The 54,974-nt window shown below is 62.0% G+C and carries 61 protein-coding genes and 1 tRNA gene (1 of these 62 running past the window's edge); 32 read left to right on the top strand and 30 right to left on the bottom strand.

Translation table 11 applies throughout. From position 1 onward, the window contains the following. From GGD57_RS25470 to GGD57_RS25460, 3 genes are all read left to right on the top strand, one after another. Nucleotides 1–174: the end of an electron transfer flavoprotein subunit beta/FixA family protein gene (locus GGD57_RS25470; protein WP_184472983.1), read on the top strand. Its footprint begins 576 nt before the window's first position; only the last 174 of its 750 coding nucleotides appear in the window; its start codon lies beyond the left edge, outside the window; its stop codon occupies nt 172–174. A 21-nt stretch (nt 175–195) separates the two neighbouring features. Continuing rightward, complete coding sequence (locus GGD57_RS25465; protein WP_184472982.1) at nt 196–1,125, top strand: electron transfer flavoprotein subunit alpha/FixB family protein; 930 nt, start codon at nt 196–198, stop codon at nt 1,123–1,125. Nucleotides 1,126–1,272: 147 nt separating this feature from the next. Beyond that, nucleotides 1,273–2,154 (top strand): 3-hydroxybutyryl-CoA dehydrogenase, encoded by an 882-nt coding sequence (locus tag GGD57_RS25460; protein ID WP_017966357.1) that lies wholly within the window; start codon nt 1,273–1,275, stop codon nt 2,152–2,154. Between the two features lie 243 nt (nt 2,155–2,397). Here the strand turns inward: GGD57_RS25460 and tlpA are convergent, their stop codons facing one another. Next, entirely contained in the window at nt 2,398–3,060 is a 663-nt protein-coding gene (gene tlpA, locus GGD57_RS25455; RefSeq protein WP_184472981.1) for a thiol:disulfide interchange protein TlpA, read from the bottom strand. Between the two features lie 26 nt (nt 3,061–3,086). On the opposite strand from tlpA, the gene argH reads away from it, so the two are divergent. The 4 genes from argH (at nt 3,087) to GGD57_RS25435 (ending at nt 9,017) form a co-directional block, all read left to right on the top strand. Beyond that, a complete protein-coding gene (gene argH / locus GGD57_RS25450) occupies nt 3,087–4,490 on the top strand; it encodes an argininosuccinate lyase (RefSeq protein WP_085738550.1) in 1,404 nt (467 codons plus the stop codon). A gap of 150 nt (nt 4,491–4,640) precedes the next feature. Continuing rightward, the gene (lptM, locus tag GGD57_RS25445; RefSeq protein WP_003582619.1) at nt 4,641–4,835 is read left to right on the top strand and encodes an LPS translocon maturation chaperone LptM; all 195 of its coding nucleotides are present in this window, start codon (nt 4,641–4,643) and stop codon (nt 4,833–4,835) included. A gap of 11 nt (nt 4,836–4,846) precedes the next feature. Beyond that, a complete protein-coding gene (gene lysA / locus GGD57_RS25440; protein ID WP_184472980.1) occupies nt 4,847–6,115 on the top strand; it encodes a diaminopimelate decarboxylase in 1,269 nt (422 codons plus the stop codon). A 247-nt stretch (nt 6,116–6,362) separates the two neighbouring features. Next, nucleotides 6,363–9,017 (top strand): TIGR02302 family protein, encoded by a 2,655-nt coding sequence (locus tag GGD57_RS25435; protein ID WP_184472979.1) that lies wholly within the window; start codon nt 6,363–6,365, stop codon nt 9,015–9,017. 73 nt (nt 9,018–9,090) lie between these two features. On the opposite strand, the gene GGD57_RS25430 is transcribed toward GGD57_RS25435, so the two are convergent. The 3 genes from GGD57_RS25430 to GGD57_RS25420 all read right to left on the bottom strand — a co-directional run bounded on the left by GGD57_RS25430 (nt 9,091) and on the right by GGD57_RS25420 (nt 10,964). Further along, nucleotides 9,091–9,450 carry a response regulator gene (locus GGD57_RS25430; RefSeq protein WP_054182490.1) on the bottom strand — a complete coding sequence of 120 codons (360 nt, stop codon included), beginning with the start codon at nt 9,448–9,450 and terminating at the stop codon, nt 9,091–9,093. Between the two features lie 170 nt (nt 9,451–9,620). After that, nucleotides 9,621–10,163: a hypoxanthine phosphoribosyltransferase gene (gene hpt, locus GGD57_RS25425; protein WP_003567049.1), complete on the bottom strand. Its 543-nt coding sequence runs from the start codon at nt 10,161–10,163 to the stop codon at nt 9,621–9,623. 150 nt (nt 10,164–10,313) lie between these two features. Next, nucleotides 10,314–10,964 (bottom strand): hypothetical protein, encoded by a 651-nt coding sequence (locus tag GGD57_RS25420; protein ID WP_184472978.1) that lies wholly within the window; start codon nt 10,962–10,964, stop codon nt 10,314–10,316. A 205-nt stretch (nt 10,965–11,169) separates the two neighbouring features. Here GGD57_RS25420 and ftsE point away from each other — a divergent pair, with 205 nt between their 5' ends. The 4 genes from ftsE (at nt 11,170) to GGD57_RS25400 (ending at nt 14,504) form a co-directional block, all read left to right on the top strand. Beyond that, nucleotides 11,170–11,829: a cell division ATP-binding protein FtsE gene (ftsE, locus tag GGD57_RS25415; RefSeq protein ID WP_003567051.1), complete on the top strand. Its 660-nt coding sequence runs from the start codon at nt 11,170–11,172 to the stop codon at nt 11,827–11,829. After that, the gene (locus GGD57_RS25410; protein ID WP_126910560.1) at nt 11,822–12,835 is read left to right on the top strand and encodes a cell division protein FtsX; all 1,014 of its coding nucleotides are present in this window, start codon (nt 11,822–11,824) and stop codon (nt 12,833–12,835) included. The genes ftsE and GGD57_RS25410 overlap by 8 nt, the downstream gene beginning before the upstream one ends. Before the next feature lie 67 nt (nt 12,836–12,902). Next, nucleotides 12,903–13,619: a YdcF family protein gene (locus tag GGD57_RS25405; protein ID WP_184472977.1), complete on the top strand. Its 717-nt coding sequence runs from the start codon at nt 12,903–12,905 to the stop codon at nt 13,617–13,619. An 87-nt stretch (nt 13,620–13,706) separates the two neighbouring features. After that, on the top strand, nt 13,707–14,504 hold the full coding sequence (locus tag GGD57_RS25400; RefSeq protein WP_184472976.1) for a lysophospholipid acyltransferase family protein: 798 nt from the start codon (nt 13,707–13,709) through the stop codon (nt 14,502–14,504). A 9-nt stretch (nt 14,505–14,513) separates the two neighbouring features. Here the strand turns inward: GGD57_RS25400 and GGD57_RS25395 are convergent, their stop codons facing one another. Then, nucleotides 14,514–15,041, bottom strand: a complete 528-nt coding sequence (locus GGD57_RS25395; protein ID WP_184472975.1) for a gamma-glutamylcyclotransferase — start codon at nt 15,039–15,041, stop codon at nt 14,514–14,516. A gap of 50 nt (nt 15,042–15,091) precedes the next feature. Between GGD57_RS25395 and GGD57_RS25390 the strand changes: the two genes are divergently transcribed. Continuing rightward, entirely contained in the window at nt 15,092–16,108 is a 1,017-nt protein-coding gene (locus GGD57_RS25390; protein WP_184472974.1) for a DUF2125 domain-containing protein, read from the top strand. A gap of 17 nt (nt 16,109–16,125) precedes the next feature. Here GGD57_RS25390 and GGD57_RS25385 read toward each other — a convergent pair whose 3' ends face one another. The 3 genes from GGD57_RS25385 to GGD57_RS25375 form a co-directional block, all read right to left on the bottom strand. After that, the gene (locus tag GGD57_RS25385; RefSeq protein WP_184472973.1) at nt 16,126–17,052 is read right to left on the bottom strand and encodes a prephenate/arogenate dehydrogenase family protein; all 927 of its coding nucleotides are present in this window, start codon (nt 17,050–17,052) and stop codon (nt 16,126–16,128) included. Next, nucleotides 17,049–18,146 (bottom strand): histidinol-phosphate transaminase, encoded by a 1,098-nt coding sequence (hisC, locus tag GGD57_RS25380; RefSeq protein WP_184472972.1) that lies wholly within the window; start codon nt 18,144–18,146, stop codon nt 17,049–17,051. Before hisC ends, GGD57_RS25385 begins: the two co-directional genes overlap by 4 nt. A gap of 91 nt (nt 18,147–18,237) precedes the next feature. Further along, on the bottom strand, nt 18,238–19,014 hold the full coding sequence (locus tag GGD57_RS25375; RefSeq protein ID WP_126910553.1) for a class I SAM-dependent methyltransferase: 777 nt from the start codon (nt 19,012–19,014) through the stop codon (nt 18,238–18,240). 53 nt (nt 19,015–19,067) lie between these two features. On the opposite strand from GGD57_RS25375, the gene gloB reads away from it, so the two are divergent. Further along, the gene (gene gloB / locus GGD57_RS25370) at nt 19,068–19,838 is read left to right on the top strand and encodes a hydroxyacylglutathione hydrolase (RefSeq protein WP_184472971.1); all 771 of its coding nucleotides are present in this window, start codon (nt 19,068–19,070) and stop codon (nt 19,836–19,838) included. Beyond that, nucleotides 19,838–20,260: a cupin domain-containing protein gene (locus GGD57_RS25365; protein ID WP_184472970.1), complete on the top strand. Its 423-nt coding sequence runs from the start codon at nt 19,838–19,840 to the stop codon at nt 20,258–20,260. The genes gloB and GGD57_RS25365 overlap by 1 nt, the downstream gene beginning before the upstream one ends. 2 nt (nt 20,261–20,262) lie before the next feature. Here GGD57_RS25365 and yddG read toward each other — a convergent pair whose 3' ends face one another. Together yddG and GGD57_RS25355 are read right to left on the bottom strand one after the other, a co-directional pair. Beyond that, the gene (gene yddG / locus GGD57_RS25360) at nt 20,263–21,150 is read right to left on the bottom strand and encodes an aromatic amino acid exporter YddG (protein WP_184472969.1); all 888 of its coding nucleotides are present in this window, start codon (nt 21,148–21,150) and stop codon (nt 20,263–20,265) included. Between the two features lie 30 nt (nt 21,151–21,180). Then, complete coding sequence (locus GGD57_RS25355) at nt 21,181–21,960, bottom strand: DUF3108 domain-containing protein (protein WP_184472968.1); 780 nt, start codon at nt 21,958–21,960, stop codon at nt 21,181–21,183. A gap of 241 nt (nt 21,961–22,201) precedes the next feature. Between GGD57_RS25355 and rpmB the strand changes: the two genes are divergently transcribed. Together rpmB and GGD57_RS25345 are read left to right on the top strand one after the other, a co-directional pair. After that, nucleotides 22,202–22,501: a 50S ribosomal protein L28 gene (rpmB, locus tag GGD57_RS25350; RefSeq protein WP_003567078.1), complete on the top strand. Its 300-nt coding sequence runs from the start codon at nt 22,202–22,204 to the stop codon at nt 22,499–22,501. A gap of 109 nt (nt 22,502–22,610) precedes the next feature. Then, on the top strand, nt 22,611–23,246 hold the full coding sequence (locus GGD57_RS25345) for a VUT family protein (RefSeq protein ID WP_010069656.1): 636 nt from the start codon (nt 22,611–22,613) through the stop codon (nt 23,244–23,246). Nucleotides 23,247–23,255: 9 nt separating this feature from the next. On the opposite strand, the gene GGD57_RS25340 is transcribed toward GGD57_RS25345, so the two are convergent. The 5 genes from GGD57_RS25340 to GGD57_RS25320 all read right to left on the bottom strand — a co-directional run bounded on the left by GGD57_RS25340 (nt 23,256) and on the right by GGD57_RS25320 (nt 28,780). Next, on the bottom strand, nt 23,256–23,822 hold the full coding sequence (locus tag GGD57_RS25340) for an AAA family ATPase (protein ID WP_184473017.1): 567 nt from the start codon (nt 23,820–23,822) through the stop codon (nt 23,256–23,258). An 80-nt stretch (nt 23,823–23,902) separates the two neighbouring features. Next, a complete protein-coding gene (locus tag GGD57_RS25335; protein WP_184472967.1) occupies nt 23,903–24,922 on the bottom strand; it encodes an esterase-like activity of phytase family protein in 1,020 nt (339 codons plus the stop codon). Nucleotides 24,923–24,945: 23 nt separating this feature from the next. Next, entirely contained in the window at nt 24,946–26,847 is a 1,902-nt protein-coding gene (gene cobT, locus GGD57_RS25330) for a cobaltochelatase subunit CobT (RefSeq protein WP_184472966.1), read from the bottom strand. 13 nt (nt 26,848–26,860) lie between these two features. Beyond that, nucleotides 26,861–27,853 carry a cobaltochelatase subunit CobS gene (gene cobS / locus GGD57_RS25325; protein WP_184472965.1) on the bottom strand — a complete coding sequence of 331 codons (993 nt, stop codon included), beginning with the start codon at nt 27,851–27,853 and terminating at the stop codon, nt 26,861–26,863. 309 nt (nt 27,854–28,162) lie between these two features. After that, nucleotides 28,163–28,780 carry a J domain-containing protein gene (locus GGD57_RS25320; protein ID WP_085738564.1) on the bottom strand — a complete coding sequence of 206 codons (618 nt, stop codon included), beginning with the start codon at nt 28,778–28,780 and terminating at the stop codon, nt 28,163–28,165. 102 nt (nt 28,781–28,882) lie between these two features. Between GGD57_RS25320 and GGD57_RS25315 the strand changes: the two genes are divergently transcribed. Further along, the gene (locus GGD57_RS25315; RefSeq protein WP_184472964.1) at nt 28,883–29,167 is read left to right on the top strand and encodes a BolA family protein; all 285 of its coding nucleotides are present in this window, start codon (nt 28,883–28,885) and stop codon (nt 29,165–29,167) included. Nucleotides 29,168–29,208: 41 nt separating this feature from the next. On the opposite strand, the gene GGD57_RS25310 is transcribed toward GGD57_RS25315, so the two are convergent. Genes GGD57_RS25310 through GGD57_RS25300 form a run of 3 tightly spaced genes read right to left on the bottom strand, consistent with a single transcriptional unit; the run spans nt 29,209 to nt 32,236 of the window. Then, entirely contained in the window at nt 29,209–30,522 is a 1,314-nt protein-coding gene (locus tag GGD57_RS25310; RefSeq protein WP_184472963.1) for an HlyC/CorC family transporter, read from the bottom strand. Then, nucleotides 30,519–31,649 carry a 3-dehydroquinate synthase gene (aroB, locus tag GGD57_RS25305; protein ID WP_184472962.1) on the bottom strand — a complete coding sequence of 377 codons (1,131 nt, stop codon included), beginning with the start codon at nt 31,647–31,649 and terminating at the stop codon, nt 30,519–30,521. Before aroB ends, GGD57_RS25310 begins: the two co-directional genes overlap by 4 nt. Beyond that, a complete protein-coding gene (locus tag GGD57_RS25300) occupies nt 31,646–32,236 on the bottom strand; it encodes a shikimate kinase (protein ID WP_097610213.1) in 591 nt (196 codons plus the stop codon). The genes aroB and GGD57_RS25300 overlap by 4 nt, the downstream gene beginning before the upstream one ends. Nucleotides 32,237–32,384: 148 nt before the next feature. On the opposite strand from GGD57_RS25300, the gene GGD57_RS25295 reads away from it, so the two are divergent. The 5 genes from GGD57_RS25295 to GGD57_RS25275 all read left to right on the top strand — a co-directional run bounded on the left by GGD57_RS25295 (nt 32,385) and on the right by GGD57_RS25275 (nt 36,316). Further along, the gene (locus GGD57_RS25295) at nt 32,385–32,561 is read left to right on the top strand and encodes a hypothetical protein (protein WP_184472961.1); all 177 of its coding nucleotides are present in this window, start codon (nt 32,385–32,387) and stop codon (nt 32,559–32,561) included. Nucleotides 32,562–32,566: 5 nt separating this feature from the next. After that, nucleotides 32,567–33,520, top strand: a complete 954-nt coding sequence (gene xerD, locus GGD57_RS25290; RefSeq protein ID WP_184472960.1) for a site-specific tyrosine recombinase XerD — start codon at nt 32,567–32,569, stop codon at nt 33,518–33,520. A gap of 62 nt (nt 33,521–33,582) precedes the next feature. After that, entirely contained in the window at nt 33,583–34,536 is a 954-nt protein-coding gene (locus GGD57_RS25285; protein ID WP_097610216.1) for an acetyl-CoA carboxylase carboxyltransferase subunit alpha, read from the top strand. Nucleotides 34,537–34,838: 302 nt separating this feature from the next. Then, entirely contained in the window at nt 34,839–36,086 is a 1,248-nt protein-coding gene (locus GGD57_RS25280; protein ID WP_184472959.1) for a L,D-transpeptidase family protein, read from the top strand. 5 nt (nt 36,087–36,091) lie between these two features. Next, on the top strand, nt 36,092–36,316 hold the full coding sequence (locus GGD57_RS25275; protein WP_184472958.1) for a sulfurtransferase TusA family protein: 225 nt from the start codon (nt 36,092–36,094) through the stop codon (nt 36,314–36,316). Between the two features lie 61 nt (nt 36,317–36,377). On the opposite strand, the gene GGD57_RS25270 is transcribed toward GGD57_RS25275, so the two are convergent. Both GGD57_RS25270 and GGD57_RS25265 read right to left on the bottom strand, forming a co-directional pair. Further along, nucleotides 36,378–37,544 (bottom strand): CobW family GTP-binding protein, encoded by a 1,167-nt coding sequence (locus tag GGD57_RS25270; RefSeq protein ID WP_184472957.1) that lies wholly within the window; start codon nt 37,542–37,544, stop codon nt 36,378–36,380. A gap of 19 nt (nt 37,545–37,563) precedes the next feature. Further along, a complete protein-coding gene (locus tag GGD57_RS25265) occupies nt 37,564–38,697 on the bottom strand; it encodes a serine hydrolase (protein WP_184472956.1) in 1,134 nt (377 codons plus the stop codon). A 171-nt stretch (nt 38,698–38,868) separates the two neighbouring features. On the opposite strand from GGD57_RS25265, the gene GGD57_RS25260 reads away from it, so the two are divergent. The 7 genes from GGD57_RS25260 (at nt 38,869) to GGD57_RS25230 (ending at nt 42,898) form a co-directional block, all read left to right on the top strand. Continuing rightward, complete coding sequence (locus GGD57_RS25260) at nt 38,869–40,032, top strand: M20 aminoacylase family protein (RefSeq protein ID WP_184472955.1); 1,164 nt, start codon at nt 38,869–38,871, stop codon at nt 40,030–40,032. Between the two features lie 54 nt (nt 40,033–40,086). Next, a tRNA-Arg gene (locus GGD57_RS25255) sits at nt 40,087–40,163 on the top strand. A gap of 223 nt (nt 40,164–40,386) precedes the next feature. After that, a complete protein-coding gene (locus GGD57_RS29425; RefSeq protein WP_281423775.1) occupies nt 40,387–40,509 on the top strand; it encodes a hypothetical protein in 123 nt (40 codons plus the stop codon). Between the two features lie 111 nt (nt 40,510–40,620). Next, the gene (locus GGD57_RS25245) at nt 40,621–41,436 is read left to right on the top strand and encodes an NYN domain-containing protein (protein ID WP_184472954.1); all 816 of its coding nucleotides are present in this window, start codon (nt 40,621–40,623) and stop codon (nt 41,434–41,436) included. A 152-nt stretch (nt 41,437–41,588) separates the two neighbouring features. After that, complete coding sequence (locus tag GGD57_RS25240) at nt 41,589–42,044, top strand: hypothetical protein (RefSeq protein WP_184472953.1); 456 nt, start codon at nt 41,589–41,591, stop codon at nt 42,042–42,044. Between the two features lie 291 nt (nt 42,045–42,335). After that, complete coding sequence (locus tag GGD57_RS25235; RefSeq protein ID WP_184472952.1) at nt 42,336–42,581, top strand: BrnT family toxin; 246 nt, start codon at nt 42,336–42,338, stop codon at nt 42,579–42,581. Beyond that, complete coding sequence (locus GGD57_RS25230) at nt 42,581–42,898, top strand: BrnA antitoxin family protein (RefSeq protein WP_184472951.1); 318 nt, start codon at nt 42,581–42,583, stop codon at nt 42,896–42,898. The genes GGD57_RS25235 and GGD57_RS25230 overlap by 1 nt, the downstream gene beginning before the upstream one ends. A 96-nt stretch (nt 42,899–42,994) precedes the next feature. On the opposite strand, the gene GGD57_RS25225 is transcribed toward GGD57_RS25230, so the two are convergent. Then, complete coding sequence (locus GGD57_RS25225; RefSeq protein WP_184472950.1) at nt 42,995–43,513, bottom strand: DUF2937 family protein; 519 nt, start codon at nt 43,511–43,513, stop codon at nt 42,995–42,997. A 168-nt stretch (nt 43,514–43,681) separates the two neighbouring features. Between GGD57_RS25225 and GGD57_RS25220 the strand changes: the two genes are divergently transcribed. Beyond that, nucleotides 43,682–43,942, top strand: a complete 261-nt coding sequence (locus GGD57_RS25220) for a hypothetical protein (RefSeq protein ID WP_184472949.1) — start codon at nt 43,682–43,684, stop codon at nt 43,940–43,942. 105 nt (nt 43,943–44,047) lie between these two features. Further along, nucleotides 44,048–44,200, top strand: a complete 153-nt coding sequence (locus GGD57_RS25215) for a hypothetical protein (RefSeq protein ID WP_184472948.1) — start codon at nt 44,048–44,050, stop codon at nt 44,198–44,200. Between the two features lie 54 nt (nt 44,201–44,254). Here the strand turns inward: GGD57_RS25215 and GGD57_RS25210 are convergent, their stop codons facing one another. Both GGD57_RS25210 and GGD57_RS25205 read right to left on the bottom strand, forming a co-directional pair. Next, nucleotides 44,255–44,545, bottom strand: coding sequence for a BON domain-containing protein (locus tag GGD57_RS25210; RefSeq protein WP_184472947.1), 291 nt, complete (start codon nt 44,543–44,545; stop codon nt 44,255–44,257). A 74-nt stretch (nt 44,546–44,619) separates the two neighbouring features. Beyond that, entirely contained in the window at nt 44,620–45,282 is a 663-nt protein-coding gene (locus GGD57_RS25205; RefSeq protein ID WP_184472946.1) for a hypothetical protein, read from the bottom strand. Nucleotides 45,283–45,653: 371 nt separating this feature from the next. Here GGD57_RS25205 and dxr point away from each other — a divergent pair, with 371 nt between their 5' ends. Next, nucleotides 45,654–46,844, top strand: coding sequence for a 1-deoxy-D-xylulose-5-phosphate reductoisomerase (gene dxr, locus GGD57_RS25200; RefSeq protein ID WP_184472945.1), 1,191 nt, complete (start codon nt 45,654–45,656; stop codon nt 46,842–46,844). A gap of 9 nt (nt 46,845–46,853) precedes the next feature. On the opposite strand, the gene GGD57_RS25195 is transcribed toward dxr, so the two are convergent. The 7 genes from GGD57_RS25195 to GGD57_RS25165 form a co-directional block, all read right to left on the bottom strand. Then, nucleotides 46,854–47,939 (bottom strand): ABC transporter ATP-binding protein, encoded by a 1,086-nt coding sequence (locus tag GGD57_RS25195; RefSeq protein ID WP_184472944.1) that lies wholly within the window; start codon nt 47,937–47,939, stop codon nt 46,854–46,856. A gap of 11 nt (nt 47,940–47,950) precedes the next feature. After that, a complete protein-coding gene (locus GGD57_RS25190; RefSeq protein ID WP_184472943.1) occupies nt 47,951–49,873 on the bottom strand; it encodes a glycoside hydrolase family 127 protein in 1,923 nt (640 codons plus the stop codon). A gap of 127 nt (nt 49,874–50,000) precedes the next feature. Continuing rightward, on the bottom strand, nt 50,001–50,864 hold the full coding sequence (locus tag GGD57_RS25185) for a carbohydrate ABC transporter permease (protein ID WP_184472942.1): 864 nt from the start codon (nt 50,862–50,864) through the stop codon (nt 50,001–50,003). Then, nucleotides 50,861–51,778 carry a carbohydrate ABC transporter permease gene (locus tag GGD57_RS25180; RefSeq protein WP_184472941.1) on the bottom strand — a complete coding sequence of 306 codons (918 nt, stop codon included), beginning with the start codon at nt 51,776–51,778 and terminating at the stop codon, nt 50,861–50,863. Before GGD57_RS25180 ends, GGD57_RS25185 begins: the two co-directional genes overlap by 4 nt. 73 nt (nt 51,779–51,851) lie before the next feature. Then, nucleotides 51,852–53,090 (bottom strand): ABC transporter substrate-binding protein, encoded by a 1,239-nt coding sequence (locus GGD57_RS25175; RefSeq protein WP_184472940.1) that lies wholly within the window; start codon nt 53,088–53,090, stop codon nt 51,852–51,854. Nucleotides 53,091–53,144: 54 nt separating this feature from the next. Beyond that, a complete protein-coding gene (locus GGD57_RS25170; RefSeq protein ID WP_184473016.1) occupies nt 53,145–54,122 on the bottom strand; it encodes a substrate-binding domain-containing protein in 978 nt (325 codons plus the stop codon). Between the two features lie 324 nt (nt 54,123–54,446). Next, nucleotides 54,447–54,974 (bottom strand): aminotransferase class I/II-fold pyridoxal phosphate-dependent enzyme (locus tag GGD57_RS25165; protein WP_184472939.1); only part of this gene is annotated, 528 nt, incomplete at its 5' end.

The raw sequence follows: 54,974 nt of genomic DNA, 5'->3' as shown, positions 1-54,974 counted from the left end.
AAGGCGAAGAAGAAGCCGCTCGACAAGAAGAGCCCGGCCGATTTCGGCGTCGATACCACACCGCGGCTGAAGGTGCTGAAGACCGAGGAGCCGAGTGGCCGCAAGGCCGGCGTCAGGGTCAAGTCGGTCGCCGAACTCGTCGACAAGCTGAAGAACGAAGCCGGCGTGCTCTAAGGTTCGAAAGGAATTATCACCATGACCATTCTTCTTCTGGCCGATCACGACAATTCGAGCCTTTCCGACCAGACCGCCAAGGCGCTGACCGCAGCAAGCCAGATCGGCTCCGAAGTTCATGTGCTGGTTGCCGGCAAGGGCGCCAAGGCTGCGGCCGATGCGGCCGCCAAACTCGCCGGCGTCTCCAAGGTGCTCTTGGCCGAAAGCGACGCACTCGCCAACAATCTGGCCGAGCCGCTGGCCGAGCTGATCGTCTCGCTTGCTGCCGGTTACGACACGATCATCTCGGCCGCCACCTCGGTCGGCAAGAACGTGCTGCCGCGCGTCGCAGCCCTGCTCGACGTCGCCCAGGTCTCCGAGATCATCGAAGTCGTCTCAGCCGATACCTTCAAGCGGCCGATCTATGCCGGCAATGCCATCCAGACGGTGCAGGCAAGCGATGCCAAGAAGGTCATCACCGTGCGCACCGCCTCGTTTGCCTCGGCATCTGAAGGCGGCTCTGCCTCCGTCGAGGCGATCACTGCCGCTTCCGATCCGGGCCTGTCGACGTTCGTCAAGGATGCGCTGTCGGCTTCCGACCGTCCGGAACTGACCTCTGCCAAGATCATCCTCTCGGGCGGCCGGGCGCTGGGCTCGGCGGAGAAGTTCCGCGAAGTCATCCTGCCGCTTGCCGACAAGCTCGGTGCTGCCGTCGGCGCCTCCCGCGCGGCCGTCGATGCCGGTTATGCGCCGAACGACTGGCAGGTCGGCCAGACCGGCAAGGTGGTGGCGCCGCAGCTTTATATCGCCGCCGGCATCTCAGGCGCCATCCAGCATCTGGCCGGCATGAAGGATTCGAAGGTAATCGTCGCCATCAACAAGGACGAGGAGGCGCCGATTTTCCAGGTCGCCGACTATGGCCTGGTCGCCGATCTCTTCGAAGCCCTGCCGGAATTGCAGAAGGCGCTCTAAGCGCGCCAAATGCTTTTCTTTCGCACTTGCGAATGACTGGAAAATTATCTTTTATGGCGCTACTACTGCTGCCGGGCGATCATTTGCCCGGCAGTATTGCTAAAAAATGCGGCAGCGCGGGGGCGGATGCCGTGTGGGGGTTTGGAGATGAATGCGGTGTTGAAGAATATTGGTATTATCGGTGCCGGCCAGATGGGCTGCGGCATCGCGCATGTTTCGGCCGCCGCAGGTTACAGGGTTCACATCTACGATCTCTCGCAGGACCGCATCGAATCCGGCCTTGCCACCATCAACGGCAATCTCGCCCGGCTGGTGACGAACGGCAAGATGACCGAAGAGGAACGCAAGTCGACCTTGTCGCTCATCTCGGGCTCGTCCGATGTCAATGATCTCGCCCCGTCCGATCTCGTCATCGAGGCCGCCACCGAAGATGAAACCGTCAAGCGCAAGATCTACACCCAGGTCTGTCCGGTCCTGAAGCCGGAAGCGCTGCTTGCCACCAACACCTCTTCCCTTTCCATCACCCGGCTTGCTGCCGCCACCGACCGCCCCGAACGCTTCATGGGCATACATTTCATGAACCCGGTGCCGGTCATGAAGCTGGTCGAATTGGTCCGCGGCATCGCGACCGATGAGAAGACCTTCTCCGCCGCCAAGGAATTCGTCGGCACGCTGGAAAAGACCATCACCGTCGCCGAGGATTTCCCCGCCTTCATCGTCAACCGCATCCTGCTGCCGATGATCAACGAGGCGATCTACACGCTCTATGAAGGCGTCGGCACGGTCGATGCCATCGACACCGCGATGAAGCTCGGCGCCAACCATCCGATGGGGCCGCTGCAGCTTGCCGATTTCATCGGCCTCGACACCTGCCTGTCGATCATGCAGGTTCTGCACGACGGTCTGGCGGACTCGAAATATCGCCCCTGCCCGCTGCTGGTGAAATATGTCGAAGCCGGCTGGCTCGGCCGCAAATCCGGTCGCGGCTTCTACGACTATCGCGGCGAAGTGCCGGTGCCGACGCGCTAAAGCCTTTGGTTTTCCGAATGTCGTGATCGCAAAACCGCAGCCCACTTTTGCGCGACATGATTTAAGCAGACATCATCAGAAAGGGCGAATGGACCGGACGCTCGCGACATGCTTTCCTTGCCGTGAATGGGAGGGAATGCCATGTCGACCGAAACACCGATGTTCCTGCTGCAATGCTGCGTCCTGATCGGGCTCGCGGGGGTGTTCCTCATCAAAGGAGACGGTGACTCCTGACCGGTCTCCTTACGACCCGATAGCACCCTTGATCAGCGCCTTTGCATCGTCGCTATCCCAGGCGGCGGGGCCGTTCATGGCGGAGATCAGGCAACCCTTGTCGTCGAGCAGCAGCGTCACCGGAAGACCGAAGGCGAGGCCTTCCTTTTTCAGGCTGTTGAAGACCGCGATCGTATTATCGCGGTAAAGCTGCAGCGCATCGACACCGGTTTCAGCGAGGAAGGTCTTCGGCTTCTCGTCGTCGCCGCTATCGATATTGACCGGCACGACCTGGAACTTGTCGCTGCCCATCTGCTTCTCGAGCGCGTTCAGCGCCGGCATCTCCTCGCGGCAGGGAACGCACCATGTTGCCCAGAGATTGAGAAGCACGGTCTTGCCGGCGAAATGATCGAGCGTCAGCGGCTTGCCGTCCGGCCCATTGAAGGACACCCCGGTCAGCTTGCGCGGCTCATTGGCAGCGACCATGGCGGCCACCTGCCCCTTCATCAGCGGGGTCAGATTGGCAGCCCGTTCCTTCGCCAATGGACATTTGGTCGAGGCGGTTTCACCGCCGCCATTGCCAATCCCGGTCTCCTTCACGTATACCGCTGCCGCACCGGCAACCACGCCTGCAACGGCGGCGATTGCGATCAATTTTACGGACGGCAGGCCGAAAGGTTTTTTTGTCGTCATTTCATTCTCCAGGACGGGCATCTTCCATGGCCGAGAGCAACACGGACACCAAATCCTCCAACCAGATGTGGGGTGGGCGCTTCGCCTCCGGCCCGGACGCGATCATGGAGGAGATAAATGCCTCGATCGGTTTCGACAAGAAGCTATTCGCCCAGGATATCCGCGGTTCGATCGCCCATGCGACGATGCTTGCCCATCAGGGCATCATTTCTTCAGACGATAAGGACAAGATCGTTCACGGGCTAAACACGATCCTGTCAGAAATCGAAAGCGGCAATTTCGAATTCTCCCGCCGGCTCGAAGACATCCACATGAATATCGAGGCGCGCCTGGCGACGCTGATCGGCCCGGCGGCCGGCCGGCTGCACACCGCCCGTTCGCGCAACGATCAGGTGGCGCTCGACTTCCGCCTTTGGGTGAAGGAAGAGCTTGAGAAGACCGAAAGGATGCTGACCGGCCTGATCGCCGCCTTCCTCGACCGCGCCGAAGAACATGCCGAAAGCGTCATGCCGGGCTTTACCCATCTGCAGACCGCCCAGCCCGTCACCTTCGGCCATCATTGCATGGCCTATGTCGAAATGTTCGGCCGCGACCGCTCGCGCGTGCGCCACGCCATCGAGCATCTGGACGAGAGCCCGATTGGTGCGGCCGCCCTTGCCGGCACCGGCTATCCGATCGATCGCCACATGACAGCCAAGGCGCTCGGTTTCCGCGAGCCGACCCGCAATTCCATCGACACCGTCTCCGATCGCGATTTCGCCATCGAATTCCTGTCGATCGCAGCGATTACAGGCATGCACCTGTCTCGCCTGGCCGAAGAGATCGTCATCTGGTCGACCCCGCAATTCGGTTTCGTCCGTCTCTCCGACGCCTTCTCCACCGGCTCGTCGATCATGCCGCAGAAGAAGAACCCGGATGCCGCCGAACTGGTGCGCGCCAAGACCGGCCGTATCAACGGCTCGCTGGTGGCGCTGCTGACGATCATGAAGGGACTGCCGCTTGCCTATTCCAAGGACATGCAGGAAGACAAGGAACAGGTCTTCGACGCGGCCGAGAGCCTGGAACTGGCAATCGCCGCCATGACCGGCATGGTGCGCGACATGACGGTCAATACCGCACGCATGAAGGCGGCGGCCGGCTCCGGCTTTTCGACGGCGACCGATCTTGCCGACTGGCTGGTGCGCGAAGCGGGCCTGCCCTTCCGTGATGCCCATCACGTCACCGGCCGCGCCGTGGCGCTTGCCGAAAGCAAGGGCTGCGACCTTGCCGAACTGCCGCTTGCCGATCTGCAGGCGATCCATTCCGCCATCACCGACAAGGTCTACGACGTGCTGACCGTCGAGGCCTCCGTCGCCAGCCGCAAGAGCTTCGGCGGTACCGCACCTTCCGAGGTGCGCAAGCAGATCGCCTTCTGGCGCGCCCGCAACTGAGAGATAGGGGGCGGGGCGACAGCCGCCTCGCCTTTTGCCGCAGGGCAGAGCGTCCAACAATCAGGGTGCACAAGGCGGATAAACTTCGCTATGAAGATCGCCATCGTTCAAATGAATGATGTCCGTCATATGCCGCACAAGAGGATATCCATGCAGAAGAGCTTGCCGCATCTCATCCGCCTGACGGCGGTGCTCGCCGTCATCGGCCTTGCCGTTGCCGGATGCGGGCGCAAGGGCGATCTCGATCCGCCGAGTGCTGCGGCAACCAAGGAAGGCGATGTTTCCAAGCCGACGAAACAGCCGGGAACCGTTGACAAGCCCTTCCTTCTCGATCCTCTTCTTTAAGGCATAAGCCCGTGAACCATTTCGAGTACCGCGACGGCATTCTTCACGCCGAGAACGTTCCCGTTCCCGAGATCGCCAAGGCGGTCGGCACACCTTTCTACGTCTATTCCACCGCGACGCTGGAACGCCATTACCGCGTCTTCTCCGAAGCCTTCGGCGATGTCGACTCCATGGTCTGCTACGCGATGAAGGCGAATTCCAACCAGGCGGTGCTGAAGACGCTCGGCCGCCTCGGCGCCGGCATCGACGTCGTCTCGGAAGGTGAACTGCGCCGTGCGCTTGCCGCCGGCATTCCGGCAGAGCGCATCATGTTCTCGGGCGTCGGCAAGACGCCGCAGGAAATGGACTTCGCCCTCGAAGCCGGCATCTACTGCTTCAATGTCGAATCCGAGCCTGAGCTCGAAATCCTCAACCAGCGCGCCGTCAACGCCGGCAAGAAGGCACCCGTCTCCTTCCGCATCAACCCGGATGTCGATGCGAAAACGCATTCGAAGATTTCCACCGGCAAGAAGGAAAACAAGTTCGGCATTTCCTGGGAGCGTGCCCGCGCCATCTATGCCCATGCCGCCAAGCTGCCGGGCATCGAAGTCACCGGCATCGACATGCATATCGGCAGCCAGATCACCGAGCTGCAGCCCTTCGACGACGCCTTCAAGCTGCTGCACGACCTTGTCGCGACGCTGCGCGCCGACGGCCACACCATTCATCACGTCGATATCGGCGGCGGCCTCGGCGTGCCCTACAAGGACGACAACAATCCGCCGCCGCTGCCGGATGCCTATGCAGCGATCGTCAAGAACCAGCTCCGCGGCCTCAACTGCAAGATCATCACCGAGCCTGGCCGCCTGATCGTCGGCAATGCCGGTATCCTGGTGACCGAAGTCCTCTATGTGAAGGATGGCGGCGAAAAGACCTTCGTCATCGTCGACGGCGCGATGAACGATCTCATCCGCCCGACGCTCTACGAGGCCTATCACGAAATCCGCCCGGTGACGATTTCGGCGGCGAACGCCCCGCGCATCCGCGCCGACGTCGTCGGCCCCGTCTGCGAGACCGGCGATTACCTGGCGCTCGATCGCGAAATGGCAATGCCGAAGCCCGGCGACCTGATCGCCGTCAGCACGGCCGGCGCCTATGGCGCGGTCCAGGCCGGCACCTATAACAGCCGCCTGCTGGTGCCCGAAGTTCTGGTGAAAGGCAGCGATTTCCATGTGATTCGCCCACGCAGAACCTATGCGGAACTGATCAGCCTCGACTCCGTTCCGACCTGGCTCGACTAGCATCGGCCCGAAAATCGGAAGCGATTTGGATTCAAAGAGTTAAAGCGCGAGGAGCAATCTGGAAGATCGCGACGCGCTTTAAACGGCCATCACTTTTTGGCGAATAAACGTGAAAAGCCGGTATTGCCGGCCGCTCGCCCTCGCCTTCGCCACAAAGAGTGTTATCCTTGTCAGTCATGAGCGTATTGCCCCGCAATCGCCGGAAGCGCCCTCTGTTCCAGAACGCCAGATCGCGGAGACCGGATCGATGACAAGCCCCTCGAGGCAGAAGAAAGGTGCATTTGCGCTCCGCCCTTCGCTTGCCCGGCTGGTAACGACGAAACGCCTGCTGGCGCGCATCGTGCTGTTTTTCGAGCAGTTGCTGCCGCCGCTGATGCCGGTGCTCTCGGTCATCGCCTTTTATCTCTCCGCCTCCTGGTTCGGTGTCTTCCGCAGCGTTCCGGACTGGCTGCGCATCCTGCTGCTGATCGCCTTTGCCGCGGTTTTTCTGGTCTCGCTCCTCCCCTTCCGCAGCCTGCGCTGGCCTGATGTCGGCGAGGCCGACCGCATGCTGGAAGAGCGCAACGGCCTGCCGCACCAGCCGGTGACGGTCCAGGAAGACGAACTGGCCTTGGATACGCCTTTCGCGCAAGCGCTCTGGCGCGAGCACCAGACCCGCATGGCGGAAAAGATCGCAGCGCTCGATGCCGGCCTGCCGCGACCGGATATCGCCGCACATGACCGTTTTGCGCTGCGTGCCGTGCCGGCGCTGTTGCTGGTCACCGCCTTCGCTTATTCGCTGTCGATCAATGGCGGCTCGATCGGTGATGCGCTGCAGGCGGCACCCGAGCAGGTCACGGTCGATCCTGCGGTGCGCATCGACGCCTGGGTGACGCCGCCTTCTTATACCGGCCGCGCCCCGATCTACCTGACCGCGGACGGCAGCGAGCAGGCGCCGATCGACATCCCGCAATTTTCAGGCCTCACCGTCCGCGTCAGTGGCGGAAAGACCGCCGAAAAGGTGGTGTTCCGCAAGGCAAACGGCGAGGCGCAGGATATATCAGTGCAGGCGGATAGCAAACCGCAGCAGGCGGCGGTGTCGGCCGGCGAACAGCCGAATACGGCCTCGGCCAGCCCGGCGCCCGTCGCGCAGACGCATATGATGAAACTCGAGGAGAGCGGCGCGCTCGAAGTCAACGGCCGCCGCTGGAGTTTCAACATCCTTCCCGACAAAGCGCCTGAGATCGCCTTCGACGGCTTGCCGAAGTCCAGCGTCAACGGCGCGCTTGAAATCGGCTTTACCGTCAAGGACGACTACGGCGTCCAGGAGGCGCATGCGGAGATCGTTCCTCTGGAAAACGATCCGACGGCGACGCCGCTCTATCCGCTGCCGGAATACCGCCTGGACATCCCCCGCCGCAACGCCCGCGACGCCAAGGGCGTCACCAGCCGCAACCTGACCGACCATCCGCTTGCCGGCAAGCGCGTGCGCGTAACACTCGTCGCCAAGGATGCCGCCGGCCAGACCGGCCGCAGCCCGCCGCATGAGATGGCGCTGCCGTCACGGCCCTTCAGCGAGCCGCTTGCCGCAGCCGTCGCCGAGGAACGGCAGGTTTTCGCGCTCGACACCCGCAAGATGCCACAGGCGATCGCGCTGAACGAGGCGCTGACCATCCGTCCCGAGGAGACCATCCCCAAGCTCACCAACTATCTGCTGCTGCAATCCGCCTTGACGCGCATGAAGCTGGCGAGGGGTGAGGAAGCGCTCAAGGATACGGCCCAGTATCTCTGGGAGATCGCTCTCGGCATGGAGGACGGCGATCTTTCGCTTGCCGAGCGCAAGTTGCGCGAGGCTCAGCAGAACCTTGCCGACGCGTTGAACCGCAACGCCCCGGACGAGGAAATCAAGAAGCTGATGGACGAGTTGCGCAAGGCGATGCAGGACTATATGGCCGAGCTTGCCCAGCGTATGCAGAACGCGCCGATGCAGCCGAACCAGAACGCGCAGAACATCCTGCGCCAGCAGGATCTGGAACGGATGATGGACCAGATCGAGAATCTCGCCCGCTCCGGCAATCGTGACGCGGCCCAGCAGATGCTGTCGGAATTGCAGCGCATGATGAACAATCTGCAGGCCGGCAGGCCGCAGCGCGGCCAGCAGAGCCAGGAAAACAGCGAGGCCCGCAAGCAGATCGACAAGCTCGGCGAGATCCTGCGTGACCAGCAGAAGCTGATGGATCAGACCTTCCGCCTTGATCAGCAGCTCAGGGACCGCATGCAGCGCGGTGAACCCGACATGGGCGAAAACGATCCGCTGCTCGACGAGATGAACCCCGAAGAAAACGGCGAATCGCAGGATCAGCAGCAGGGCCAGCAAGGCAAAGACGGCCAGCAGCCTTCGGATCAGATGACGGCCGAGCAGTTGCGCGAGGCGTTGAAACAGCTACGCACCCAGCAGGATGCGCTCGGCAAACAGCTTGGCGAATTGCAGAAGAAGCTGGGCGAAATGGGCATGAAACCCGGCCCGGGCTTCGGCCAGGCGCAACGCGAGATGGAAGGCGCCGGCCGCGAGCTCGGCCAGGGCCGCGGCCAGCCGGCCATCGAGAACCAGGGCCGCGCGCTCGAGGCGCTTCGTCAGGGCGCCCGCGACATGATGAACCAGATGATGCAGGCGCAGCAGGGCCAGCAAGGCCAGGGTCCGAACGGCCAGATGAGCCAGGGTGGCGACCAGAACGGCCGCGACCCACTCGGCCGGCCACGCCCCACCGGACCGGATTTCGGCGACAACAGCGTGAAAGTCCCCGATGAGATCGACGTTCAGCGCGCCCGCGAAATCCTAGACGCGATCCGCGAGAAGCTCGGCAACAATCCGCCCCAGGAAATGGAACGGCGGTATCTCGAACGACTGCTGGATATTCAGTAGCTCTCAAGCGCGTAACCCCGAAAATCGAAATCGATTTTCGGGGTTACGCGTGAAATTCCGATAATGAACGCGCTTAAGCGACAAGCGCCCGGGCAACCGCCTTGCGGATATCGGGAAGCGCGAATGGCTTGGCGACGACGTCGATGATCTTTTCGGCAAGATCGTCGGCCCGTTCGCGCTGTTCGGCATAGCCGGTCATCAGCAGGATCTTCAGGCCGGGAAAGGCGTCCTTTGCCTGATGCGCAAGTTCGATGCCATCCATCACAGGCATACGGATATCTGAAAGCAGCAGGTCGTAAGCCCCGTCCTTGAGCTTCTCCAGCCCCTCGGCGCCATCGGCCGCTTCATCTGTCTCGTGGCCATCGAGCCGCAGGGCTCGGGCTACGAAAGACCGCAGGGAGTCCTCGTCTTCCGTAATCAGAATTCTTGCCATATGTGCATTGCTCCGTCTTCAGCCCCGCGACGGAAATCACCAGACTTTCCTTTGCGATCGGTAAAGATGAGGAAGCGATGGACGAGATGGTTAACAACCCGTCTCGACCGGCAAGCGAGCGCCGGGCCTCTCTCGGACCCTCGAAAGACGCCGGAATGACTTACAGCCGCTCAGGCGTCGCCGGTCACCACGCCGACGAAAGGCAGTTCGCGAAACGCATAGGCGACGTCCATGCCGTAGCCGACGACAAAATAGTCGGGGCATTCGAAACCGACATAGTCGGCCTCCAGCTTTTCCTTGCGCTTGACGCGCTTGTCGAGCAGCACGGCGATGGTGACATTGCGTGCGCCCCGCTCGAACAGCAATTCCTTGGCAAACAGCAGCGTCCGGCCGGATTCGAGGATATCGTCGATCAGCAGTACGTCGCGGCCATGCACGTCGCTGTCGATATCCTTGACGATGCGCACGCCCTGCGAAACAGTGCCGATGCCATAACTCGACAGCGTGATGAACTCGACCTCCGGGGCAAGCCCGCTATCATGCAGGGCACGGATCAGGTCGGCAGCGAAGATGAACGACCCCTTGAGCACGGCGATGACGAGCAGGTCCTTGGTCGGGCCGTTGGCGATCTCCCGCGCCATCGAATGATTGCGCTCGGCGATTTGTTCGGCGGTGAAGAGCGGCTCGATATTTTTTCCGCGCACGACAGGCATAAGGGCTTGCTCCATGAAAAGAAGGGTAAGCCGTTAGCACATATGCGGGTCCGAAACAGCCTCGCCTCTGAAATTTAACGGGATTGGCGCGAGTTGTGACCGGAAAGCCGGCCGCGACAGGCCCCGGATTTTCTATGGCAGGCCAGATTTCTATGGCAGGAACGAAAGCCTGACTTCCGGCATTTTTCCGCCGGTATGCTGGACACGGGCCGAGAAGCCCCGGCTCTGGCCGCTATAGATGACATCGGACGGCGGATTGATGACGATGCTGGCGGTCAGCCGCTCGTCGGTCACCAGATCGGCACGGATCGGCCGCACCGTCTGTGTCGTACCGCTGTCGTTTTCGACGATGCCGTTGATGACGAGTACGCGCATGCCGTTCGCGTCGCGCGGCGTCACCGTCACATGGGTGAAATGCAGCGGCGCGCCGGAATAGGCGGGCTCCCCGGAAAAGCCGGAAAAACCACCCGTAAGCCCGAAGACGAGCACGACGAGCGCCAGCACCAACGCGGAAAAACTCCGCATCGACGCGCGCTGCAGGAAGGATTCCATCGCCTGCAAAACCGAAGCGGCCATCCCCGCAAGCGGCGACTGTGCAGCCTGTGCACCGGCCATGCGCTTGCGGTTGTCGTTATAAGTCCTTGCGGCAAATTCCGTCGATCGGACCTTGCCGAGGGTGACGAATTCGGCGTCGGAAATATCGGCAGGCCGCGCCGTGCGGTACTGGCGGGCAGCAGGTTCCGGCGGCAGGAAATCATAGACCTGGCCCGGCGTCCGGCGGCTGAAGGAGGATGCTTCCATGGTGACTGCCTCGCAGATGTCCACATGGTTTCGATGCCGGGAGAAATCTTGGCATTGAAACGAATCCTCCTCAGTCGTAAATTTTAATGGTTAATGCTTCGCAAAGATCGCCATCAAACGGGCGTCTTTCCAGCAAATTTACCGGCTGTTAACCCTGTTGGTTAACAAGTCACACGGTGAAACCAAGAACAGACTGAGCTGCCCGTTGATCCACTTCGAGAATGTCGGTTTGCGCTATGGCATGGGCCCGGAGATTCTCCGGGACCTGACTTTCGACATTCCGAAGAAATCCTTTCAATTCCTGACGGGCCCATCGGGCGCCGGCAAGACGTCGCTGCTGCGGCTACTCTTCATGTCGCTGCAGCCGACACGCGGCCTGATCCGCATGTTCGGGCGCGATATTTCCGAAATTCCCCGCCCGGAACTGCCGCTGCTGCGCCGCCGCGTCGGCATCGTCTTCCAGGATTTTCGCCTCCTCGACCACCTGACGACCTATGAAAATGTCGCTTTGCCCTTGCGTGTACGCGGCAAGGATGAAAGCTCCTACAAGACGGACGTGCTGGAATTGCTGAAATGGGTGGGCCTCGGCGAACGCATCAACGTGCTGCCGCCCGTGCTTTCCGGCGGCGAGAAACAGCGTGCCGCCATCGCCCGGGCGCTGATGGACCGGCCGGAAGTGCTGCTGGCCGACGAGCCCACGGGCAATGTCGACCCGCCGATGGCCAAGCGCCTGCTCAACCTCTTTCTCGAGCTGAACCGCCTCGGCACGGCCGTTGTGATCGCCACGCATGACCTGGCGCTGATGGAACAGGTGGAAGCCCGCCGCATGATCCTTTCGGGGGGGCATCTCGATATCTATGACTGAGCCCCCATCCAGAAACCGGGACATGGCGCCTGGCAAGGCGGAACAGAAGCGGCCGGAAATGCGCGTGCGCCCGACCGCGCCGATCCTGCCGCCGTCCAACATCCAGGGCAACGCCCTGATGGTGGTCATATCGATCATGGCCTTCCTCGCCTGCCTGACGCTCGGCGGCGTCAGCATGGTGCGCTCGACGGCGGCAAGCTGGGAGAGCCAGATTTCCCGCGAGATCACCATCCAGATCAAGCCGGACGACAACCTCGACATGGAAAAGGCGTTGACGCAGGCGCGTGACCTGGCGTTGACCTTCGTCGGCACCAAGAGCGGCCAGATCGTCGACGAAGCGGCGACCGCCCGCCTGCTCGAACCCTGGCTCGGCCCCGGTCTCGATCTCAAGGATCTGCCCGTCCCCCGCCTCGTCGTCATCACCATCGACGAGAGCAATCCGCCGGATTTCGATGGAATGCGGGCGATGCTCAAGGACAGCATCCCGCAGGCCAGCCTCGACGATCACCGCACCTGGGTCGACCGGCTGGTGTCCATGGCGCACACGACGGTTCTGATCGGCACCGGCATCCTGCTTCTGGTTTTCTCGGCCATGGTGCTGACCGTCGTCTTCGCCACGCGCGGTGCGCTGTCGGGCAACCGCCACATCGTCGAAGTGCTGCATTTCGTCGGCGCCGAAAGCTCCTTCGTCGCCACCGAATTCCAGAAGCATTTTCTGAAGATCAGCCTCAAGGGCTCGGCGATCGGCAGCGCGCTTGCCGCTCTCTTTTTCGCCTCCGCGGGTTTCTGGCAGAGCCGGACGCTCGCCACCCCGGAAACGGATCAGGCCACAGCACTCTTCGGCACCTTTTCCGTCGGCGTGCTCGGTTATGCCGGCATCTTCGCAACGATGATCGTCATCGCGCTGTTGACCACCTTCACCGCGCGTCTGACCGTCATGCGGACGATCTACGAAATCGATACACTACGCTCGGACCCGACACGCACCGACGGCATTGCGAGTTGATCGTGACCATGCCGTTTTGCCATGAAAGCGTCTGTTCCGCGCCGCAATCAGCGTATAGTCACGATTCATGACCATGGGAGATACGACACCCAACCCGATTCATCAGGACCCGGAGCTTGATCGCCCGGCGCCTTTGGCGCCGCGGCGCGGGCTGATCCGCCGCCTGCTGCGTTGGGGCGGGTTCGCCTGCGTGTTGGCCATGGCGCTGGTGTTCGGCGGCTTCCTGCGGTTCGCCGATTCCGTCACCACGCTGAAGCCCCCGGCCGAGCCGAAGGCAGATGCGATCGTGGTATTGACGGGGGGCTACCAGCGCATCGACCAGGCCGTCGAGCTGCTGCAGAAGGGCGCTGGCAAACGGCTGCTGATCTCCGGCGTCCATCCGACCACGACGCCGAGGCAGATCCGCAGGATGACGCAGGGTTCGGCCGATCTCTTCTCCTGCTGCGTCGATATCGGTCACGACGCCATAGACACGATCGGCAATGCCGAGGAAGCCTCCAACTGGATCCATGCCAAGGGCTACAGGAGCGTCATCGTCGTCACCAACAACTACCACATGCCGCGAAGCCTCGCCGAGCTCTCCTATGTCGATCCCGACATCGAGTTCATTCCCTATCCCGTCGTCAACTCGGATCTGAAAACCCGCAATTGGTTCACCGATCCGAACGCGATGCGCGTCATGCTCGCCGAATATGTGAAAGTGCTGCTGGCCGGCGCCCGCAACATCACCGGCTTCGGCCGCCACACCGGGCTGCGCTCGGCAAGCGTGTCCGCCGCAGACTGAGCTTTTGCATTAACCCATCAGCAAACGCTTTTTATGACGGGCAATATCGTGTAGGCCGGTCGCGTGAGCATGCCTCGGGAAAATTTCATGATCGCCCTGCGTTCCGTTCTCTTCAACACGATCTTCTACGCCAACCTCATCATCCGGATGATCGTGCTCTCGCCCTATTATTTCGTGGCGCCGCGCCTGACCGCCTATGCGATCCCGAAGAACTGGGCGCGTTCCAACCACTGGCTGATGCGGGTGATCGTCGGCACGACCTTCGAGATCGAGGGTCTGGAGAACCTGCCGGATGGCAGCTACATCCTGGCGCCGAAGCACCAGTCTTTCTGGGATACCTATGCGCTGCTGCCCTGGCTGAAAGACCCGGTCTACATCCTGAAGCGCGAGCTGATGTGGATTCCGCTGTTCGGCTGGTACGCCAAGAAGCAGCGGGTGATCCCGGTCAATCGCGGCGCCCGCGGCAAGGTGATGGTGGAAGTGCTGAAACGCACGAAAGAAGAGCTCTCGACCGGCCGCCAGTTGATCATCTATCCCGAGGGCACCCGCCGTCCACCGGGTGCGGAGCCGGTCTATAAATACGGCATCGCCCGCATGTACCGCGACCTCAACATCCCGGTCGTGCCGGTCGCCATGCATCCCGGCCTCTTCTGGCCGCGGCGAAGCTTTCGCCGTTATCCCGGCCATTTCAAGGTGAAGATCCTGCCGCCGATCATGCCGGGCATGGATCCGGACGCCTTTTTCGCCCATCTGATCGAGGTATCGGAACGGGCAAGCGACGAGCTTCTTCTGGAGACCGTCGAGCAAAATCCGCATCTGCCGTTGCCGCCGACAGCGGTCGAAAGGCTGGCGGAGCTGCGTAGGGTGAAGGCGGAAACGGCCTAAGCTCTAGTTTTAGGCGCGTAGCCGCTCCACTTCGTTGACGACCTGCTCCAGCCACTGATCGCGGATGCCCATCTGCCTCAGATGCGCCAGCGTGTTGAAGACATAGGCATCGTTCGGCCCGGACTGGCCCGTCGCCTCGTTCACCACGCGCGCCGCCTCAAATGCGTCGAGCGTACCGGCATATTGTTCATGGTCGCGATCGGCAACATAGGTCACCGCCTCCACCCTGCGGCCTCCGGCAAATTGCAGCCGCACTCGCCGCTCCAGATAGACATTGGTGACCAGTTCGCGGGCGCGGAGATAATCGATCACCTCGTCCCATTTACCCGGCGAAATACGGAAGGCCATGCCGCGGCAGGCACCGCCTCTGTCGAGGCCGAGGACGAGACCCGGACTGTCGCGGGTGCCGCGATGGACGAAGGAGCGGACGCAGAGCGAACGCCTGTAACCATGCAGCAGAGCATCAGCCCGTTCCAAAAACTCGAAGCCCGGATTCCACATCAGCGAACCGTAGCCAAACACCCAAAATTCGTCCATATCGCACGCCAGACCGGAATCACATTTGCGATTCACCATTGGAGAACATCATGGCAGCGTCAAGCCGATCCGGCAGCGGTCAATCCAGCAGCGGCAAGAAATTCTGGCTGCTGGGTGGCGGCATCCTCCTGGTGATCGCGCTCTATACCGGCGGCTGGTTCTATGCAGCATCGGCGTTGAAGACCACGGTGCTGAAAGCGATCGCACCAGGCAATCCGGCGGGCGTCAGCGGCGAATGCGGCGATATCGAATTCCGCGGCTATCCTTTCCGTATCGGCCTGTTCTGCTCCAAGATCGATGTCGACGACAATGTCAACGGCGTCTCGGCCAGCTTCGGCGCGCTGCGCTCGGCAGCCCAGGTCTACGCGCCCGGCAATATCGTCTGGGAGCTTGATTCGCCGGCCGAAATCCGCACCACCAATGGCCTTTCGATCTCGGCGCAATGGGCGAACCTGCAAGCAAGTCTTGCAACCAGGCTCAAGGGCATCAACCGCAGCTCGACCGTGATCGAGGGCCTGAAAGCGACGGCGGTCTCCTCCTACACCGGCCAGACCATCAGCTTCGATGCCGCTCGCACCGAAATCCATCTGCGCCAGAACGGTGCCGATCTGGATGGCGCAATCTCGGTGCAGGATGGCCACACGGCGATCAAGGACTGGCCGCAGATCTTCCCGAAATTCTCCGCCAGCATCGATCTGACCATCGCCGGCAAGGCCGGCCTGATCGACGGCAGTGATCCGAGCGGTCTCAACGGTGCCAGCGGTGAACTGCGCCGCATCGTCGCCGACATCGGCGACGGCAAGGTGATGACGCTCACCGGGCCTTTCTCCCTTGACGAGCAGGGTCTGCTCTCCGGAAAATTCAAGCTGGAGATCGAACAGCTCGGTCCCTGGGGCCACAGCCTGAAACAGGCCTTCCCGGATGTCGCCTCGACCGTCGATACGGCGACGAAGCTCTTGAAATCGCTCGCCGGCGGCAAAGACAAGGTCTCAGTCGATCTCGTCGTCGATCATGGCAACGCCACCGTCAGCGGTTTCATCCCGCTCGGCCGGATTCCGCCGATCTGACGTTTCGGCGTCGGCCGTTACTTCTTATCCAGCGCGTGGGGGCGGCCGAAATCGGGCGCGTCGACGTCCTGGCCGGCCTGGACGATCGAGCGGCGGATGGCGCGTGTGCGGGTGAAGAGTTCGAAAATCTTGTCGCCCTCGCCCCAGCGGATCGCGCGCTGCAGATAGGCGAGATCCTCCGAGAAACGGGCCAGCATTTCGAGGATCGCATCGCGGTTGTGCAGGCAGACGTCGCGCCACATGGTCGGGTCGGAGGCAGCAAGGCGGGTGAAGTCGCGAAAACCGGAGGCCGAATATTTGATGACTTCCGATTCCGTCACCGTCTCCAGATCGTCGGCGGTGCCGACGATGTTGTAGGCGATGATATGCGGCAGGTGCGAGACGATCGCCAGCACCTTGTCGTGATGCTCGGCATCCATCTCGTCGACCTTCGAGCCGAGCGCTTCCCAGAAGCGGCGCAGCCGCTTCATCGCCGCCTCGTCGGTGCCGGCGACCGGCGTGAAGATGCACCAGCGGCCTTCGAAGAGACCGGGAAAGCCGGCATCCGGGCCGGATTTTTCGGTACCGGCCAGCGGATGTCCGGGGATGAAATGCACATGATCGGGCATATGCGGCAGCATCTGCGCGATGACCGAGGCCTTGGTGGAGCCGACATCGGTAACAATAGCCCCGGGCTTCAAGCGTCCCGCGATCTCCTTCGCCACGCTTTCCGAAGCGCCGACCGGCACCGAAACGATGATGAGGTCGGCATTCTCGACGGCATCGGCCGACGATGTCGTGTAACGATCGCCGAGACCGAGTTCTTCCGCACGCTTCAGCGTATCGGGGCTGCGCGTCGCGACGACGATCTCTCTTGCAAGGCCAAGCCGCCGGATGTCGTAGGCGAGCGAAGAGCCGATCAGACCGATGCCGATCAGCGCGATACGATCGAACTGCACGTTCATGCGTTGCGTCCCATGAATTCGGTGAGGGTGGCGATGACGCCGCGGTTGGCCTCTTCCGGCCCGATGCTCATGCGCAACGCATTGGCGAAGCCGTAGCTGCGCACGGCGCGCAGGATATAGCCGCGGCTCGCCAGCAGATCGTCGGCATCGGCGGCGCGCTTGCCGTCGACCTCGGGGAAATGGATGAGGACGAAGTTGGCAACGGAAGGCGTCACCTTCAGGCCGATCGCTTCGAGCGCCTGGGTGAGCGTCTCCACCCACATCTGGTTGAAGGAGACGGCCTGCTGGATGAAGGCCTGGTCGCGGATGGCCGCAGCACCCGCAGCGATTGCCGCTGCATTCAAATTGAAGGGCGCGCGCACCCGGTTCAACGCGTCGACGATCTCGACGGGCGCATACATCCAGCCGACACGCAGCGCCGCAAGGCCGTAGGCCTTCGAGAAGGTGCGGGTCATTACCACATTGGCATTGGAGGACACGACCTCGATGCCGGCTTCATAATCGTTGCGGCGCACATATTCGGCATAGGCCGCGTCGAGCACGAGCACGACGTGCTTCGGCAACCCGGCCTGCAGGCGGCGGATCTCGCTGACCGGAACATAGGTGCCGGTGGGATTGCCGGGATTGGCGATGAAGACGATCTTGGTCTTCTCCGTCACGGCCGCCAGGATCGCGTCGACATCGACGGTATAGTCCTTTTCCCGGACGACGACAGGCGTGGCGCCTGCGCCCATGATCTGGATCTTGTAGACGAGGAAGCCGTGCTCGGTGATAACGGCCTCATCGCCGGCGCCAAGATAGACATGGCAGAGCAGGCCGAGCAGTTCGTCGGAACCGTTGCCGCACAGGATGTTTGCCGGATTGAGCCCGTGCACGGCAGCAATCGCCTCGCGCAGTTCGACTGCCTGCCCGTCGGGATAACGCCCGAGATCGCCGCCAGCGGCCTTGAAGGCCTCGATCGCCCTAGGGCTGGCGCCGAGCGGCGTTTCGTTGGACGAAAGCTTGTAGACGCGCTCAACGCCCGGCACATGTTCCTTGCCCGGCACATAAGATGCGATATCGAGAATACCGGGACGCGGAACGGGCTTGCTCATCTCAACGCTCATGGGATCGACCTTGGAATTGCCGGAAAATGACCCCGTGGCATTAAAGCGGAATCCGGTTCTTGTCGAGAGCCGGTCGGCCTCAGCGGCTGCGTGTGGTCGGCACGCCGTGCGGGGCGAGAACCGGCACGAAGACGCGTCGGGAGGCGCGCGCCGCAACCGGCAGCCCCTGATAGAGCCGCTTCTGCGCCTCGACGATGATGACGCCGGAAAAAGCCGGCCACAGCGTTCGGCCGATCCGCTCGAAGGCACGGCGAAGCCGCAGGATGGTCCTGAGCTTCGACGGCGGGAAAAACAGCGCCTCGGCGGTTGCGCCCGGGGTGAAATTCGTCTCGCGCAGCAGATGCGTCAGCTGCCCGCGCGAATAGGGGCGGCCCGAACCGAAGGGTGTATGCTCCATGCGGGCCCAGACGCCGCGCCGGTTCGGCACGACGATAACCAGCCGCCCGCCCGGCGCCAGCACCCTCCAGAGCTCCTTCAGCGTCTCGCGCGGGCTTTCGGCAAATTCAAGCGAATGCACCATCAGCACCCGGTCGATCGAGGAATCCGGCAGCGGCAGTTCCTCGTCGAAGACAAGCGTCGTCGACGAGAGCGAACCCATCGGCCAGTTCACCGCGCCCTGCCCGGCCGGCATGAAGGCGAAGGTGCGCTCGGTATCGGCCTGGAAGCGGTCGAGGAAAGGCACGGCATAACCAAGGCCGACCAGACGCTCCTGCGGCAGCCGCACCCAGAGCGAGGACAGCGCCATGGCGATCGACTGCTCGGCAAGACGCCCGAGCTCGGAATGGTAGAACTGGCGTAGGTCGACGATATCGGCGTGCATTGCGATAAATGTTATCAGCGGGCGGTTGGACTTCAAGACCGGACCCTCTACATTTCCGCGAGACTCGCATGACAAGGGATTATTGAACGATGAAACCTTTGGAATTAGACGTTTTTCTCTGCCGCACCGACAATTTCGGTGTTCTCGTCCACGATCCGGAAACAGGGTTTACCGCGGCGATCGACGCGCCGGAGGAGGCGCCAATCCTGGAGGCGGCGGCACGCCGCGGCTGGAAGATCACCCACATCTTCACCACGCATCATCACACCGACCACGTCGCCGCCAACCTGGCGCTGAAGGAGCGGTTCGGCTGCGAGATCATCGGCCCGATCAACGAGGCCATCGCCATTCCCGGCCTCGACCGGACGATGGCCGATGGCGACAGCTTCCTTTTCGGCGATCACACGGTCGATGTCATCGAGACACCCGGCCACACCGCCGGCCACATCTGCTATCACTTCGTCGACGACAAGCTGCTCTTTGCCGCCGATACGCTGTTTGCGCTCGGCTGCGGCCGCCTGTTCGAACGCCCGGCCGCCGATATGTGGCATTCGCTGCAGAAACTCGCCGTGCTGCCGGATGAGACCGCCGTCTATTTCGGCCACGAATACACGCTCTCCAATGCCCGCTTCGCGCTGACGGTCGATCCCGGCAACGAGAGGCTGACGAGCCGTGCCGCCGAGATCGAGGCCTTGCGGGCCGACGGCAAATTCACCATTCCGACGACGCTGGGGCTGGAGAAGGAAACCAATCCGTTCCTGCGCGCCTCCGATCCGGCGATCCGCCGCAATCTGCTGATGGAAGGCAAGACCAACGAAGAAGTCTTTGCCGAGATCCGCAAGCGCAAGGACAATTTCTGATGTCGCCCGAGGAGATCATCCGCGAACTCGGCATGCAGCCGCATCCGGAAGGCGGCTGGTACGTGCAGACCTTCCGCGACACCATGGGCGGAGAACGCGGCCACTCGACGGCGATCTATTACCTCCTGGCCAGGGGACAGCGCTCGCACTGGCACCGCGTCCATGACGCCGCCGAGGTCTGGCACTATTACGCCGGCGCGCCGCTTTCACTGCACCTGTCAGCAGACGGAACAGCGAGCGAGACGCTGACGCTCGGAACGAACCTTCCCGCCGGCGAACGGCCGCAGGCGATCGTTCCCGCCAACTGGTGGCAATCGGCCGAAAGCCTCGGCGACTTCACCTTGGTCGGCTGCACCGTTGCGCCCGGCTTCGAATTTTCGAGCTTCGAGATGGCGCCACCAGGCTGGAAGCCCGGCGGCTGAGATCATTCCGCCGCAACGGCCGGCTGGATCTTGCGGCGAAACATGTCCTGGGCGGCGAGCACCGCCCCGCCGGTGACGAGCAGGCAGGCGAGCGCGATGCGCCAGCTCGGCTCGGCAAAGCCGAACAGCGTCAGGATCAGCGTCGACAGCAGCGGCGCGGCATAACTCGCAGCGCCGAGAATCTGGATATCGCCGTTCTTGACGCCGTAATCCCAGGCATAGAAGGCAGCCCCGACGGGCAGGAGGCCGAGCCCGGCGACGGCGAGCCATTCGAAGCCGGTTTCCGGCCAGATGGTCGTCTCCAGGCCGAGGTGGCAGACGAGCGACAGGATCGAGGTCGCAAGGCAGAAGCCGGTGACGACATCGGTGGAGACGGCGTCGAAACGCCGGGTCAGCAGCGAATAACCGGACCAGGTGAAGGCGCTGAGAAAGGCGGCGCCGTAACCGACGGCATAGGCGCCGTTAAAATCGATGCCGTTGCGGGCGACAATCAGGAAGGTGCCGCAGAGCCCGGCAAGGGCGCCGGTAACATGATACCAGCGCAGCCGTTCGCCCGGCAGCAGCGCCGAGCCGACGACGATCAGCAGCGGCCAGAGATAGGCAACCAGCCCCGCCTCGACCGCGGGGGCGTTTCTGAGCGCGGTGAAATAAAGGAAATGATAGCCGAACAGGCCCGCGATACCGGTCAACCAGACCTTGGCCGGCTGCTTCAAGAGCGCCAGGCGTGACGGGTTGACGACCAGCACGGCGAGGCCGGGGATGCTGCCGATCGCAAAGCAGATGGCCGAAAGCTGGAACGGCGGCATCCGGCCGGAAGCTGATGTGAACAACGCCAGGAACGACCACATCAGAATGGCCGTGAAACCGATCAAAGTCGCGCGAAGCTTCACCCGTCCCCCTTCACGCAGGCAGAAGCCCCGTCAGCTGTTGCTGCCGTATTTGACGGCAGTGATCGTCACCATGCCATATTCCGTGGGAATGCGCACATAGACGGGAGCGTATACATTTGCCGCGTCCGATTTGGCAAACCAGATTTCCATCCGGTCGCTCTTGCTGAGATAGGTGATGTCCTTGCGGCCCTTCTTGTAGCCCGAGCGCGGCACGAAGCGCACGCCGCAGACGACCGCCTTGCCCTTGAAGCCGTCGGTCGAGAAATCCTCGTCGCCCTTCGGCGACAGCACCAGATCCATGCGCGTCTCGCCGTCGAAGATCGGCAGCGTCTGCGAGCAGACCTTGGTGTCGCCGGTAAAGACCAGGCCGGAGATCGGATCGAGCACAGAGCGCATGTCGCCCGGCGTGACGTCGATCCAGTTCTTCGGCCGTTTCGGCGCCGGCGTCGTCGTTGCCGAAACGATGTTGCCGTTGCGGTAGCTCACCTCGTAGACGCGGGCCTTCTTGCCGGTCTTGTAATAGAGCGAATATTTCTGCGCCTGCAGCCTGTCGTCCCGCACGACGCCGGTGACGCTGGTCTTGGCCGAAATCGTCGTGATGAGATCGGCAAGACCGGCCGAATTGATGCTGCCGGCGATCTTGTAGCTGTGATCGTCCTCGATCTCCGTCAGGAAGGCCGCGCGCGCGATCGGCAGGCCGGCGAGCGCCACCCGGTATTCCGTCCGATGCTGGATTTCGGCCGCCGATGCCGGTATGGCAAGAAGCGCTGTTATGGCCGAAATGAAAATCCGTCTGCCCGTATGAGCCATGAATGAAGCCTTGTCTTGCCGCGCCCCGGCAGCCTTTGCCGAGCGCTCTATACTCCTGCCGTGAAGCGAAGAAAACAGCAGCTTTTTGACAGAATTGCGGGAAAGGCCAAGGTTTGGCTTGACGCGAGCGGCCGGTCTGACTATAGAACCGCAACTTTCCAATCATGCCCGTTGGATTGCGCGCCCGGTTTTGCCGGGAATGGCAATTCGATGGCCCGAGAAAAACAAGAATAGGTGTTCCATGTCCCGCGTGTGCGAATTGACCGGCAAGGCCGTCCTGACTGGTAACAATGTCAGCCATGCCAACAACAAGACCAAGCGCCGGTTCCTGCCGAACCTGTGCCAGGTAACGCTGATTTCCGACGCTCTTAACCAGCGTTATCGTCTTCGCGTTTCGGCTGCTGCCCTTCGCTCCGTCGAGCATCGTGGCGGCCTCGATGCCTTCCTGATCAAGGCAAGCGAAAACGAACTGTCGATGCGCGCGCGCCTGCTGCGCCGTCAGATCGTCAAGAAGACCGCCGAAGCGGCTGTTGCTGCGTAAGCTTCTGCCCTTCTTTCATACGGCTTCAAAAGGCTTGGACGGATAAACCCGGTCAGGCCTTTTGCTTTGCCTGAGCACTCCAACTGGTGGCATCACCCAGGATAAAAAAATGCTGAAGACGCGCTATACGATCGCCTATGTCGCCCTGATGACGCTTGTCGTCGTCGCTTCCAACTTCCTCGTGCAGTTTCCGCTGAACGCCGAAGTCGCCGGCATCAACCTGGCCGACATCCTGACCTGGGGCGCTTTCTCCTATCCGGTCGCCTTCCTGATCACCGACCTGACCAACCGCCAGTTCGGCCCGCAGGCAGCCCGCAAGGTCGTCTTTGCCGGCTTCGTCGTCGGCGTGACGCTCTCCTTCTTTACGTCAGTGCCGCGTATCGCCATCGCTTCCGGCTCGGCCTATCTCGCCGGCCAGTTGCTCGATATCGCCGTCTTCAACCGCCTTCGCCGCCAGGCCTGGTGGCGCGCGCCGCTCGTCGGCTCGCTGATCGGCTCGGCGCTCGATACGGTGATGTTCTTCTCGCTGTCCTTCGCCGCGTTTTTCGTCTTCCTCGGCCCGAACGAACCCTTCGCGCTGGAAGCCGCTCCCATCTTCGGAGTCTTCGCCACGGAGGCGCCGCGCTGGATTTCCTGGGCGCTCGGCGATTTCGCCGTCAAGATGATCGTCGGCCTCGTCATGCTGCTGCCCTATGGCGCGCTGATGAACGTGCTGCGGCCGATGCAGGCCGCACGCGCCAGCTGAGCAACGACGTCACCGACGCCGCCGGACGGCGCCTGCGGCGATCGCAGGATGCAGCAGCACCTCTGCCGTCAGATCGTCGATCTCTCGCGATGTATCGAGCCGCAGCACCGGCGCAGTCTGCGTTTCCAGCCATTGCTCATGCGCCGCAAGACTGCGGCGTTCGGGACCTGATGTATCGTAACTTGCCGCCCATTCCATGAATTCTCCGCTTTTGACTTCCATGTCGCCGCCCGGCCCGATCCTCTCTCCGTATCGGGCAATCTCGCGCGCACGGATGCGCGCCATCCGGAGTTCCGGATCGATCCTCAGGAAGACGATCAGATCGTAGAACGGCTCGATCTGCCTCCCCCATTTCAGCGCGGAGCCGGAGAGGACCCAGCCGTCATGGCGCGCCGCCGCCTCGAGAAGCAGCCGAATGCGCTCATCGGCGTCCCTTGCCGCGGTATACGGCGGGTCGGTCGGCAGCCAGAAGAAATCGTCGGTGTCGAGATGGGCGATATCGAGCCTTTCGGCAAGCGCAAGGCCGAGCGATGTCGTGCCGGAACCGGACGCGCCCATGACATGGATATGCACGATGACTTCCCTCCGATAGCAGCGACGGGACGAAGGCTCAGATCGGCCGACAGCGGTTCATCCGATAGCCAAAGCGTGTGACATCAGTCTGACGCAGCCTGCTTCACACTGTCGGAAAGTCGGAATTCCAGCATCAGATTGCGCTGCAGGATCGAATGGTTGTCGTCCGATATCAGGATGAGATGGGTCGTGCCGTCGGCGGCCTGGAAAGTGTCGAGCCCTTCCATATTGTCGATCTGCGAATTGAAATCGCCTTCGAGCAGCAACTCACCATCGACGACGGCGCCGGGCCGGATATCGGCGCCCTTGATGCGCCGAAGGCGCATGCCGATGCCTTCGGCCATGTTGAAACGCCGCTCCAGGAGCAGTAGGTCGCCGTTCGGCAGGAAAGCGCCGTCGGTGACGTCGAAGCTGCCGTCGCGTGCGACCGCGAACTGCCCTTTCAGCGGCCCGCTCAGAATGGCCGCCAACCGGTTGCCGTTGCGGTCGAGACCACGTTCGGAAACGATGACCACGCCGCCCTTGAGCGGGCTCGACGCGGGCGCGACGGTGATGGTTTCGATACCACGGTTGTCGCTCAGCATCTTGCGCGGGATGAGGATCGGCAGAGTGCCGATGGCGCGCGATTGGGCAAAGCCGGGATCGGGATAGACGTCGACGCGATGTTCCTGCTCGAAGGAGACCAGGATCCGGTCGCCGTCGAACGCCAGGCCCTCGGCATCCATATAACCCTTGCCCTCGAAGCTGCGTCCGGCGATGTTCTTCATCGGCGTGATCTCGACATCGGAAAGGCCGGAAAGCCTGCCCTTGACGTCGCGCTCGATGCTGCCGGTCAGCCACTGACCGGTATCGAGCACCACGACGAAATGTTTTTGATCCGGCCGGAAGCGGATGGAGGAAAGCGAACCGAACAGCGCTTTGCTGGAGACCATCTCCAGCCCGCCGAGAAATTCCAGCGCGCCGAAGTGCATCTGCGAAGAGCCGATCCTGAAATCGGATATTTGCCGGCTAATGACCGGCACGTCGCCGGCCCATGAGGGGGAAGCGCCGGCAGCGATGCAGAGAAGGATCGACGCCACACGGCGGAGGCGTTTGCCTGTCATTCCCGACGTTTCCCCGATTGGCATCAGCCGGCGCGACGGAGCCGGCCGCCGCGTGGCTGGGTGGATTGATCTTCGAACAGCGAGGCAAGCTGCTCGGTCATCGCGCCGGCAAGCTCGTCCGCATCGACGATCGTCACGGCGCGGCGATAGTAGCGCGTCACGTCGTGACCGATGCCGATTGCCAGCAGTTCCACCGGCGAGCGGGTCTCGATCTGCTCGATGACGGCGCGGAGGTGCCGCTCGAGATAATTGCCCGGATTGACCGACAGCGTCGAATCGTCGACCGGCGCCCCGTCCGAAATCATCATCAGGATACGGCGCTGCTCGCGCCGCGCCAGCAGGCGATTATGCGCCCAGATCAGCGCTTCGCCGTCGATATTTTCCTTGAGCAGGCCCTCGCGCATCATCAGCCCGAGATTGGCGCGTGCCCGGCGCCACGGCGCGTCGGCCGATTTGTAGATGATATGGCGCAGGTCGTTGAGGCGGCCCGGCGTCTGCGGCTTGCCGCCGGCAAGCCAAGTCTCGCGCGCCTGCCCGCCCTTCCAGGCCTTGGTGGTAAAGCCGAGGATCTCGACCTTGACGCCGCAGCGCTCCAGCGTGCGGGCGAGAATGTCGGCGCAGGTGGCGGCAACCGTGATCGGCCGGCCGCGCATCGAGCCGGAATTGTCGATGAGCAGGGTGACGACAGTGTCGCGGAACTGCGTGTCGCGCTCCATCTTGAAGGAAAGCGCCTGCATCGGATCGATGATGATGCGCTGCAGCCGGGCCGGATCGAGATAACCCTCTTCCAGGTCGAAATCCCAGGAGCGGTTCTGCTGCGCCATCAGGCGGCGCTGCAGCCGGTTGGCGAGGCGCCCGACCGCGCCCTGCAGATGCGCCAGCTGCTTGTCGAGGAAGGCCCGCAGGCGCTCCAGCTCGGCGGCATCGCAAAGTTCCTCGGCGGTGATGATCTCGTCGAACTCTTCGGTATAGACGTGATAATCGACCTTCTCGTTGAAATCGGAAAAAGGCGTGTTCGGACGGCGGGTCTCGCCCGGCGTTTCCGAATCGTCCTCGCCCTCTTCCATCATGTCGTCGTCGGAGATTTCGGCGCCTTCGGTCTCGCCGTCCTCCATCTGCTCGTCGGCGACTTCACTGTCCTCGACAGGGGCGGCATCGGTGCCGGCATCCTCGTCGACCTCGTCCTGGTCCTGCTCGTCGCCGCTCGGCTGGTCTTCCTGCTCCGACTGGTCGTCATTGTCGGCTTCGCTGTCGTCATCGCCGTATTCCTCGGCCATTTCCATGGCCGACAGCATGTTGCGAACGACCTTAGCGAAGGCCTGCTGGTCGTTGATCGCGCCAGACAGATTGTCGAGTTCAGCGCCAGCCTTCTCCTCGATGAAGCCACGCCAGAGATCGAGCACCTTGCCGGCAGAAGCCGGCGGGCGCTGGCCGGTCAGCTTCTCACGCACCATCATCGCCACGGCTTCGCCGACCGGCGCGTCTTCCTGGCGCTCGATGCCGGTGAAATTCGCCTTGGAATATTTCTCTTCCGTCATGGAGCGCAGGTTGGATGCCATGCCCTCCATGCGCAGCGCGCCGATCGATTCGACACGTGCCTGCTCGACGACGTCGAAGATCGCCCGGGCGTCCGAGCCCTGCGGCGCCATCGTCGAATGCACCTTCTCGTCATGGCAGGCGAGGCGCAATGCCATGGAATCGCCGAGCCCGCGGGTCACCGCCAGCTCATGCGCCGTCGGCCGCTTGGAAAGCTCCGGCAGCCGGATGCGCTCGCCGGTCATGCCAGGCCGTTCATTGGCGAAGGTCACCTCGACCTCGCCGTCGCCGGCGATCGAGCGCACGCAGCCGGTTATTGCCCGGCGCAATGGCTCGACGTCGACGGGCGCGCCGGGCTTTGCTTTCGAATTGTCACCGCGAGCTGCCATGATCGGTCGGGCCTCAGGCTCCGAGAACGATATTGGCGGCACTTTCCTTCAGCTCGACGCCGAAGGCGCGCTGATAGTGCTCGGCGACCAGCGGACGCTCCAGTTCGTCGCACTTGTTGAGGAAGGTGACGCGGAAGGCGAAGGCGAGGTCGCCGAAGATTTCGGCATTCTCGGCCCAGGTGATGACGGTACGCGGGCTCATGACGGTGGAGAGATCGCCGTTCATGAAGGCGGCGCGCGTCAGGTCGGCGACCCGCACCATCTTCGAGACGGTATCGCGGCCGTCCTTGTCCTTGCCGAAGCTCTTCACCTTGGCGGCGACGATATTCACTTCGTGATCATGCGGCAGATAGTTCAGCGTCGTCACGATCGACCAGCGGTCCATCTGTGCCTGGTTGATCTGCTGCGTGCCGTGATAGAGGCCGGTGGTGTCACCGAGGCCGATGGTGTTGGCGGTCGCAAACAGACGGAAGGCCGGGTGCGGCCGGATGACGCGGCTCTGGTCGAGCAGCGTCAGGCGGCCGGATGATTCGAGCACGCGCTGGATGACGAACATCACGTCGGGGCGGCCGGCATCATATTCGTCGAAGACGAGCGCGACATTGTGCTGGTAGGCCCAGGGCAGGATGCCGTCCTTGAATTCGGTGACCTGCAGCCCGTCCTTGACGACAATCGCATCCTTGCCGACGAGATCGATACGGCTGACATGGCTGTCGAGGTTGATGCGTACGCAAGGCCAGTTGAGGCGCGCCGCCACCTGCTCGATATGCGAAGATTTGCCGGTGCCGTGATAGCCGGAGATCATCACCCGGCGGTTATGGGCAAAACCGGCGAGAATGGCGAGCGTCGTCTCGCGGTCGAAGAGGTAGTCGGAGTCGAGGTCCGGCACATAGGCGTCGCCCTTGCTGTAGGCGGGAACGCGGATGTCGGAATCGATGCCGAAGGTCTCGCGGACCGAAACGGTGGTATCGGGCAGTTGTGAAATATCGAGGTCGATCTTGCTCATCATGTCTCCAAGGCGGGTGATGCCACCCGGCCAAACTGTCTCAGGCCATGTCGCAACCGTGACGCCGCGATTTTATTCCGCGCCCGTCCAGGTCGGAACGTCGGCGATACTTCTCCGGGACTGAAACGAAACCTCGGCGGGATAATGACCGCATGCGAGCATTCTTGAAAGAGTCCCGGACAAGAAACGCCGCGTCCGGAAGGTCGGCGGAGGCGATGTCGGGAAAACGCACAAATATGAGCCGCGTTTGCCTGCGGCCTCAGCCGATTTGGACCATACCCGATTGAAGCCCAAGAGCAAGGACGGGAATTAACAAAAACCGTTCTGCTTCAACAATTGATAGGCCTGGATGACGGCGCGGAAACGTTCCTCCGAGCCGCGGTCGCCGCCATTGGCATCCGGATGGTGCTTCTTGACCAGCTCCTTGTAGCGGCTCTTGATTTCCGCCGAGGTCGCACTGGCATCGAGCCCCATCGTATCGAAGGCCTTGCTTTCCAGCGATTTCAGCTTGCGCGCCTGGGGAAAACGCGGACCGCTGCCCTTGCCGCCTTCCTTGACGAAACCGAAGGGATCGCGAACCCGCGAATAGGCGCCGGAGCGGACCTCCGAATGCAGCGGGCTGTCCTTGGCCGACTTGTTGACGCCGACGGTCCATGTCGGCCGATGGCCGGTGATCGCCTCTTTCTGGTAGCGGGCGATCTCGCCGTCGGAAAGACCGGAGAAATAATTGTAGCCCTTGTTGTAGTCCTTGACGTGCTCGAAGCAGAACAAAAAGAACTGGCCTTCCGCATTGCGCCCGACAGGAGCGCGATGCGAACCTTTTTTGTCGCAGCCGTCCCACTGACAGGTAGGCGGTGCCTGCTCTGTCTCCTGCTCGCGTTTGCGGCGTGTTCGGATGCGATCGAAATATTTGGAATCAAGTCTCATGACGGCGCTAATTATGGGGCTGTCGCGACGCGACAACAAGAATTGACAAATGGGTTTGTTGCTGGCTTGGTGGGAACCTTTTTCGCCAAACAGCAAGACCGGATGATGACCCTGCGAACCCGCATCGAAGAAAAACTCGTCGAAGCCTTCGCGCCCGACCGCCTGAGCGTCATCGACGAAAGCCACCTGCATGCCGGTCATCAGCCCGATATGACAGGCACCGGCGAAACCCATATGCGGGTGAGGATCGTTTCGGCCAAATTCGCCGGCATGTCGCGGCTGGCGCGCCACCGGGCGATCACCGAGCTTTTGAAACCGGAACTCGACGCCGGCCTGCATGCGCTGGCCGTCGAACCGGCAGCACCCGACGAACCGACCCGCTGGTAACACAGCCTATATAAGACCGATCGCCCGCGATCCAAGCCGGATCAGGCCGGTTTTGCGCCGTCTTCCCCGGCCGGGCGGATGCGCAGCTTGGTAATGCGGTTCTTTTCCCGCTTCATGACCACGAAACGCTTGCCATAAAAGGTGAAGGCCTGGCGCTCCTCCGGGATGATCATCGATTCATGGATGACGAGGCCGGCAATCGTCGTCGCCTCCTCGTCGGGCAGGTTCCAGTCGAGCGCCCGGTTCAGATCGCGGATCGGCACGGCGCCGTCGACGACGACCGAACCGTCGGCCTCCTGGCGCACACCCTGGATCGCGATATCGTGCTCGTCGGAAATATCGCCGACGATTTCCTCGAGAATATCCTCCAGCGTGACGATGCCCTGCACCTCGCCATATTCGTCGACGACGACGGCGAAATGCTGCTTGCGCCTGAGGAAGGCGTTGAGCTGGTCTTCAAGGTTGGTGCTGTCGGGCACGAACCACGGCTTCTGCGCGATCTTCACGATATCGAGGTTCTGCGGCTCCATGAGCGGCTCGGCAAGCGCCCGCAGCAGATCCTTGGCGTGCACGACGCCGATAATGTTGTCGATCGTGCCGCGCCACAGCGGCATGCGCGTATAGGGGCTTTCGAGGATGGCGCGCACCACCGCTTCGGGCGGATCGTCGGCGTTGATCGCCCGCATCGCCGTGCGGTGGACCATGATGTCGGAGAGTTCGAGCTCGCTGAGATCGAGCACGCCGCCGAGACGGTCGCGGTCGGCCTTCACCACCGATCCCTCGCGGTGCAAGAGGTCGACGGCGCCGCGCAATTCCTCATGCGCCGTCAGCATCGATACCTCCCGCGAGAGGTTGATGCCGAACAGCGCCAGGATCCGCCGCACGATCGCATTGACGAAGGACGAAACCGGGCCGACCACGACGACGAAGAGTTTGACCGGCAGCGCAACGGCAAGGGCGAAGCGATCGGGCGTCGAAATCGCCCAGCTTTTCGGCAGCACTTCGGCGAAGATGACCAGGATGACGGTCATCGCCAGCGTCGCGAGCGCCACGCCGGAACTGCCGAACAGCCCGAGGAACAGGCTGGTAGCGATCGAGGAGGAGAGGATATTGGCGAGATTATTGCCGATGAGCAGGGCGCCGATCAGCCGGTCGCGCCGCTCAATCAGCTGCCGGACGAGGCCGGCGCGTTCGTCGCCATTGGCCTCGAGCGTATGGATGCGGCTGCGTGAAACGGCGGTCAGAGCGGTCTCGGAGCCGGAAAAGAAGGCGGACATCAGCACGAGCGCCGTGATCGAAAGGATCTCCGGCCAATATGTCGCGAGAAATGCCAGCGCGCCTTCGATCGTCGTCAAGGATGTTTTTCCCTGAGAAAGCTGATCACTTCGGAGGCCGGAACGTCATCGGCGACGAAGGACTGGCCGATGCCGCGCGTCAGGATGAAGGTGAGCTTGCCGCTCTTGACCTTCTTGTCCTGCGCGATCGCGTCCATCAGCGTTTCGGCCGGCGGCAATTCGCCCGGAATTTCCGCCATGCGGGTCGGCAGACCGACCTCCTTCAGGTGCCGCTCGACGCGGCGCGCATCATCGGGACTTGCGAGATTCATCCGCGCGGAGAATTCATGGGCCAGCACCATGCCGATCGAAACGCCCTCGCCGTGCACGAGGCGGGAACTGTCGTAGGCGGTCGCCGCCTCAAGCGCATGGCCGAAAGTATGGCCGAGATTGAGCAGCGCCCGCTGGCCGTTCTCGCGCTCGTCGGCAACGACGACATCGGCCTTCGCCTGGCAACTGGCGGCAATCGCCTCGATGCGTGCCGACCCGCCTGCAAAAACCGCTTTCCAGTTGGCTTCCAGCCAGGCGAAAAAATCCGGCTTGTCGATCAGCCCGTATTTGGCAACCTCGGCATAACCGGCGCGGAATTCGCGCTCGCTCAGCGTATTCAGCACATCCGTATCGGCCAGAACCAGGTCAGGCTGGTGGAAGACGCCGATCAGATTCTTGCCGTGGCGGGAATTGATGCCGGTCTTGCCGCCGACGGACGAATCCACCTGCGCCAGCAGCGAGGTCGGCACCTGCACGAAACGCACGCCGCGCCTGACGATGCCGGCCGCAAATCCCGAGAGGTCGCCGATGACGCCGCCGCCGAGCGCGATAACGCAATCGTTGCGCTCGACGCGGGCTTCGAGCACCTTGTCGCAGGCCGTCATCAGATGTTCGAAGCTCTTGGTCTTTTCGCCGGCCGGCAGCACGACCTCGGCCGCGGCAATGCCCGCTTCACCAAGACTGGCGATCAGGGCCTCGAGATAGAGCGGCGCGACATTTTCGTCGGTGATCACAGCCGCCTTGCGGCCCTTGAGACGCAAGGCGATTTCGGCGCCGGTCCGCGCGACCAGCCCTGGGCCGATCAGGATGTCGTAGGCGCGCTCGCCAAGCGGCACATGCACCGTCTGGAGTGATGAGGCGGAGATTGTCGCATTCATGAGGCTGCACTTTCCTTCTGAGCTTCGATCACCGCCTTCAGCACCTCGTCGGCCATGATTTCCTTGCGCACATCGCGCGAGAGCACGGTGAGATCTGCCTGCGCATAGATCGGATAACGCGCGTTCATCAGGCTTTCGAGCGTCTGCTTCGGATTTTCGGTCTTGAGCAGCGGCCGCGTATCGCGCTTGTTCACCCGGTCCCAGAGCACGTCAAGATCGGCCTTCAGCCAGACGGAAAGGCCGCCCTTCTTGATATGCCTGCGCGTCCGCTCGTTGATGAAGGCGCCGCCGCCGGTGGAGACGACCCGTGGCCCGCTCTTCAAGAGCCGCTTCATCACCCGCGTTTCCAGCGCCCGGAACTCTTCCTCGCCATAGGCGGCGAAAAGTTCGGTGATCGTCATGCGCGACACCCGCTCGATTTCGTGATCGCTGTCGATGAAGGGAATGGCGAGCTGGCTGGCGACGATGCGGCCGACGGAGGATTTTCCCGCGCCCATCAGGCCGACGAGGATCAGATTGCGTGAACCGAGCGCAGCGCGAGCTCTGTCTTTCAGGCTGTCAGCAACGGTCAGCAGTGGTTCACTCATCGGTCCATTCACACTTTGTTTGCAAACCGTATCGACAAATGCAGATGGAGCGTCAAGTCGCGGACAAGGGAATCATGGCTTGAAGAGCGCTTCTTGCACTTGCAGATACGCTTCTTATAACAGAAGCAGAGCATGAAGGAGTTGCCGGATGCCGACCCTGTTCCGTTTTCTGTTCGTCTGCGCGATCCTCGCCGGAACGGTCTACGGAGCCATGTGGGCGCTCGTGACCTTCGTCGAGCCCGAGCCGCGCGACGTGACGATCCGCATTCCGTCCGAGCGGGTCAATCCGCCTACGACGGGCGCGATCGACCCGGCCAGGAAGTGAGCGGCATGAGAGACCTCGGTCACGTCCATGTGGAATCCTTCCTGGAGATGATGAGCGCCGAGCGCGGTGCCGCCGCCAACACGCTGCAATCCTATGAGCGCGACCTCGACGATGTCAGCGCCTTCCTGAAGGAACGCAGCATCCGGCTGACCGAAGCCGCCTCCACAGATCTCGCCGCCTATCTCGCCTCGCTCGCCCGCAAAGGGTTCAAACCCTCGTCCCAGGCGCGCCGGCTTGCCGCCATGCGGCAGTTCTACAAGTTCCTCTACGCCGAGGGCCTGAGGACCGACGACCCCACCGGCATTCTCGATGCGCCGAAAAAGGGCCGCCCGCTGCCGAAGACGATGGGGGTCGAGGACGTCGGCAAGTTGCTTTCACAGGCGGAGACCGAGGCGCAGGATGCGGCTCCGGGCCAGCTGCAGCGCCTGCGCATGCTGGCGCTCCTGGAGCTGCTCTATGCCACCGGCATGCGTGTCAGCGAACTGGTTTCGCTTCCCGCCCGCGTGCTCGACCAGGAAGGCCGTTTCCTGATGATCCGCGGCAAGGGCAACAAGGAGCGGCTGGTGCCGCTGTCGCGATCGGCGATATCGGCCCTGAAATCCTATGGGCGCCTGCTGGCGGTTGAAAATGCAGCGGTGAAGGATCCGCAGGAAAGCCCGTGGCTGTTTCCCGCCGCCTCGAAGGAGGGTTACCTGCCGCGCCAGGTGTTTGCCCGCGACCTGAAGAATCTGGCGATCCGCGCCGGGCTGACGCCGTCGATGATCTCGCCGCATGTCATGCGTCACGCCTTCGCCAGCCACCTGCTCGCCAATGGCGCCGACCTGCGTGTCGTGCAGGAACTGCTCGGCCATTCGGACATTTCGACCACACAGATCTACACGCATGTGCTGGAAGAGAGGCTGCAGCAGCTTGTCCAGACACATCACCCCCTTGCCAAACAGGCGAAAAAGCACGAATAGGACCGGCGACAAGGGGCGGAGCCAGGAAAACGCCCCGGGCACAAGGAACGGAAACGCACCTCATGCACAATTATCTCGACTTCGAAAAGCCGATCTCCGACCTCGAAGGCAAGATTATCGAGCTGAAGAAGCTCGCCACGGAAGACGAGAGCATCGACACCACCGATGAGATCGGCCGGCTCGAGGTTCGCGTCCGCGAGGCGATCGTCGAAATCTATTCCAAGCTCAATCCCTGGCAGAAGACCCAGGTCGCCCGCCATCCGCAGCGCCCGCATTTCGTCGACTACGCCAGGACGCTGTTCCAGGAATTCACGCCGCTCGCCGGCGACCGCAAATTTTCCGAGGATGCCGCGATCCAGGCGGGCCTTGCCCGCTTCCGCGGCCAGCCCGTCGCCGTCATCGGCCAGGAAAAGGGCAACGACACCAAGACCCGCCTGAAGCACAATTTCGGCAGCCCCCGGCCGGAAGGTTACCGCAAGGCGATCCGCATCCTTGAAATGGCTGATCGTTTCGGCCTGCCGGTCATTTCGCTGGTGGATACGGCAGGCGCCTATCCCGGCGTCGGCGCCGAAGAGCGCGGCCAGGCCGAGGCGATCGCCCGCTCGACTGAAATGTGCCTCGGCGTCAAGGTTCCGCTGGTATCCGTCGTCATCGGCGAAGGCGGCTCGGGCGGCGCGATTGCGATCGCCACCGGCAACAAGGTCTATATGCTCGAGCATTCGATCTACAGCGTCATCTCGCCGGAAGGGGCCGCCTCCATTCTCTGGCGTGATTCCACCCGCGCCCGCGAGGCGGCGACCAACATGAAGATCACCGCCGAGGACCTGAAATCGCTCGGCGTCATTGACGGCATCATTTCCGAGCCGCTCGGCGGCGCCCATCGCGACCCCGACAGCGTCATCGCCGCGACCGGCGACATGATTGCCAATGCGCTCGGCGAAATGGCCTCCCGTTCCGGCGAGCAGCTGCGCAACGAGCGGCGGCAGAAATTCCTCAATATCGGCCGCAACCTCTAGAACAGATGATTTCAGGCCGGATCGGCCTGAAACCTGAATCCTGTTCTCAATGAGTTCGAGCATGATGTCGCCCGAAAACCGCTGACGCTTTTGCGCAACATGCTGTAGACAACTCGAGCCTTCATCGATTGGGGCCAAATCTTGGCCACATTGATGTTATCTGTAACTTTCGCGCTTGCGGGGATGTTCAGGGCACGTCATAGGCTGGTAAGCTTTTGTAAAGTATAAACCACCTATGATTCCTTCCGATGCCCGAACTCCATAGGCGGACCGGGTCGCACAATCTTTATGGGCTAGTTTGGATGCGCATACGTCATTTTGCCTATGTTTCCCTCATGGCGCTGGCTCTGACCGGCTGCAATGATGCGTTGGAAACCGCGCAGGTCGATCTTTCCACGGTCAAGAACAAGGTCGAGCAGCCGCTTCCCCCCCACATCCTCACCGCCATGGCGGCCAAGGGCATGGACCGCAATTCGCCGATCATGATCCGCATCTTCAAGGAAGAAGGTGCCATGGAGATCTGGAAGGCGAAGGCCGACAACCGTTTCGACAAGATCGCCGATTACAAGATCTGCGCCTGGTCCGGCCGTCTCGGCCCGAAGGTCAAGACCGGCGACCGGCAGGCGCCGGAAGGTTTCTACGAGCTGACGCGCGCCAACCTGAACCCGAACTCGAAATATTATCTGGCGATCAACACCGGCTTCCCGAACCGCTACGACGCGGCGAACGGCCGCACCGGCTCCGATCTGATGATCCACGGCGCCTGCTCGTCCTCCGGCTGCTATTCGATGACCGACCAGCAGGTGCTGGAGATCTATGCCTTCGCCCGCGACGCTTTCAAGGGCGGCCAGGCGACGGTGCAGCTGCAAGCCTTCCCCTTCCGCATGACGGCGGAAAACATGGTCAAGCATCGCCTCGACTCGAGCTACGACTTCTGGAAGATGCTGAAGGTCGGCTACGACAATTTCGAAGTGACGAAACGCCCGCCCGATGTGAACGTCTGCGAGAAGAAATACGTCTTCAACCAGCAGGCAACCGATGGCGGCGCCTTCAATGCCTCCGGCAAATGCCCCGCCATGTCGACGCCGCCGGCGCTGACGGCGGCCCTTGCCAACTACGGCAAGACCTATGATGCCGACTATGCCAAGGCGATGAGCAAATTCGACGGCATGGCCTGGTACGACCCGTCCGAAGCCGAGCGCAAGGCCGTCGTCGCCAAGACGCGCAAGGGCCGCGAGCTGGCTTATGCCCCGACCGGCACCTCGCTGGAAGCCGGCCGCATGGTCAAGGTCGCCGAACTCGAAGACCTGATGGCCAAGCGCACCGCGCAGGGGCTGGCCGCCAAGACCGCGCCTGGCGCCACGCCGGCAATGCCTGCCGCGCCGCAGGCGATCTCGGCCCAGCCACAGGCAACCGCAGTCGCTGCCGCGACACCGGCGGTCGTGCCGATCCCGACACAGAACCCGCTGGCCTTTGCGGCGCCCGAACCGCAGGAAACGGCGGAAGCCGTGGCAAAGAAGCCGTTCTGGAAATTCTGGGCGCGGAACTGAACGGCTTGAACCCCGTTCTTTACGACCTTCGCGGCCTGAAATGCCCATTCCCGGTGATCAAGACGCGCAAGAAGCTTGCCGCCATGGCAAGCGGCACCGTCATTCGCGTCGACACCACCGACCCGATGGCTGTGATCGACATGCCGCATTTCTGCAATGAGGACGGCCACGAACTGGTCGAGGCCGAAAAAACCGAAGACGGCCACCGCTTCCTGATCCGCAAGGGCTAAAGCGCTTTGTTTTATGCATGTCGCTATCCCGGAACCGCTACACACTTCCGGGCCACATGCATTAAATTTTCATCCCGGGAATGGCGAGCGGGTTGTCCGACAGCGCCGCACGATCGGGCCGATCGATGCGCGGCTTGCCGAGAAAGGCGTCGAACAGATCCTTCACGAAGGCTTCCGGCAGATCCTTGGTAATCAGCACCATGCGCGTGCGCCGGTCGCTGGGGTCCGGCCAGGCGGGAAGCCGCACCGGCGGATGGAAGATGCTTTGCACGCCGTGCAGCACCAGCGGCCGTTCCGGCCGGTCGGAGACCGAAACGATCGCCTTCATTCTCAAGAGCTTCTCGCCATGGGCGGAGCGCAGGAGATCGATGAACATGTCGAGCGCCATCGGGTCGATCGGCTTCTCCTCGACGATCGAGAAAGAGCGGATAGAGGCGTCGTGACGATTGACGTCGTGCGCGTGCTGGTGCGCATGGCCGTGATGATCGTGGTGGTGGCCGTGATCATGGCCATGATGGTCATGGTCATGGTCATGACCGTGATGTGCCTCGTGCGCGTCCTCGTCCTGCAGCCAGCGGCCGACATCGGCGATCTTCGTCCCGGGATCATAGAGCCCGTTGACCAACACCGCGGCGCTGCCGGCCTCGCTGCTGTCGGCATCGATCATCGCGGCGCGCGGATTGAGCGCCCGCAGCCGCCTTTCCAGGGCATCCGTTCCAGCCCCGGCCATCGATTTTTTCGAGACGATCAGCCGGTCGGCGACCGCCGCCTGCTTGCGCGCTTCCTCGTGATTGTCGAGCGTCTGCAGCCCGTTGACCGCATCGACGACGGTCACGACGCCGTCGAGCTCGAAATTCGTGGCAATGACCGGATTGCCCATGATCGCCTGCATGACAGGGGCAGGGTCGGCAAGGCCGGTCGTTTCGATGACGACGCGTTTCACCGGCTTGACGCGGCCGGTCTGCACCGCATCCATCAGGTTGGCGAGCGTATCGACAAGTTCGCCGCGCACGGTGCAGCACAGGCAGCCGTCCGAAAGTTCGATGATGGAATCGCCGGAGCTTTCGACCAGCAGATGATCGATTCCGACATCACCGAATTCGTTGATGATGACGGCGGCATCCTTCATCGCGGCGTCTTTGAGGATGCGGTTGAGCAGCGTCGATTTGCCGGCCCCGAGAAAGCCGGTCAGGATGGTGACCGGAATCCTGTCGTTGAGCGCGCTCATGTCACTTTACCCCAGCAGTTTAGAAGGATGTCGGGCGCGGCATCGGCACCGGCACATTGGCGAGCGTTCCGGCCGCATCGCCGGCCGCTACCTTGTCCGGCTGCTGGGCCGGCTGCGGATCCTGCCCGGGAATGAGGCCGGCAAAGACGAAGCGCGGATCGTGGTCCATTTCCAGGATATAGGGCGACTGCACGCGCATGCGGCCGACCTCGTCTCGCGTTTCGCTGCGTATTTTTGCGCCCTTGGCGCTGCAGATGTCGGCGCTGATGTCGGCAACCTGGTCCTGTCCCTGCCCGTAGGGCTTCAGCGAACCCAGTGTTTCATTGCCGGGAAACTGCGTGGTAAATCCCTTCTGGAGAAGGTTTGCCGTCGCATCGGCGCGCGCCGCAAGGCTGTCGGTGCCGAGTACGACGGAGACCAGCGTGCGGCCGTTGCGTGTCGCCGAACCGATCTGGTTGAAGCCGGAGGCGCAGATGAAACCAGTCTTCATGCCGTCGGCGCCGGCAAAGCGGCCGATCAGCATATTGAGGCTGGGCACGTTCTGCTGGCCGTTGGTGAAGCCTTCAAGCGCGAAGTAACCGGCATATTGCGGAAAATCGCGGCGCAGCGCCACCGTCAGCACCGCAAGATCGCGGGCCGTCGTATACTGCCCCTTGCCCGGCAGGCCGTTCGGATTGACGAAATGCGAATCCGTCATGCCGAGCTTCAGCGCCTCGCCGTTCATCCGCGTCACGAAGCCTTCCTGCGTGCCGCCGATGGCTTCGGCCACCGCGACGGCGATGTCGTTCGCCGATTTCACCATCAGGATCTTCAGCGCGCTGTCGAGCGTCAGCTTCTGGCCCGGCTTGAAATACATCTTGGCGGCCGGCTGGGCGGCGGCGCGCTTGCTCATGACAATGGGGCTGTCGAGGCTGATCTGGCCGGCGCGGATCGCATCGAACACGGTATAGACGGTCATCAGCTTGGTCAGCGAGGCCGGATACCATTTGCGGAAGGCTTCCTCATGTTCGAGCACGCGGCCGGTCTGCACGTCGACGAGGATATGCGGATTGGCCTCAGCGAGCGGAACAGAGGCAAGGAAACCGGCAGTCGCGGCGACCACGAAACTAAACGGCCGCAAAACGGCAAACAAACGGAAGTGGCTCGTCGACACGGTTCGTCCTTCGGATATCAGGAAAATCTCGAAACCTTCCCCTATCTAGCCTATATGGCTATGACATGGCAAAGGTCATTGACTAAGTAATTTCCGAAAGCCTCATACCCCAGCTTCACACCGTCGTGATGCGATGAAAGATCGTCGGGATTTCATAACAGGAACGCGAATATGCCGATTTTGAACAGAGCCGCGGAATTGCAGGACGAAGTCGCCGAATGGCGCCGCCACATCCACGCCCGGCCCGAACTGCTTTTCGCGGTGGAAAACACGGCCGCCTTCGTCGCTGAAAAACTCAAGGAATTCGGCGTCGACGAGATCGTCACCGGCATCGGCCGTACCGGCGTCGTCGGCCTGATCAGGGGCAAGGGCGCAGGCCGCCGCACCGTCGGCCTGCGCGCCGATATGGACGCCCTGCCGCTGACAGAAATCACCGGTAAGCCCTGGGCCTCGAAGACGCCCGGCAAGATGCATGCCTGCGGCCATGACGGCCACACCGCCATGCTGCTCGGCGCGGCGAAATATCTGGCCGAAACCCGCAATTTCAACGGCAATATCGCCGTCATCTTCCAACCGGCCGAAGAAGGCGGCGGCGGCGGCAACCTGATGGTCAAGGACGGCATGATGGAGCGCTTCGAGATCGAAGAGGTCTACGGCATGCACAATCTGCCGGGCCTGCCGGTGGGCCAGTTCGCCACTCGCAAGGGCGCGATCATGGCGGCGACCGACGAATTCACCGTCACCATCAAGGGTCGCGGCGGCCACGCCGCCCAGCCGCACCGGACGATCGACCCGATCGCCATCAGCGCCCAGATCGTCGCCAACCTGCAGATGATCGCCTCGCGCACCGCCGATCCGATCAGCTCGGTCGTCGTTTCGGTGACCAAGTTCAATGCCGGTTTCGCCCATAACGTCATCCCGAACGATGCGACCTTCGCCGGCACCGTCCGCACCCTCGACCCCGAGATGCGCACGCTCGCCGAAACCCGCTTCCGCCAGATCATCGAGGGCATGGTTGCAGCCCACGGGGCCGAGGCCGACATCAGCTTCAACCGCAACTACCCCGTCACCGTCAATCACCCCGACGAGACCGAGCATGCGGTGACTGTTGCCAGCGCCATTGCCGGCGAGGCCAACGTCAATGCCGAGATCGATCCGATGATGGGCGGCGAGGATTTCTCCTATATGCTGAACGCCCGCCCCGGCGCCTTCATCTTCATCGGCAACGGCGACAGCGCCGGCCTGCACAACCCGGCCTACGACTTCAACGACGAAGCCATCGCCCACGGCATCTCCTATTGGGTCCGCCTTGCCGAACAACGCCTGGGCCTCTGACAAGAATTAAGGCTTGGCTTCGCGCCAAGCCTTTTGTATGCATGGCATGCAAGTGGTCCCGTAGCTCAGCAGGATAGAGCACCAGATTCCTAATCTGGGGGTCACGCGTTCGAATCGCGTCGGGATCACCATTTGTTTCCAGCACTTAGGTGCCTTATGGAGGCAACAAACCAGGAAGAAAGTGGCTTGGGCTAACGGAATAGAATTCTGGTCGCGCTCAATAGTGACGATTCGGATCGGCTGTGGCATTCTCCGCGACATGCCCGCACCGAAGCTTCGCCCCACCCTCGCTGAGAATCCGTACTTCTACCGTGCCCATTCGCAGATGCGACGAACCCGTGCACGATTCCCGCGATGATGAACATCCGCGAAAGCGCCATCACGACAATGGAGACGAGAGGTGTGCTTGATGCGGATATGCTCCGGCTGGGGCTGAATGATCTCGCTGAACTCTGGTGGCTGGCAACGCGGCGCTGATGTCTCGCTTCGCCGCAGAGGAACGCATTGACCGTTACTTACGGAATCGCGCCTTATCGACATCCGCCAAGGCATATTGCAAAAAGTCAGCACTGCTAGGGGACAGCTATTGTGACACGGTACCTTTTTCTTGATGGGGGATGTCTGCGCGCTCGCGTCAAGGACATTGCTCACCGCTACTGCGAAGGAGCGCCGCTCAAAATAAACTGGTGGAGCCTCTCAGCCGGCTACGAGAAGATCTTTTACTACGACGCGCTCCCGGCCCGAAAACCTAATCAGTCCGAGGAAGATTTTGAAGCTGAACGCCAGGAGGCTGAACACCTCCATGCGAAACTCGCCACCCTTGATCGCTTTCGCGTCAACGAAGGTGACACCCGTTATCGGAAGGGGCGCGGTTTGGAGCAAAAGAAGGTCGACGTAATGATCACTGTGGACATGATGATCCACACGATTCGTCGCAATATGACGGTCGCGGGTCTACTTGCGGGAGACGCTGACTTCACTCCTCTGCTAAACGCGCTCTCCAACGAGGGGATGTTTGTCACTCTTATCCATCCGCCGAAGGCTTCCAAAGATCTGCTTGCCGCTGCCGACGCTCGACGCACCCTAAGTGCGAGGCAAGTGTACGAGTGGTTAGACGCACCATCTCAGGCGCGCTTCGGATCATTTCCAACCCCATCGTATGGTAATGCTTCGCATGACGGAAACTGCCAGCACCTCTGGTCCGATGATCTGTTGGGTATCGAGGTATGGTGCGAATTAATCAACGAAACCATTTGGGCGTCTTGGCCGGCACCGGAGCGTAGCGATAGACTGAGTTTGAGGGGCGGCAATTGGGCGAACACTCAACGCGTGGCCAGCGATGATTATGGACTCCAGTTTCCAACAGAGTTGCCAGAGGCATTTAGACACCTCCAGGGCAGCTAACTCTTGGGCAAGAATTCACCCCCCAAAACGGCTTCGAAGCGCGAATTTGATTGCCCGCAGTGCGATACCGTCGTTGCCGCCTACGAGGCGGAGAAAATGCCCGACAAGGACGGCTTTGCGAGAACCTAGAGCCCGAAACGGAGGAACGACTGGTGCGGCTGAATCGGCGCTATCGCCAATACGCCACGGAGGCTCTTCGACCGAAAAAGGAGCAGATGGCTCGCCTAGCTCTTTTAGCAATCTCGATATTATTGACCAGCTACGGGCCTCCCGAGCGATGGGATCCGGTGTATTCGAACCAGGCCGCGCCAACAGCAGCCGAAAGATCAGCTGCCATCGAGTATGCACGAAAAACATACTACAATGAGCGTCAAATCAACGACGCAACCATATCGAACGCATTAACGCTAAGCGGCGGTGATCGGATCATTTGCATAAGGTTTAAGTCGAAAAACCAACTCACCGAACGCGCCAGCGTGACGACACAATCGTTGCACTATGACCAAAGATACGGGTTTGTCCTTAGTGGTTATATGCACCAGGACTACCGCTGCAATTCCAAACGGCTACAGTATTCTCCGTTCATCGAATTGGCACATCTTTTCTAAGCCGACCTGGTTGATTGGGTCGTGCTGCCGTCAATCCCCCCGACATGGGACGCAAAGTGATGCGAAGCCATCCCGACCTCTAGCTGATTCTCGTGATGAAAATTGATGATCTTAAAACAGATGACGTTCGGGTTCGACAGACTGCCCTGTTAATTTGACTGTCCTTACACCGCGGCCGCGAGGCCGGAGCAATTCAGGCTCCACTACAGTTCTCCGTTTGACATCGACAAAATCTTTTTTGTATCCACATTAAACATTGCCCTCGGCATTGAATTATTGTAGATACATTTTATGGAGATCGTGTGGGACGAACCGAAGCGGATTGCCAATATCGAGAAACATGGCCTCGATTTCGCCGATGTGACTTTCGAGTTCTTCCTGTCATCCGTTGTCGTTGCGGCCAAAGACGGGCGATCCAAGGCCATAGGCCGCCTCGCTGACGGAACGATCGTCGTGATCTTCGTAAATCTGGGCTCTGAGGCGCTGTCGATCATTTCGATGCGCCCCGCCCGCAAGGACGAAAGGAGCATGATCTGATGACGAGCAAAGCCCAAAAAATGACCGAGTTCCAGCCCGGCCGCGGCTACTCCAAGGAGGATTGGGATGCCGTTTCCGACAATCCCCTTCTGTCCAAGGAAGAGATAGCAAGAGCCAAACCCTTCAGGGAAGCGTTCCCTGACATTGCTGAAAAGATGGCGAAGACCATCGCGGCCCGAGGGCGACCCAAGCTTGATAACCCGAAGCAACCGCTGAATATCCGCCTCGATGCCGATATCATCCAGTTCTACAAAGCGACCGGCAAAGGCTGGCAGTCCAGGATGAACGATGCCTTGCGAAAGGCAGCCGGCTTATAGAGCCTTCCGCCGATCTCTCCTGCGCGCTCGATAGCCATGATCGGCGGATGGACGCAATCAACCTATGCGGACCAGCAGGCTGCGCTCGCCGCACGATCAACTCGCCTGACCAACGCCCTTCCGTCTCCGCACAATCCGCCGCGCACCCAACCCCGTTAGCGCCGTCATGACCCACCCGCCGACAAAACCAATCGCACCCCAAACCAGCCCCGCAAAGCTCACCGGCACACCCGGCACAAAATCCCGCCAGGTATTGGCGAAAACAACGTCGTCCGGCTCTCCCAGCAGCACGAAGGGTTTGGCGACGGGGGCGGCGGTGCCGAGTTTCAGTTGCTGCGACAGCAGCGTTTCGTAGCGCGTGATCGTGCTCTGCATCGAGACGCCGCGGTCGCGCAGGAAATCGTCGGAGGATTGGGCATAGGCGTTGAGCGCCTGCTGGCGATCGAGATGATGATCGGCCGCCTGGCGGCTGAAATCTTCGACGATGACGCGCAATTCGTCGACCGCGCCGCCGATGCGCTGGCGGTATTGCTGGGCAAATTCCGGCGCCTGCGAAAAGACCGTGCCGCCGGCAAGCCCGGCTGCGATGGCGATGATCCTTGCAATCGATCCCATGAGCGGTGCCTCCGGCGATCCCTGAGCGCTAACGATTGACGGCAGCAAAGGTTTCTTCCCGACACAATCGGTAACTCTATGTGATTGAACCGACAGCGCTTCCGGCGAGTTGATCCCATGACGACCAACGAGTTGCTCCTGCGAGCAACTGAGAAAGAGAGGCTTATCATGAAACAGTTCATCCTCGCCTGTACGCTCGCTGCGGCGTCCGTCTTTTCCGCAATGCCGTCGCAAGCGGCGAGCGTTACCATCACCACGGATAATCCGCGTCCCTATTACGGCGATTCCGAACGCCCCTATTATCGCCACCGTCCGTATCACCGCGACCAGTGGAGATCGCATCGCGTCTCACGTGACTGCTTCACCAAGACGGAAGAGATCCGCCGTCATGGCCGTACGATCGTCAGGGAAACCCGGGTCTGCCGATAGGCGCCATGCATGAAAAGCCCGGCCGGTCAGCCGGGTTTTTCATTTGATATGGGGATGCGGAACTTCGCCTCATCGGCCGCGTTATAGGCGCAGGGAGTGACCATCATGCGTATCAAAATGACTCTTTTGGCTGCCGCCTATGTCGCCGTCAGCGCCGTGCTGCTTGCCATCGCCTATCACCCGCAGGGCTCGGGCGCCATGCAGAAGACGGATCGCCTGGCCGGTTCGTCCTTCCTGGTCGAACGCTTCGCCGGTTGATCCCCGGTGATCCACCGGGCGCCGTCTATCGGCGCCGGGATGTTCCGATAACCGTCACGGCGAGCCCTCAGCCAAGGCTCCGCCGAGCAGGATGCGATTGTGCACCGACTGCACGCCTTCGACGGCTTTTGCGACCGCGGTTGCCCGTTCGATCTCGCCGACCGTGCCGACCGTACCGCTCAGCACCACCTGATCCTTCTCCATCGTCACCTCGACATCGGACGCATCGATGCCGCCGGCAATTGCCAGCGCATTGGCAACGGCTGCCTCGACCCTTGCGCGATTGGCGATTTCGACCTCCATTTCAGGCTCGAGCCCGTGAAATGTCTGCTCTTTGAAAACCATGATCCGTTGCTCCTTGAAACCTCGTCATAAATCTCAGGAAGAACGCCTGGCGGTGGAATTTGGTTTCAGCGCCGCTACCACTGCAGGCGATAGCGCAGATTGACGCTGCCGGCTTCGCTTGGTGAAAACGGATTGCTGACCGAGGCATCGAGGTTGAGGTTCGGCAGGATGGCCTGGCCGACAGCCACCGTCGTCGAGAAATCACCGCCGGCATTGCCGCCAGCATTGCTGATGCCTGTGCCGGCCGAAAGCGACGTTCCCGTCCAGGGATAGATCAGCTTCAGCGCCTGCGATGCCGTCACCGAGGTCTGCCTGGTATCGACCGCGTCAAACTGCACACTGATGGACCGGCTCGATTGCATGTCGAGCGAATCGGACAAGATCCAGCTGCGCGAGCGGCTGAGGGTCAGCGCGCCGCTGCCCCGCAGCGTATCGACACTGACTTTCGCGCCCCGCTGCGATTGGCCGGCCGGTGTGACGCTCGTCTTCACGATGCGGCCCCAGAGCATGGCCTGGCCGGAATCGGGCAGCAAGGCGCCGCCCTTGGTCGAGGCGAGCGCGACATCGGCGCCGGCGCTCGTTTCCCATTCCGCCGGCAGGCGAAAACCCATCGTCGCCTTGTAGGAGCGGTCGGAGAGCTTTGCCGGCGACCAGATCAGCAGATCATCCGCCCTCGCAGCAGCAGCGAGCGGCGGCAGGATAGCGAAAAACATGCATGTAGTTTTGAATATCGTCATGACATAAGAACCGGAGCGACAGCGCATGTAAGCGCTCATAGCGAACGCGATGGGATCACGGCCAAGCCGCGATGGGGATCACGGCCAAGCCCGCGATAGGGATCACGGCCAAGCCGCTCATCCCGGTTTCATCTTCGATTTATTGTTTGGCCTAAGGCCTGTTCCTGACGGGCGCCGCAGCGCCCGAATTGCTCATGCCGGTGTGACCGGCCGCGGGAATCTCGATTCCTCGAGCAATGCTGCAAGGATCGCCTCCAGCCGCCCCGATGTAAACCCCTCGACGGCGGAAATCTGCTGCACCGCACACTTGCCGCCCCCTCCAAAGCCTAGTAGAGCCAGAGCCTACGAGAGAAATTTTCGCGAAATTCCACATGATGACCGGCAAAAGCGCGCCGCGGCGCCTCAGCATCTTCGGTTCGACGGGTTCGATCGGCCAGAATACACTCAATGTCGTCGATCACCTGGGCGGACGGGAGAACTTCGAAATCTCCGTGCTGACCGGCAACGGCAATGTCGAATTGCTGGCCCGGCAGGCGAGATCATCCGGCGCGCGGCTGGCGGTGACGGCAAACGACCGGCATTACGAATCGCTGAAGAGCGAGCTTTCCGGCAGCGGCATTGCGGTTGCCTCGGGAAAATCCGGCCTGATGGAAGCCGCCGACCGCGAGGCCGACTGGGTGATGGCGGCAATCGTCGGCACCGCCGGTCTCGCGCCGACGCTTGCCGCGGCACGCCGCGGCGCCGATATCGCCCTTGCCAACAAGGAATGCCTGGTCTCGGCAGGCGATCTCTTCATCAAGGCGATCCACCAAGGCGGCGGCAGGCTGCTTCCGGTCGACAGCGAGCACAATGCGATTTTCCAGGTGCTGGAGGAAAACCAGCGCCACGCCATCGAGCGCGTCATCCTGACGGCGTCGGGCGGCCCCTTCCGCACCGCCTCGCTCAAGGAGATGGCCGATGTGACGGTGGAAACCGCGCGTGCGCACCCGAACTGGTCAATGGGATTGAAGATCTCAATCGACAGCGCCTCGATGTTCAACAAGGCGCTGGAGATGATCGAAGCCCGGCATCTGTTCGGCCTGACGCCAGAACAGATCGAAGTCATCATCCATCCGCAATCGATCATCCATTCGATGGTCGGTTATACCGATGGCTCGGTGCTGGCCCAGCTCGGCGCCCCCGACATGCGCACGGCGATCGGTTATGCGCTGTCCTTTCCGCGCCGGCCGAACCTGCCGATCGAGCGGCTGGATTTCGCCAGGCTCGCCCGGCTGGATTTCGAGGCGCCGGACGAGGCGCGCTTTCCGGCCCTCAGGCTGGCGCGGCTGGCAATGACGCGCGGCGGCGTTCAGGGCGCGGTGCTGAACGGCGCCAAGGAAGTGGCGCTCGAAGCCTTCATCGAAGGGCGTCTGCCCTTCCTCGCCATGGCCGAGATCACCGAGCGGGTCATGGACGATCTGGCCGGCCTGCCGCCGGCCACCACCATGGACGACGTCTTTGCCACCGACAGGCAGGCGCGGCAAAGAGCTGGTGATCTCATGAACCTGGCAATCGCCGGCTGAAGGCTGAAATCACCTAAGCCGGTTGCCGGCTTCGTCGAACAATCGGCAATCGGCCGCTTCAAACAGCAGGCCGATCTCTTCGCCGGCCGCAATGCCGACCGGCGAACGATGCTCGACGGTGAGCGACTGGCCATCGGCAAGCTGGCAATAGAGATATTGCGTTCCGCCGAGATATTCCGAAAAATCGACCCTGGCGGTCAGCCTGCCTGATAGGTCGGATGCCACTTTCAGATGCTCCGGCCGCAGACCGAGCGTGACCGCGGCCCCCACCGGCCTGTCTGCCGCCGGCAGGCCGCTTTCGATGCGCCGGCCGGCGACTTCCACCAGCCCTCCTTCGCTCCATCGGACATTCAGCAGGTTCATCCGCGGCGAGCCGATGAAACCCGCCACGAAAGTATTGGCGGGATCCTCGTAGATCTGCCGCGGCGTTCCGGCCTGCTCGACCCGGCCGTCGCGCAGCACGACGATCTTGTCGGCGAGCGTCATCGCCTCGGTCTGGTCGTGGGTGACATAGATCATCGTATTGCCGAGCTCGCGATGCAGGCGGGCGATCTCGATGCGCATCGAAACGCGCAGTTCCGCATCGAGATTGGACAGCGGTTCGTCGAACAGGAAGACATCGGGCTTGCGCACGATCGCCCGGCCGATCGCCACACGCTGACGCTGGCCGCCGGAAAGCTGGCCCGGCCGCCGGTCGAGAAGATGATCGATCTTCAGGATGGCGGACGCGGCCTTCACCCGCGTCTCGATCTCGGCGGCATGGGTGCGCGCCATCTTCAGCCCGAAAGCCAGGTTGTCGCGCACGCTCATATGCGGATAGAGCGCATAGGACTGGAAAACCATGGCGATGCCGCGCTCGGACGGATCGAGATCGGTGACCATTCGTCCCTTGATCTCGACCTCGCCGTCGGTCACGTCTTCGAGGCCGGCGATCATGCGAAGCAGCGTCGATTTTCCGCAGCCGGACGGGCCGACGAAGACGACGAACTCGCCTTCCTCGATCGTCAGGTCGATGCCGTGAACCACCTGCAGATTGCCATAGCTTTTTCGCACGTCCTGGAGCACGACGCTCTTGTTAGCCATACCGTTCGTCATCCCCAAACGACCTACTTGTCCGACTGGACCCAGACGAGCATCTCTCCGGGTGCGCGGTTATCCCAGAGATGATAGGGCACGAAACGCGCCGTGGCGACCTGCCTTTCGGCCGGCGCCTTGCGATAAAGCGGCGCGCCCCAGTTCGACGTCTCCTCGCGCTCGACCTTGAGATCGAGGGCGACGGCATCGTTGAGGTCCTTCAGCACGACGGTTTCGGCCGCCGGCAGCTCGCGCGGCAGGACGATGGCATTGAGATCCTGGCCATTGTCCGTCGTTTCGACGCAATAGACCAGCGGACCGCGCATCAAGGCGACGCGGCCGGCATCCTGGCGCACCTTCGGATTGGCATATTGCGGGCGAAGCGAAAGCGGCAGGAAAAGATCGACACGATCGCCGTCGGCCCATTGCCGATCGATCCTGGCATATCCGTCACGGGTCGCAGTGCCGAGATCGAGCTTTTCGCCGTTGACGCTGAGGGTGGCGCCCTCCGCCCAATCGGGAATGCGCAGCGACAGCGCGAATTTTGCCGGCTTCTCCAGCCTGGTGGTGAAGGCGACCGCACCGTCCCACGGATAGTTGGTCGCCTGCTGGAGTTCGACCGCAGCGCCGTTGGCAAGCTTCAGCCGGGTGGTGCTCTCGCCATAGAGATGCACGGCGATTTCATCGTCGGCAACGGCATACATATAGGAGCCGATCGAGGTCACCAGCCGGGCGATATTAGGCGGGCAGCAGGGGCAATGATGCCATTTCCAGCGGTGATGTTTGCCGGCACTTTCCAGCGGATTGTCGTAGAAGAAGGTCTTGCCGTCGGTGGAAAGGCCGGGCAGCGCGCCGTTATAAAGCGCCTGCTCCATGATGTCGGCGTAGCGCCGGTCCGGCCCGCGCCCGAGCATGCGGCTTGCCCAGAAGACCAGGCCGACGGAGGCGCAGGTTTCGGCATAGGCCGTATCGTTGGGCAGGTCGTAATAGTCGGTGAAACCTTCGTTGGAAGCGGCCGGGCCGATGCCGCCGGTGATGTACATCTGCTTGGTGGTCAAGTCGTCCCAGAGCGTTTCCAGCGCCGCCGTCAGGCTGTCGTCCTTATATTCGGTGGCGATGTCGGCCATGCCGGAATAGAGGTACATGGCGCGCACGGCGTGGCCGACGACCTTCGTCTGCTCGCGCACCGGCTGATGCGCCTGGCCGTATTCATAGGTCTTCTGATGGAAGTCGGCAGCGCTCCGGCCATCGCGAGCGGCTTCCGCCGTGAAGAAATGCGGCTCGGTGCCGCGCTCGTCGATGAAGTATTTCGAAAGATCGAGATATTTCTTCTCGCCGGTGACGCGGGCGAGCTTGACCAGCGCCAGCTCGATTTCCTCATGGCCGCAATAGCCCGATATCTGGCCTTCGCCATGGCCGAAGATCCTGATCATGTAATCGGCAAAGCGGCACATGATATCGAGCAGCTTGCGCTTGCCGGTCGCCTGGTAATAGGCGACCGCAGCCTCCATCAGATGGCCGGCGCAATAGAGCTCGTGATGGTCGCGCAGGTTGGTCCAGCGGCGGCTCGGCTCGACGCGCTGGAACCAGGCATTGAGATAACCGTCCTTATCCTGCAGTCTCTCATACATGTCGATGATTTCGTCGGCGCGCGCCTCCAGCTTCGGATTCGGCCGGCGGTAGAGCGAATAGGCGATGGTCTCGATCGACTTGCCGAGATCGGAATCCCAGAACATCTGCGTGGTGCCGCCCCAGGGCTGAATCGGAATGACGACGCCGGGGCTTGGCTGGTCGACGTCGATCGCCTTCAGCATGCCGGCCTCGACGCAGCGATCGAGCAGGGTTTCGGCGGTGGAATTGCAGACGGCGTCCTGCCATTTGCCCCAGAAGCCGCCGAGCTCAACATCGGGAACGGCGACGGGACGAAACTGGCGGTCGTTGCTTGATTTGGTCATGGGCTCTACCTTGAGCATGATGCCGAAAAGTGTGAGCGGTTTTCGGACGACATCATGCTCTAACTATTTAATTTAGAACAGGATTCAGATTTTAGGCCGACGGCCTGAAATCATCCTGTTCTTGGGATCATTTCACCGCGCCGGCCATCAGCCCGCGCATGTAGTAGCGTTGCAGGAGCAGGAAGACGATCAGGCAGGGGATCGTCATGACGACGACACCGGCCTGCACCGCTCCCCAGTTGATGGCGCCGAGGCGTCCGGCGCGAACCGCCGTCATCAGCACCGGCAAAGTGTATTTCTCGTTGCTGGAGAGCAGCACGAGGGCGGCCAGAAACTCGTTCCAGGCATTGAGGAAGGCAAAGATCGCCACCGTCGCCACGCCCGGAAGCACCAGCGGCAGCAGCACGCGCGCCAGCAGCTTGAGGTCGCGTGCGCCGTCGATGCGCGCGGCTTCCTCGATTTCCTTCGGCACCGCATCGAAGGCGTTGCGCATCATGAAGACCGAGAAGGGCAGCTGCAGCGTCACATAGACGAGCGTCAGCCCGAGCAGCGAATTGTTGAGGCCGAGTTTTGCCAGGATGATGAAGAGCGGCGTCAGGATCGACTGGAACGGGATCATCAGCGTGGCGATGATCAGCACGAAGAGCGCATTCTTCATCGGGAAGCGATAGCGCGAGAAGCCGTAGCCGGCGAGCAGGCTGACGGCAACGGTCAGCACCGCCGTGGCGACCGAAACGAACAGCGAATTGATCATATGCCGCCAGATGCCGGCGCCGAACGTATCGAGCAGCGCATAGGCATCGAAGCTGACGCCCGAGCTCGGCCATGGCGGCAGAGGTGGGAGGCTCGCCTCCGCACCCGGCCGGAAGGAAGCGAGCAGCGTGATCGCGAAGGGGGCGAGAAAGAAGATCGAGATGGCGATGCCGGTGAGATGATAGGCCGACTTCACACGGAGCGCCTTGCGGGCGCGGCGTTGCCTTGAGGTGCTCATGGACGCTCCTCCCCGACGCGCAGCAGCCAGAGCTGCACGATGCTGATGGCCATCAGGATGGCGAGAAGCACGATCGAGAGTGCGGCGCCATAACCGAGATTGAACGACACGAAGGACTGGTTGAAGATGTAGTAGACCACCGAGATCATCTTGTTCTGCGGTCCGCCCGCCGTCATGATGTAGAACTGGTCGAAGGCGAGGATCGAGCCGGTGACCGAGACGATCAGCGCCAGCGCAATCGTCTTGCGCATCAGCGGCAGCGTCAGATGCCGGAAACGCTGCCAGCGGCCGGCGCCGTCGATGCGCGCCGCCTCCGTCAGCTCGGAGGGGATGGCCTGCAGCCCGGTCAAAAGAATGATCATGGTGAAGCCGGCGATCTTCCAGACGACCATCACCACGACGGTCAGGAAGGCGGTGTCGAAGGTAGCCAGCAGGTTGGGGCTCTTTTCCACAAGACCGAGCGCTTTCAGGGCCGGGCCGATGAAGCCGCTGTCGACATTGGCAAGCCAGACCCAGAGCAGCGAGGCGGTCGCCAGTCCGACCACGACCGGCAGGAAGATGATGGTGCGGTAGGTGCTGACGAACTGCCGTTCCTTCTCGACGAAAATGGCCAGCGGAAAGGCGACGGCGAAGATCGCGATGGTGACGATCACGGTATAATAGGCGGTGAAATTCAGCGCCGTCATGAAACGGGTGTCGTTGACCATGCGGTAATAATTGTTGAGGCCGATCCAGCGCGACGCGCCCATCAGCGGCCAGTTGTGCAGGCTCATCCATCCGGTGAAGATCACCGGCATGACGAAGAAGACGATGACCAGCGCCATGGCAGGCGCGATATAGGCAAGGCCGCGCCAGTTCGATTGGCGCCGTCGCCTGCGCCGAGGCAATAGGGTCTCTGAACCGGAACCGGTCATCAAACGCTCCGCATCTGTCAATTGAAATTGGCCGGGAAGCTGCCACCGCTCCCCGGCCGCGGCCCTGGGAGAGTTATTGGCCGCTATCGATGATCGATTGCATTTCCGACTGGGCGCTGGAGAACGCACCGTCGACATCGTCGCCGAAGATCGCGGCGTTGGTAAAGGTTGCCCACGGGCCGTTGGCGCTGTTGATCAGGTCGTTGAACTGCAGCGTATAGGGTGTCTTGGCGACGCTGATCGCCTTGAGGCCGACCTGCATGCGGGGGTCGAGACCTTCCAGCACCTTGTCGGCGATATCGCCGCGGGTCGGCAGGCTGCCGTATTTCGCCATGATCTTCTGGCCGTCCATCGAATAGATATATTCGAGGAACTCCTTCACCGCGTCGATCTTCTTGGTGCCCTTGGTGATGACGAAATTATCGCCGCCGGCAAAGGACGACGGCTTGCCGTCGACGCCCGGAATGAGGGTGACGCCGAAGTTGATGTCGGGATGCTGGGTCACCAGCGTGCCGATCGCAAAGGCGCCGAGGCTCTGCTGGCCGATCTTGCCGTTGGTAAACGTCAGGAAGTTGGCGCCGTTGTCGCTGGCCGCACCCGCCGGCACCAGGTCCTTCTTGACCATGTTGCGGTAGATATCGACGGCCTTGCGCATCTGAGGCGTATCGAGCGTCGCTTTCTTGCTGTCGGCCGACAGGATATCGGCGCCCGCACCCCAGGTGAGCGGGGTGAAGGTGAAGATCATGCAGCCGCCGCAACCGCCGCCGGAGAAATAGAAGCCGTAGGTATCGTCACCGAGAGCCCGGATCTTCTCGGCATTGGCGGTGATTTCGTCCCAGTTGGCCGGCGCCTTTTCCGGGTCGAGGCCGGCCTTCTTGTAGAGATCCTTGTTCCAGGCGAAGACCGATGTCTCGACGGAAAGCGGCAGGCCATAGATCTTGTCCTGATAGGTGCCGAGGCGGACATGCGACGGCGACAGCGAGTTGAAATAGGGCAGCGACTTTGCCCAGTCCGTCAGGTCTTCCAGCTGGCCGGCCGCGGCAAAGGCGGGGTTGTAGATCAGGTCCATCGACAGCGCGTCGGGCGCCTGTCCGCCGGCAATCGCCGTCGCATATTTCTGCACCAGCTCGGAGAACGGCACTTCGGTCATCACGACCTTGTTCTCATGGCTCGAATTGTAGGATTCGACCACCTTCTTGAAGGCGTCGCCGATGCCGGAGCGAACCCACATTTCGACATTTTCAGCCGCCGATGCGGCCGAAAACAGACATAGGGTAGCGATGCTGGTCGCCGCCAATAGACGCTTGATCATGATACTCCTCCCGATATGGCGCATCTCCCTGCGCCCTTGCTCATTTCCTGGTTCTCATTCCTTGGGGGCATTGCCCCCGCATGATTGCCGGACGATCAGCCGGCACGGCAATTTCCGGACACCCGGCTCGACGGGCCGTCCTTCCGCAAGCGCCAGCACCGTCAATCCGGCTTGGCGCCCGAGCTCCTTCAACTCCATATCCACCGTCGTCAGCGGCGGCCGTGTCTGGGCCGCGACAATCTCCCAATTGTCGAAGCCGATCACCGAAACGTCCCGCGGCACCTTGACGCCGCGCTCACGCAGCCCGTCCACCGCGCCGCGGGCGATCTGGTCGTTGCCGCAGAAGAGCGCGTCCGGCTTTTCTCCCGGCCTCTTCCAGAGCTGTTCGACCGCCTCATGGCCCCAGCTTTCCGACCAGACGCCGTAAAGCACCGGCTCGCGATGGCCTGCCACCTCATGATAGGCGCCGGCCCTTTCGCGCACCGAGAAGAACTCCTCCGGCCCGGTGATATGCGCGATGCGCCGTCGCCCGGCCTTGACGAGCCATTCCACCGCCAGTCGCGCACCCTGTTCGTCGTCCGAACGGAAGGTAACGCTGTTCTGCGTCCCCTCGGTGAAGGCGTAGACGACAGGCACATGCAAATTCGACAGGTCGACCGGCAGGCGCCTGTCCAGGCGCTTTCCCGTGGCGATGATGCCGTCGACCTGCTTGTCCAGCATCGCATCGACATGGATCTGGGCGAGCGCCGGATCGTCTTCGATGGCGCACAGGAAAACCGAAACCCCGTGATCGACCAGCGCATCCGAAATACCCGCCATCACAGGCAGCGTGAAACGGCCGTACGTGTCGTTGGTCAGCAGCCCGATGGTGAAGCTGCGTTTGCTGAGAAGCCCTCTCGCCAGCGCATTCGGCCGATATCCGATTTCGCCGGCGATCCGCTTCACCCGCTCGCGGGTTTCCGCCCCCATCCGGCCGGTGTCGTTGAGCGCCTTCGACGCCGTCGAAATGCTCACCCCGGCAGCCGACGCCACCTCATGGATGGTGATCCTGCCTCTTTTTCCTCCCGATATGTTCAGAACGTCCTCCTTCTGAAGTGGCTTGAGAAAAGCTTTTACCAACCTCACTGTCAAGTGAGAAAAGGTTTTCTCATGCAATTCGAAAGATGGAGGGAGGTGCGGGCACGACGAGGACGGTGCGCAGGGAAAGAACGGGCACAGCTGCTCACAGCGGTGCCGAATACGCTTGGGGGCGATCAGGGATTGTGGTGGGAACTTGCGTGCGCAAAAGCGAGCGCGAATCAGAACCTCCGGCGGAGGTCCCGATTCGCGGTTTGAACCCGGGCGATCATTGAAAGATCAGGCGACATGCCTTGCGAGCGCACAGCGCGACCAGAGCGAATGCAGCGCCTCGACCAGATGGGCGATATCGGCGTCGGAATGCAGCGGCGTCGGCGTGATGCGCAGCCGCTCGGTCTTCTTCGGCACTGTGGGATAGTTGATCGGCTGGACATAGACGCCGCAATTGTCGAGCAAGAGGTCGGAGATCCACTTGCACTTGGCCGCATCGCCGACCAGCACCGGCACGATATGGCTCGGATTGGGCATATGCGGAATGCCGTTCTGGTCGAGCAGCGAGCGCAGCTTGCGGACGCGATCCTGATGGCGGGCGCGCTCGAACTGGCTGACCTTCAGGTGCTGGATCGAGGCGACCGCACCGGCGGCAAGCGCCGGCGGCAGCGCCGTGGTGAAGATGAAGCCGGAAGCGAACGAACGGATGAAATCGCAAAGCGCCGTCGACGCGGCGATATAACCGCCCATGACGCCAAAGGCCTTGCCGAGCGTGCCCTCGATCACGGTCAGCCGGTCCATCAGCCCTTCGCGCTC

The organism is Rhizobium esperanzae (genome assembly GCF_014197615.1).
Classification (GTDB): Bacteria; Pseudomonadota; Alphaproteobacteria; order Rhizobiales; family Rhizobiaceae; genus Rhizobium; species Rhizobium esperanzae_A.
This window is presented reverse-complemented; position numbering and strand designations above follow the sequence as displayed.

Bases quoted from the DNA above. Each gene is read 5' to 3' on its own strand.
- GGD57_RS25465 (WP_184472982.1), top strand. From the start codon at position 196: ATGACCATTCTTCTTCTGGCCGATCACGACAATTCGAGCCTTTCCGAC.
- GGD57_RS25460 (WP_017966357.1), top strand. From the start codon at position 1,273: ATGAATGCGGTGTTGAAGAATATTGGTATTATCGGTGCCGGCCAGATG.
- tlpA (WP_184472981.1), bottom strand. From the start codon at position 3,060: ATGACGACAAAAAAACCTTTCGGCCTGCCGTCCGTAAAATTGATCGCA.
- argH (WP_085738550.1), top strand. From the start codon at position 3,087: ATGGCCGAGAGCAACACGGACACCAAATCCTCCAACCAGATGTGGGGT.
- lptM (WP_003582619.1), top strand. From the start codon at position 4,641: ATGCAGAAGAGCTTGCCGCATCTCATCCGCCTGACGGCGGTGCTCGCC.
- GGD57_RS25435 (WP_184472979.1), top strand. From the start codon at position 6,363: ATGACAAGCCCCTCGAGGCAGAAGAAAGGTGCATTTGCGCTCCGCCCT.
- GGD57_RS25430 (WP_054182490.1), bottom strand. From the start codon at position 9,450: ATGGCAAGAATTCTGATTACGGAAGACGAGGACTCCCTGCGGTCTTTC.
- hpt (WP_003567049.1), bottom strand. From the start codon at position 10,163: ATGCCTGTCGTGCGCGGAAAAAATATCGAGCCGCTCTTCACCGCCGAA.
- GGD57_RS25420 (WP_184472978.1), bottom strand. From the start codon at position 10,964: ATGGAAGCATCCTCCTTCAGCCGCCGGACGCCGGGCCAGGTCTATGAT.
- GGD57_RS25410 (WP_126910560.1), top strand. From the start codon at position 11,822: ATGACTGAGCCCCCATCCAGAAACCGGGACATGGCGCCTGGCAAGGCG.
- GGD57_RS25405 (WP_184472977.1), top strand. From the start codon at position 12,903: ATGACCATGGGAGATACGACACCCAACCCGATTCATCAGGACCCGGAG.
- GGD57_RS25400 (WP_184472976.1), top strand. From the start codon at position 13,707: ATGATCGCCCTGCGTTCCGTTCTCTTCAACACGATCTTCTACGCCAAC.
- GGD57_RS25395 (WP_184472975.1), bottom strand. From the start codon at position 15,041: ATGGACGAATTTTGGGTGTTTGGCTACGGTTCGCTGATGTGGAATCCG.
- GGD57_RS25390 (WP_184472974.1), top strand. From the start codon at position 15,092: ATGGCAGCGTCAAGCCGATCCGGCAGCGGTCAATCCAGCAGCGGCAAG.
- GGD57_RS25385 (WP_184472973.1), bottom strand. From the start codon at position 17,052: ATGAACGTGCAGTTCGATCGTATCGCGCTGATCGGCATCGGTCTGATC.
- hisC (WP_184472972.1), bottom strand. From the start codon at position 18,146: ATGAGCAAGCCCGTTCCGCGTCCCGGTATTCTCGATATCGCATCTTAT.
- gloB (WP_184472971.1), top strand. From the start codon at position 19,068: ATGAAACCTTTGGAATTAGACGTTTTTCTCTGCCGCACCGACAATTTC.
- GGD57_RS25365 (WP_184472970.1), top strand. From the start codon at position 19,838: ATGTCGCCCGAGGAGATCATCCGCGAACTCGGCATGCAGCCGCATCCG.
- GGD57_RS25355 (WP_184472968.1), bottom strand. From the start codon at position 21,960: ATGGCTCATACGGGCAGACGGATTTTCATTTCGGCCATAACAGCGCTT.
- rpmB (WP_003567078.1), top strand. From the start codon at position 22,202: ATGTCCCGCGTGTGCGAATTGACCGGCAAGGCCGTCCTGACTGGTAAC.
- GGD57_RS25345 (WP_010069656.1), top strand. From the start codon at position 22,611: ATGCTGAAGACGCGCTATACGATCGCCTATGTCGCCCTGATGACGCTT.
- GGD57_RS25335 (WP_184472967.1), bottom strand. From the start codon at position 24,922: ATGACAGGCAAACGCCTCCGCCGTGTGGCGTCGATCCTTCTCTGCATC.
- cobT (WP_184472966.1), bottom strand. From the start codon at position 26,847: ATGGCAGCTCGCGGTGACAATTCGAAAGCAAAGCCCGGCGCGCCCGTC.
- cobS (WP_184472965.1), bottom strand. From the start codon at position 27,853: ATGAGCAAGATCGACCTCGATATTTCACAACTGCCCGATACCACCGTT.
- GGD57_RS25320 (WP_085738564.1), bottom strand. From the start codon at position 28,780: ATGAGACTTGATTCCAAATATTTCGATCGCATCCGAACACGCCGCAAA.
- GGD57_RS25315 (WP_184472964.1), top strand. From the start codon at position 28,883: ATGATGACCCTGCGAACCCGCATCGAAGAAAAACTCGTCGAAGCCTTC.
- aroB (WP_184472962.1), bottom strand. From the start codon at position 31,649: ATGAATGCGACAATCTCCGCCTCATCACTCCAGACGGTGCATGTGCCG.
- GGD57_RS25300 (WP_097610213.1), bottom strand. From the start codon at position 32,236: ATGAGTGAACCACTGCTGACCGTTGCTGACAGCCTGAAAGACAGAGCT.
- GGD57_RS25295 (WP_184472961.1), top strand. From the start codon at position 32,385: ATGCCGACCCTGTTCCGTTTTCTGTTCGTCTGCGCGATCCTCGCCGGA.
- xerD (WP_184472960.1), top strand. From the start codon at position 32,567: ATGAGAGACCTCGGTCACGTCCATGTGGAATCCTTCCTGGAGATGATG.
- GGD57_RS25285 (WP_097610216.1), top strand. From the start codon at position 33,583: ATGCACAATTATCTCGACTTCGAAAAGCCGATCTCCGACCTCGAAGGC.
- GGD57_RS25280 (WP_184472959.1), top strand. From the start codon at position 34,839: ATGCGCATACGTCATTTTGCCTATGTTTCCCTCATGGCGCTGGCTCTG.
- GGD57_RS25270 (WP_184472957.1), bottom strand. From the start codon at position 37,544: ATGAGCGCGCTCAACGACAGGATTCCGGTCACCATCCTGACCGGCTTT.
- GGD57_RS25260 (WP_184472955.1), top strand. From the start codon at position 38,869: ATGCCGATTTTGAACAGAGCCGCGGAATTGCAGGACGAAGTCGCCGAA.
- GGD57_RS29425 (WP_281423775.1), top strand. From the start codon at position 40,387: ATGATGAACATCCGCGAAAGCGCCATCACGACAATGGAGACGAGAGGT.
- GGD57_RS25235 (WP_184472952.1), top strand. From the start codon at position 42,336: ATGGAGATCGTGTGGGACGAACCGAAGCGGATTGCCAATATCGAGAAA.
- GGD57_RS25230 (WP_184472951.1), top strand. From the start codon at position 42,581: ATGACGAGCAAAGCCCAAAAAATGACCGAGTTCCAGCCCGGCCGCGGC.
- GGD57_RS25225 (WP_184472950.1), bottom strand. From the start codon at position 43,513: ATGGGATCGATTGCAAGGATCATCGCCATCGCAGCCGGGCTTGCCGGC.
- GGD57_RS25220 (WP_184472949.1), top strand. From the start codon at position 43,682: ATGAAACAGTTCATCCTCGCCTGTACGCTCGCTGCGGCGTCCGTCTTT.
- GGD57_RS25215 (WP_184472948.1), top strand. From the start codon at position 44,048: ATGCGTATCAAAATGACTCTTTTGGCTGCCGCCTATGTCGCCGTCAGC.
- GGD57_RS25210 (WP_184472947.1), bottom strand. From the start codon at position 44,545: ATGGTTTTCAAAGAGCAGACATTTCACGGGCTCGAGCCTGAAATGGAG.
- GGD57_RS25205 (WP_184472946.1), bottom strand. From the start codon at position 45,282: ATGACGATATTCAAAACTACATGCATGTTTTTCGCTATCCTGCCGCCG.
- dxr (WP_184472945.1), top strand. From the start codon at position 45,654: ATGATGACCGGCAAAAGCGCGCCGCGGCGCCTCAGCATCTTCGGTTCG.
- GGD57_RS25195 (WP_184472944.1), bottom strand. From the start codon at position 47,939: ATGACGAACGGTATGGCTAACAAGAGCGTCGTGCTCCAGGACGTGCGA.
- GGD57_RS25190 (WP_184472943.1), bottom strand. From the start codon at position 49,873: ATGACCAAATCAAGCAACGACCGCCAGTTTCGTCCCGTCGCCGTTCCC.
- GGD57_RS25185 (WP_184472942.1), bottom strand. From the start codon at position 50,864: ATGAGCACCTCAAGGCAACGCCGCGCCCGCAAGGCGCTCCGTGTGAAG.
- GGD57_RS25180 (WP_184472941.1), bottom strand. From the start codon at position 51,778: ATGACCGGTTCCGGTTCAGAGACCCTATTGCCTCGGCGCAGGCGACGG.
- GGD57_RS25175 (WP_184472940.1), bottom strand. From the start codon at position 53,090: ATGATCAAGCGTCTATTGGCGGCGACCAGCATCGCTACCCTATGTCTG.